The following is a 46,245-nucleotide window of genomic DNA, read 5'->3' as shown; positions in this document are numbered from 1 at the left end:
ATATTTATATATTTTTTATTAGATCTTTATGTTGAAATTGAAGATTTTGAAAAAATGATCAAACTTTAAATCAAACAGAAAACCGTCATTTCGATCAACCTTTTTTCGAAATGACGGTTTTCTATTTGTATTTAGATTGAAAGAAGCTTATTTAGGCGGAAATATTATATGTTCGTAGAAAATTCATTTTCCTTTTGTTCATAGTTTTCACGGCGATTTTTGATTTTTTGTAATACACTATCTAGAACATTCCGTTCAGACAGCGTTTGATAAAGGACATTCTGTACCTGTGCAGCTTCCTTGTTTTCTTCTTGATTACTTAGAAATTCACTGAATGTTCCCATATAATCATGATAATCTATGTTGGAAAGTGTCTTAGCAGCTACCTGTTTGTGCTCTGTTAACGCAGAAGTAAACTGTTTACGTGCCTCATCTGGTTGGGCAGGTATTAGTTTGATTTTACCTCTTGTATCTGAGTCTCCTGTGAAGTCAAGGAATTGATAATCGAACGCCAATGGTTTAGCAAGAGCGATATGAGCGTGAAGAGCAACAGCATGGTCAGGAAGTTTTTCAGTTATCTCACGAAGGATATCGTTTCCTTTGTCAAGATAACGACTGCCATCGAGTGCAAGTACACGGCCGACTTCTTCAGTGAAAAAGTCTTGAGCAAGGAATTCCTGATCATATCCGGTAGGCGGTAAAACTCGAAGCCTTAAGTTATTTGATACGATGTTATGACCGTTTATTTGCATAGCCACTTGAATGTTATAAAATCCTGGGTCATCAATTAACCAGCCATTTTTCCCTACGGAAACGAAAATGGTTTCGTACAGTGATTCACCAGGCATTATTACTTTGTTCTCTCTGTTCCATAAATATTGAACATGAGGTAGTAACCGACGTCCTTGTTTTCCATCTTTTTTAACCATTACAGACATTCCATATAAATCGGACAATAAATGTTTATTGATGGACTGAGGTTGATTCGAAGTATTCGTTAGTTTGATTTCAATAACTGTAGGTTCTAACCATTGGAATATAGGTGATTTACGGTTAACCCTCAATTCAAGATTAAAAGAAGGGTGAATAGAAATGATTGGTTGCTCAAAACCATGATCTACAGCCCAGTCAGCATTACCCATTTGTACGAAGCGCTCAGGTGCGTGTCGCATAAACAACAGTTCTTGATCACTAAAACGATACTCGAAGTTTTTAAAGAACTCCTTGCCATTAGATTTACTATCAAAATTGTAAGGATAATTCATAAAGCTTAGAGCCTTTGGTTCTGGGATAAGAGGACGCTCCAAAGGTTCCCAAGGATGACCTAGATGTTTTTGCCAAGAATGCAGAAGATTAAAAGCATGTCCCATCTCATGGCAAGCACACCAAAAACGATAGCGCTGTACAAAAGCTTCAGGAGCGGGATCACCTTTAGGAGGATCGGCAATAAATGAATTATTGAAAATGGCAGTCCCTTGGCGATGATTCGGACCTATGCTATCAAACATAATACCGCCCAGACCATGGCCTTCTTCAGCTTCCGAATTTGCAAAAAATGTCCACATGGACCATTGGGGCTTATTATCAAAGTGTGACCAATATACTTGCATGGCATCATGCATTTCTTGAGTGTTCCACTTTTTATCAGTCCCGGCATAGTCTTTGGAAACAATATTATTACCGTCTGATATTTTTACATCAAACCCAGTTCGTTTAAAAACCTCTGCGATTGATAGAGTTTCATCCGGCAAAGATGCTGGCTTGTCTGGATGCGCGTGTGTTTGATAGGTCGTGAATGGTGTTGTCCCTTCTTCTGCATCAAATTCAAATTCCACAGGATGGAAGTAAGGAGATTGAAACTGGAACGTACTAGTTTTGTCTGTCTCCCCTCCAATCAGAAATGCGACTTCCGCAGTATGCTGTTCAGGCAATGAACCGCGTGTTACTTGTATTTTTACATTTGTATAAGGAAATGATTGTAGTTCGTCTAGGTATTTATTTCGAATATTGCCTGTCCAAGTATTTGGTCCATTAGCTGTTAACTTGGCAATCCAATGAATAGTAGAAGACTGGTTTGAAATAATAGTTCCGCTTGCTACCAATTGTGAGTAGTACCCGTCTACGTCGAGGCGAAGTTCCTCACGGATTTGCTGTTCACTCCATGCATATAAGCCACTAATTGGTGCGAGGGGAAATTCTCCTAAACTGGAAGGGGTAATGGCTTTTACTTTTGGTTCGTTAGTTTTGTTTTGATCCATCTGTATTACCTCCATGTTTATTATTTTTTTGTCTTTCTTCCTCAATCCCAAGAGCCACAATGCTACGTTAAAAAATGCAAAATGTATTTCAAGTATTATATATGCAGCAGAAACTATAAATATGACACTATAAATAGTAAAATAAATACAGTGAATAAAAATGCTGGAATAATCTAATTATTTCCCGAGAAATACAAGAATGAGGAAAGAAGGTGTGGTAATGCATTATAAGGAGTACGGAGATCTACATAAGCCACTCATATTGTTGATTCATGGGGGTGGTGTTGGAGGGTGGATGTGGGATAAACAAGTCCAATACTTTTCCGATTATCATTGCGTAGTACCAGAATTACTAGATAACGAGGCTAATAATACCTCTGATTTTTCAATTGAAGATAGTGCAAAAAAACTTCTAACTATAATAGAAGAGAAAGCAAAAAATAAACATGTTATAGTAGTCGGTTTTTCATTAGGAGCACAAATTGCTATTCAAATGGTTAGTTTAAAACCGCAATTAATAGATTTTGCCATCATCAACAGTGCTTTAGTGACACCTTCCCCAATTGCAGAAAAATGGATTCGACCATTGATAAAATTGACTTTTCCCTTAATAAAAAATAAATCATTCGCCAAGCTTCAAGCTAAAACGTTATATGTAGATCAAGACTATTTTGAGCAATATTATGAAGATAGTTCAAAGATAAAATTAGATACCCTTATTAAAATATTGCAAGAGAATATGTCGTTTGCCATCCCACATGATTTTTCGAAAGCCCAATGTAACATTTTAGTAACGGTCGGTGAAAAAGAGAAGGGCAACATGAAAAAATCTGCACTCCATCTTATAAATAGCAATCCTAATTGTCAAGGTGTTGTGTTATCTAATATTGGTCACGGTGTCTCATTAGCGAACCCTGAGTTTTTTAACCGTTTTGTTGAAGAGTGGATTAAGGATGGGAAGTTACCAGAAGGGGAGGTTATCAATTAGTCAATAGTGCAAAAAGGAATCTATTTTTACTTTTTGCCTATTCTATATAATAGGTAGGGGAGATATTTGTAAAACGTATGCCATATTTATAAGTTGATTGGTGTGGGGATTGGAGGATATAGGATGAATAGGCAAGATACACTCGTAGAAGCTGAAGTATTGGCGTTTCTAGACTCGGGTTCGACACCTGTCGTCTCCATATTCACTCGAGGAACGTGGATATATCAAAGTTTTAAGATAATCGAGTACACGAAAAGTACAAATTGTACTAAATCAATAGAGCAGGCATCATATTTTGATGTCTTGCTCTATTATTTTTATAGCTTCATCTTGTGAATTAGGGTAAAGGTGAGCATAAGTATTTAATGTTTCAGCTACATCTTTATGACCTAATCGAGCAGCAACAACAGTTATAGTGCATTTTTTATTAATCAAATATGAAGTGTGCGAATGTCTAAATTCATGAATGTGGATTCTGCGGACGTTCGATTTTTTTAGATATTTATCATACATACGATCAAGTTGTGTTGGCGATAAAGGTCTAGTGCCTGTTTCACCTAATATAAAACAATCATCTTCCTTAAAAGCCTCTGGCAAACTTTCTTTGTAGTCCATCATTAACTTTACTAAACTTTCAGGTATTGAAACAACACGCTCCGAAGCTTCAGTTTTTGTGTCATCTACACCGAATTTACCTGCACTAACTTCGATAAAAACTTCTCTTTTCTTATCATCAACGTTTTTCCATTGTAACCCCAACAATTCGCCTTTTCGTATACCCCATAAAACAGTAATAGAAATGCGATTTTGTATTTTATGTTGTCGATGGCGTTATAAAAATCCTCAAATTCATGTACTTCCCAAAAGTTAAGCCTTTTAACTGGTTTTAATTCGAAATTACCAACAACAGCTGAAGGATTCATTTTTAAATTGTGATGTTTCATACCGAAATTAAAAATGGCCGATAGCCTAGTGTGAATAGATAATAATGTGTCATTCGCTAATATTATTTTTTCCCCAACGTTGTTCAAATTTAGTTTTCATCATGTAATCTTGCCATTCTATAATATCAGCTGTACTAATGCGTTCTATTTTTTTCTTGCCGAAATAAGGAATTAGATATTTTCTTGCTATGGGTTCTACTTTTGCAAAAGAAGCTGGTTTTCTTCTAGTCTCATACCAATTTAGATACTTGATGGCAACCGCTTCGAAAGTCAATTTAGATACATTTTCAAGTACACCAGCTTTCATCTTTGCCTCGTACTCTTGGGCTTCACCTTTACTTGTGAATCCTGTTTTCTTATGCTGCTTCTTTGTACCATCAGGTAATTCAATTTGCATTTTAACCCAATATTTTCCTCGTTTTTCCCCTTTATATACAGGCATAATATCCCTCCTATTCAAAAAAGAGAGTAGCATCTAGCTACCCCAAAGTGACCGCGTATAAAATTACTTTTGCTAAAATTTCAACTTCACTCTCGTTGTCTTTAGAAATGGCGAAATCAAAATATCTTGGATTATTAGATTCAGGACTAAAGACTACATAATCACCACGCACACTAAAACGTTTCATTGATGATTCATTATTATAAGAATAAATAACGATGTCATTATCATGTAATTCATGTTCTCCCACTGGAATACAAACAACATAACTATTGTTTGGAATAATTTTATCCATACTATCGCCGTTTACTTTCATCATGAATGCACCAGGGCGATCAGCATTTTTACCTAACATTGTGAATTAGCTGTTGCTGAGTCCAGGGCTAAAAAATTAGAAGAGAGTTTAAAGGCTAAACCTATCGAAGCGGCAACTGTTGAGGTAATTCCTGAATCGGTGCAAAAAGAGCTGGACCAATTACGTGACAAAGTGAATGAGTCGACGGATCCTGCAGAGATAAAATTCAAATTGCGTTTTGAATCATTAGTAAAAGAATTTGATTCTACATTGGTGGCGATAGAAGAAATAATTGAGGTTGAAGGTCGAGAAATACATGTTTATCGATGTGAAAAAGAAATGCATCAACTGCACATAACCCTACAAGGTGGAGTGCCAGTTTTGGTTGAGGGTTCATATTCGATTAGGAAATGTTGAAAAAAGAAATAAACAAACAAGGTAGGTGTTGATAAAATGAGAATGAAAAATTTAGAAATAAACTGCGATGGTCTGTTAGAAGTTGATATAATGAAGTTACCTGAAAACTGTGTGATTATTTTATCTGGTGGTAAGGCCAAGGTATCAGAATTGCCAGCATTTGCAGAAACCAAAATTGTCACTCAACAGGGCAGGGTAAAAAGAGTAAAGTGGGACGAGGGTGAGGAGTTTTGACAGAGAAAAATTTAAGTAGAAAACAAAGGGAAATAAAAAAAACAAAAGAACAAAAGCGGTTAAAAAGTTCAAGAAATGAAAATAGAAAATTTTCCAAAGTAGAAGAACTAAATAACATGTTATTTGATGCTTATATCAGTAAAAATGATGCAGCTGCAAGACTAGATAGCATGTTATTTCATAATAAGGAACATACTTATGTTAGAAAAGAGAGTAGTAAAATAAAAAATATTTTAATAGGTGTATTTATTTTCGAGATATTATTTTTCTTGTATTTAATAATGTATTTTCCGTTTCCAGATCTGGCTGAAAAATCAGTAGTGATTGGAGGGTACACGATAGTAGTTGCGGTTACAATGCCTATAATACAAAATATATTAAATAAAAGTGATGGTAATAGTAAAGTGGAATATTTATTGTTTTTTATCTCAGAACTATTACTTGAAGAAAAAGCTTTTGAAAATCCTGAAGATAGGATTAGATATGAGGAAATTTTGTTTAAAATTCAATTTATAAATAATTCAGAAATTATCAGAAAAGAAGAATTTGAACATTATATTAATGAAAAAAAAATAGATGAAATTATGAGTGAAATAAAAAAATATGAACAGTAAGTTCTATCAGCCCTCTGAAGGACAACATTTGTTAGTAGTTGGTGCTACTTTCATTTGTTGTTCTTTTTTATTTTGTGAAAAAAGGGAGATGTTAAATTTGTATGAATGGTTGAAAGATTATCGAAAGCTTGAAGAACAAATAACTTACCTTGAATACAATCTCGATAAAACAAAACGTGAATTGAAGCGTTGAGAGAACGTAAATGATTTAGGTAAATATAAACTAGAAGCTAAATCATTAGGTGCAAATGTAGAAGAAAAGATTGAAGCAATTGAATATGAATTAGCTCATAAATTAAATGACCTTCATGATTTGAAAAAACTCATTAGTACATTCGATGGGCTTGAATACAAAATACTCTATCGTAAGCATGTGGAAGGCAAGGCGCTCGAAACAATCGCTTGTGAATTAAACTACAGTACAAATTACATCAAGATGAAACACGCTAACATAATGCGTATGATGCAATATGCTGAAAAAGTATCATCTAAGTAATGTATTAAAATAGTACCTTACTATGTAGTTGCTGAATCTATTGAAAATCCGTTATATGATAGTAGTATCAAAAAGCGCACGGAAATGTGTAAACAAAATTTCCTTACAAATATAAGCACGTTTACTTTGTACGTGTATGTCGGAAACAAGCATGAGAGGCCGTAGAAATAGTACGGTCTTTTGTTATATCAAAATTGTGTTAATGTAATCACCTTCCGTTACAATTATAATTGTAATGGGGGAGATGTTATCTATGTCTAATTTAAATAAAATAGAACAATGTATCCAAGATATGAAATTCAGAGACGAATTAATTGATGCAATGTCAAAAGATGATTCTTTCTTAACTTTTATTGATGTTAATTTGATAATAAAAACAGAAAACGAAAGAATCGTAAAAAACAATATTAATAGCTTAAAAAAATTAAATGAAAATGATGTATTAATAGTAAAAGCTAGAGCTAAACAACTTGAAGAAAATTTAGATCCATCTAAATATTTCCCTACAATTTTAGGGGTATTTGGATTTTTAATGATTATTTTTAGATTACCATTGGGCGAGTTTTCTAAATTAGAGCAACATTCCGTATCTCTGTTAACTGGTATTTTAACCGGTGTTATCGCTATTTTTTTATTTCTTAGTCTAGTAAGAATTCAAAAGAAAAGAGGGAAGGCAATCTACTTTAATAGTTTGATAACAAATATTCACAAATAGTAATTTGTCCAAAGCCACATCTAACAAGGTGTGGCTTTTTATTATGCCTTGGGAGGTGGTGAATGGGATTGGATGTATTCTTAAATATCTTTATTGTATTCGTAGTCGTAGTCGTTGGAAGTGTTATCGTGATTAGTTGAAATAGGCAACGTAAGGCAGTAGATGCAGCTTACAATAAAGGATTGGCTGATGCTAAGCGAACGACACGGGAAGTAATCAACGATATAAAAATAAAGGTGAGTGAAGGCAAGTCGTTTCATAGGGCAGCTGATGAAGTAGCTAACGAAATGAAAAGGATGCTAAAAGAAAACAATCTACAATAGAGGAGGAAACCATTGATGCATGTACTGATCCGCACAACAGCTAATGGTAAAGGGTAATCTAAAGAAGCCTGATACGATCCGTGAGTATATCTAGGAACAATTAGTAGCTGAGCGATTATCTATTCTACTTTTTGGGGTTTATGGACTAAAAATTGAATAAGGAAATTTGTGGACATATGCAAGGCAAAATGACCATGATAATATTAGTATGAAATATTTGTTATAGATAGCAAAAATTTATCCCTTTGGATTTTGTTGTCTATTTATTTTGAAATTGTATAAAATGTAAGTTAATATAATCATGAATACGTGTATTTTTTAGTTCTTTAGTTTCTGTGTATTCTCCAAATATTAATTTATTTACCATGTATTAAATTTAGCAAAGGGGAAGATTGAATTGACAAAATTACAAACTGAATTTCATAATTTTATACAAAATTTAAAAGCCTTAGAACTATTTATTAAGGTTCAAGATGAATTAATGAATATTAATTTTAGGAGCAGAGGCATTAAAAATAATGATTTTACCCAAGCTGCAGCAGAGCTTTTAAGCGATGTTTTACAATTATCAAAAAATTTTAGTGAAGGAAATTTTGATATTCAGATAATAAATGAGACAAATGAAAAATTTGCTGATAAAGGCGTAAATATCTTTGCAAGAGAAGTCGAAGATAAGGAAACCAGAGAAGTTGCCTTTAAAATCACTAATTCTCAAATGGAAAGAGAAATAGGGGAAATAATGAGGATAGTCGATTTAATTACAAGACAAAAAGAATTACTATACAGGAACTCACTAACAAGTTTAATGATATATTTTGAAAATTTAATCTCAAATATTATAAAGATGAGATTATTTAAATTTCCAAACGCATTTAATCCTAATGAAAAATCTATTAAATATAGAGATCTTATGGATTTTGAGAGTTTAGACGAGGCGTTGGAACATTTAATTGAAATTGAAGTTATTGATATAATGTACGGGGGATTCAAAAGTTGGATTTCTTACTTAAATAAAGCAGGAGTTAATACAAAAAAAATAGATTTATTCACAGAAGTGATTAATGAAGCTTATAGTAGAAGAAACTTATTTGTGCATAACGATGGAGTAATAAACAATGTATATTTAAATAAAGTTTCTAAAGAATACTCGCAAAAAGTAACTAAAGGGCAACGACTTTCTATTTCTGAGGATTATTTAAATAAGGCAGTTCACAATGTTAAAATTTTTGGAGTAATACTTTTATTGGAAGCGTGGAAAGTGTTCAATAAAGATGGTGAGGACGATGCAAACGACTATATATTTAAACAGGCTTTTGAATCAATGCAAGAACAAGATTGGGAGTTTGCTAAATTTATTTATGAGTTTTTACTTGCAGAAGCTGACACTCATGCCGATAAAATTATTACACAGATGAATATATGGCTATGTGAAAAGGAACTCGGGAATTTTGAAGAGATTAAAAAATCAATAAGAAATTGCGATGTGAGCGGATTACAAACTTATTTTCAACTGGTTAAATTATCTTTATTAGAAAACTCAGACGAATTTTTCCGAATTTTAGATCGCGACCCTGATTCACTAGATATAGAAGAATTGCGAGAATGGCCAATACTTAAATATATGAGGGAAGATTCAAGAATGAAGAAATACTTGCAAGAAGTCGAGGGTATTACAATTAATTAATAGGTATTACATATAGTGTCGAATTATTAAAATTTAAGATGAAAGGTCACATCTAACAAGGTGTGGCTTTTTATAATGCTTATATATTCATTTGATTTTCTCCATGATAAGATAATCCTAGTAAATCTTGGAGGAATTAAAATGAGAAGAGTCATAGAAGTAATTCTTTGTATTTTTGCAGGAGTATTTTTATTTGGAATTTTAGCGATTGCTTTTCAAGTAATCGGAGAAGACAGTCCTAATAAAGCCTCAATTATCGGAGGGATATTAAGTATGATTGGTGGTGCATTAGGAGCTTTAGGTGCTTATATTGTCGCTACTTATCAAATGAACAAACAATTTGAAAACCATGAAAAAAACAGAGCTTTAGAATTAAAAGTAAACAAATCCAATACAGCTTTAAACAAATTAGTTGAATTGAAAGAATTTGTTCATAAAATAAAAGGTGAATTAACTAATATGGAAGTTGAAGTGAGTGGAAAAATATTAAGAAAAAGACTTCGACTTATAAACCAGTATAATTTGGTAGATAATAGTTATCGCGATCAATTAAAGCTTGATATTGATGAAATATTAAGTTTTAGAAAAGAAATTGAGAAATTAAAAATTTTTATAAAAAATGAGGTAGATATTGATACGTTTAATGTAGAAGTTTTTAAGTTCATTGATGCATATAAAAATTACATAAATTTAAATTGGGAATTTGATGATTCTATTGATGCATTAAAAAATGATGTTTATTTAAAATGGATAGAAATAAATGGAGAGTTCAATTCTAATTATGAAAAATTTATAGAAGTTTTGAATGAAAATATTATTAAAATCGAAAATTACATTACGAAAATCCTAGAAGTCAAATAATTAAATGTCTAAAAAGGGAGCATCCATTATGGATGCTTTTTATTATGCCTTGAAGATTGCATATCCTATCGACTATCAAGTAATCGTAGGCGTTAATCGTGAGGTTATGAATAGGGTGTGCAGTCTTGAAGATATAAAGTCGAAAGCTAAACAGACTATAAAAGCTAATGAGCAAATCATTATGAATTGTGGAGGGTAAAGTATATGCCATTAACAAAACAAAACTAAAACGTTTAACGGTGCACGTGAATATAAAGTTCCATTTGTATTTGTAGGTATTGAAGCAGAAGGAGTCAGAGAGGTAATCACAGTGCCAGCTATTTCATTCGATGCGAAAGAACAGTTCTACATCAATGCATACAGCGATGATTTAGTACACGTAATGAATAGCAAGGTGAGTGTGTTTGGATTAACATACGGCAATGCAGATGCAGTACATGATCTAGTCTAATTGTGGAGGGCTGAACAATGAAATGATTAAAACTGAATGTAAACAAGAACTAATCAAGCACATTAATAATAATGAGTTGATGAAATTTTATAAGAGCCGTGAGTGGATGTCTTTACGCAAAGAAGCGTTAAAGCGTGACAACTATGAATGCCAGTTATGTAAAGCAGCTGGTCGCTATCACAAAGCTGAAAATGTTCATCACATGAAAGAAGTTAAGACGCATCCACATTTGTCATTGACTCTAAGCAACTTACAATGCTTATGCATTAAATGTCACAACGATGTACATGATCGACTAGAGATAACGAGGGCAACCAAGTATATGAATGATGAGAGGTGGTAACATGCAACTCACAGATGGCACATGGACATATGACACTGATGTTATCGAGGTAGCTGTATTAAAACCACAACATGATTGGTATGAGCGAGACATGCTGAACGCCTTTACTCGTTACGCTTACTATCGATACAAACAGATAAGAGATTGTGTCAATGCTCGTAAGTGCAAGCACATGACGATTGAGAAGGTACGAGAACAATTGAAAAACAATAACAAACTTGACTTCGCATGTAATTTGTTGTCGATTTCGGCCGAAGAAATTTGGTACATCGTTGACTTCGCTGATCAGCATTTAAAATATGTAAAATAAATACCCCCCGGTCAAAAAATTCCGGCTTTTTTAAGGGATTCGTTCAACGGGTAGGGTTCTGTACTCGCAAATTTTTTTTGAATTTTTCTCGCGTAAGGGGGGGGATGGTGAATAAAAGAAAATTAAATGCGATAAAAAAAGAGTTGATGGCGCTCATCGATAAAAATAGAAATATCGAAGTTGAGAAGGTCGAACGTTATATTAATCTTATAGAGATATATTATATGTTAGATGCAGCGATAGAAGAATTTGGTGTGATGATTACAACAGAAAATGGCTCGCAAAAATTCACCAAACCTAATCCGGCCATCGCAGAGAAAAATAAAATTAATGCTTCGTTAATCGCTCTTGGTAAAGATTTAGGTTTGGATAAACCATTACCGTCACAGACTACAACTAATAGTGGTAGTGATAGTAGAAGTGATTTGACTTAACTTAACGTGTTGCGACAAAAATATGTAGATGAATATATTTCACTTTATCGAGAGGGTAAAATCAAGCTTAATAAAGAGGGAGAACTTTTAATTAAATATTTAGAGCGTGATATTTTGTCACGTGATGACTTGTATTTCAATGACGAAATGATTGAGGACTGCATAAATTTTGGGGAGAAGTGGTACTTTCCTCTGAATGCTTATCAGAAGTTCTTAATTGCTTTCGTTTTTTTATTTTTTAAAAAGAATGACCGCGTGTTTTACAGAAAACATTTGTGGATGCTTGGTCGTGGCGGCGGTAAGAATGGATTAATCACGGTTATTTGAAATTTCTTGATTAGCGATTTACATGGTATTAGAGAATATAATATTTAGGTTGTGGCTAATTCTGAAGAACAGGCACAAACATCTGTGGAAGAAGCAGAAAAAACAATCAAACGGAATAGTACTCTACAGAAATATTTCAAAGCAACAGCTACTAGAATAATTTCCAAATTAACAGATAGTGTTTTTAGATTTAGGACATCTAATGGTAATACAAAAGACGGTTTGCGTGATGGTGCAGTCGTATTTGATGAAATACATTATTTTGAAACAAATAAAGATGTTCGTGTACACATTTCTGGTCTTGGAAAAAAGGCAAATCCACGAGAATTATATATCGGTACAGATGGTTATATTCGAGATGGTTTTTTAGACAAGCTCAAAGAAAGAGCTATGAATGTATTAAATGGGGAAGCTCGATCTGATGCTTTATTTCCGTTTATCTGTAAGTTGGATGATGAAAAAGAAGTAGATAATCCAGAGCTTTGGGAAAAAGCTAATCCGATGTTGTCTAAACCGCTGAGTGAATATGCACAAGGTCTTCTCGACACAATTTATGAAGAATATGATGACTTAGAAGAAGATCCGTCAAACCGTGAAGAATTTATGACCAAACGCATGAATTGTCCAATAACGGATTTACAAAAATCGGTGGCTACTTGGGATGAAATCATGGCGGCAACTGAAAATGAAATGCCTGAATTAAAGGGGCATGAATGTATAGGTTGTTTAGATTACGCTAGTATTAGAGATTTTGCAGCATGCGGATTATTATTCCGACCAGAAGGTAATTACGCATTTAAAGCTCATTCATTTGTCCGTAAAGAGTTTGCGGATATTTTTTATGCTTATTCAAAGAAGCGGAATGAAAAGGATAACAAAAAAATATTAGCTCCTATTCGCGAATGGGAAGAAAAAGGACTGCTTACTGTAGTTGACGAGCCGACAATTGGTATTAAACATATCGTGAATTATTTTGTGGAAGCGCGGAAAATCTATAAAATTAAAAAGATTATCATTGATAATTTTAGAGCTGACTTAGTACGAACGGCATTAGAAGATGCTGGATTTGAAGTAGAAGTTATACGTAATCCGAAGGCAGCAGATGCATTACTTGAGCCTCGAATAGAAACGGCATTTGCAAATAAGCAAATTATTTTTGGATATAATCCGCTGATGCGCTGGTATACGAATAATGTGCTAGTCATCATCAAAAAGGACTGCAATAAAGAGTATTCAAAGAAAGAGCCAATTCGAAGGAAGACAGACGGATTTGACTGTTTTGTTACAGGTATGTGGAGAGCTGATGAACTACTCGTCACGAAAATTATTACGAAAGAAAATGTTAAACGGGCTATTAAAACTTATAGCTATTAGGAGGTGAAATTAGAAATGTGGCAATGGATTAAACGATTTTTAAAAAAAGGTAAATTAGAGAGTTTGAAAGATTACTATTATTAGTTATCAGCTGAGTATTATTACAAAAAATTAGCTGTAGAAATATGTGTGAATCTTATCGCTAACGCTTTATCGAGATGTGAAATAAAAACCTATAAAGAAGGAAAATTGTATAGAGGAAACATGTATTATGCTTTAAATGTGCAGCCTAATCAAAATCAAAATGCAACTGCCTTTTTCCATAAAGCTATTCGAAAACTCATTTATGAAGGTGAAAGCTTAATCATCATGGAAAATGACAATTTTTATATAGCTGATAGCTTTAATGTTAAAGAATACGCCTTCTATGAAAACGTATATTCAGGTATCCAAATAGGTGATTTGACGCTTGATAGAAAGTATTCAGAATCCGAAGTTATTCGTTTAAAACTTACAGATACAAAAATATTGTCAGTGATCGATGAATTATACGAATCACATGGGAAAATGATTGAGGCGGCTAAAAGTTATTACAAGCTAAAAAATAATAAGCGAGTATTAATTAAAGGTGATTTTTTAAGACCGCAGGATGAAACGCAAGAGGCGATTGATGACATGTTTGAAAATCAATTGAAGAATTGGTTTGATCCAGACAAGAAAGGTGTTGATTTCCAATTACAAGAGGGTTTTGAAATTGAAGATATGTCAGATTCAAAAACAGGTTTAACAATAGATAGTCGAGATATAAGTAACCTAGTGGATGATATTTTTAATTATGTAGCGATGGCATTTCATGTGCCGCGCGGACTACTTAAAGGCGATTTGGCTGACATCGATAAACAGACTGATAACTTTATTATGTTTGCGCTGAATCCTCCTGCAGAAATGACGGAAGATGAATTCAATCGTAAGGCTTATTCAAAAGATGAATATTTGAAACGAACATATTTGAAAATTGATACATCAAAAATAAAAGTGTCGGACAGTACAGAAATAACAACAGCGTAAAGCTATGAATGCCGAAAAGGTTACAGAACTTTCTCAGGTACCACGTATGTCTTTGAAACGTACACAAATTGGCGAAAGTAGGTGTTATATGAATATTGAAATGTCATTACTTTTCGGAGCCATAGGAGCCTTACTAGGCGTTATCGGTGTGATTGTAACAATGAAAAAAGATAGTAAAAATCAGGGGGCAGTTGAGGCAAGTATATCCTCAAAAGTGGATTACATTGCAAGGGGCGTCGATGATATTTGATTGGATTTAAAGGACCAAGCGAGAAAAATTGAAGCCCATAACGAACGGTTAGTACGTGTGGAAGAATCAGCAAAGCAAGCACATAAACGAATTGATAAAGTGGAGGGAATTACACATGAAAATTAACTAGAAAGTACGTATACGCCACAAACAATTTTGGGTGTCATTAATTGCATTACTTATTGTGCTCGCTAATCAAATAGCGGGCATTTTTAATGTCGATATTACGATTTATAACGGCCAAGTAACAGCCATTTCTGAGACGATCCTAAGCATTTTAGGTTTGCTTGGTATTATCATTGACCCAACAACAAAAGGTGTTTCAGATAGTACACAAGCGTTGTTTTACGATACCCCAAAGGACGGTGAAACGAAATGAGTAAAATCATTGATATATCACATCACCAGGGAGATATTGATTGGTCTAAAGCAAGAAAAGAAGTTGAATTAGCCATTACCCGCACCCAATATGGTACGACCACTATTGATCGTAAATACGTTCGAAATATCGAAGGTTGTAAAAAATACAACGTGCCATTCGGTGTACACATTTATGTAACGTTCAAAAATAAGACCGAGGCATTGGCGCAAGCGAAAGACTTCTACGAACGAGCGCAAGCGCATAAGCCGTTATTTTACGTTGTGGATGTTGAGGAAAGTTTCGGAGCAAGCGTTCAAAATATTGTACAAGGCACACAAGCATTCATCGATTATTTAAAAGGCAAAGGCGTCAAAGTTGGGCTGTATACAGGACACCACTTTTACAAGCCGTATCAGATGAACACTGTTAGAAACTATGATTTCCTATGGATTCCGCGCTACAGCCTCACGAGCGCGCCAGGTTTAAAGCCTGATTATCCATGTGATTTATGGTAGTTCAAAGAGAAGGGGACAGTTGCTGGTATTAAAGGCAATGTGGATTTAAATCTACTAAACGGTAATAATCCATTATCTTGGTTTACCAATAAAAATGAGGAAGACAATAAGCCGACAGAAAAGGATGATGATAAAATGCAATTTACAATTAAAGAAACAAAAGCAGCAGTTCGTGACTACATTGAACAGGCAATCGATAAAAAAATAATTGATAAATCTTGGTTAGAGAAATTCGATGAAAGGGAGCTAACTACAGGTGATTATGAAGGTTTAAAACTTATCATTGCACAGCGTAGTTAGTAATAGAAAAGCCGAGGTACTCAATTGATATGCTCCCTATTAGGTAGACAGATTAAAAAATAAAATCTATTTAACTAAGGGGAGTATTTTTGATGAGACATAGCAAACATCAAATCGAGTTAAAACTAGAGATTGATTACTATATTCATTTTTATAATCTTCATCGCTACCAAAAACGATTAAACGGCTTGAGCCCCTTAATACAATTTTTATTATTTCCGCTGTCTACTTGACGGGTTGCAGTTCAAAAACATACTATCTCGGTCGTTTTTTTGCTATTAATTAGAACATCCAATAGGTTTGATGTATCATATAAAAAATATAGACAAGCAATTAGAAAAAAATGGTAGTATTTACATAATGATACATTTACTCTTAAAAAGGGGTGATTATATGAAAAAAAAGTAAAAAAGAAATGGATTGTTTTTTTACTGATATTAATCCCTGCATTATTAGTCATTGTAATACCATTTTTGAGCTCGCATTCTTCTCAAATAAAAACTGAATTATCCATTTTAGAGGCAATTAAACTTGCATACCCTTCTGCTTTGGAATGGGATGAAGATGCACAATTATTACAAGCAGTAAATATAGATTTAGAAGATAAGACAGAGAAGTTAATTGGGAGTAATGGGAAAAGAAAATATTGGAATATTTCATTTGGAGTGCCAGATACTAATAAGTATTTTTTAGTAACCATTCATGATGGAAAAATAGATCAAGAAAATGATTTTACGAGGAATGATGCTTCTCCTTATCCCAAAAAAGAGTTTTTAAGATTGGGAGAGATAAACTACGACTCACCTCAATTACTTAAAAAAGCACTGAAATTTGGTAATATTAATCCAGGTAAAGATTGGGCCAAAGGCTATAATTTTATGATTCGGAAAGACCCGGAGACAGGTACTCCCCTAATGTTAGTAATAGGATGGAATAATGACCAAAAACAAATGGTAGCTGTTTATTTTAATGTCAAAAATGGAAAGCATCTTGTTTCATCAAATTAAAGGAGATGGTTAAAAATGAGGAAGATAGTATTTTTAATAACAACATTATTAATTGGGACTGTGTTTAACTTTACACCAGAAGCATACGCTGCCACACAATATCATAAAGATCAAAATACTACCGCTTACACAGGTTTAACAATTGGGCATGGGGCCACTTATGGGTACTATAATGTGCAATATAACACAGTTGCCGTTCATAAAGATTTTAATAAAAACCCTGTTATTCCTTTTGGAACTTCAATTACTCTTGATAGTTCACTATATTTAGTAGGACCTAATATTAACAAAAGTCAATTTACTGTTTCCGATACTGGTGCTGGAACGGGGTTAAGTACTTACTGGATTGATGTTTATTATGGATTATCAAATTCAGTAAATGATACGAATGCTAAATTATTTGGCAATGCTAAAAAAGTTTCATATAGTGCTACTTATTAAAGGGAATATAAATTGTATGTATTATAACCATGCTTTAACTTGATACTACCTATCCAAATAAGTATATTCTACCACCTCGTACTATCATTTTGGTGAATGTATCATTAAATATACAGATAAAAAACAGAAACTATAATATGAACTGCCCCGTAAAAGTAAATGCTGAACGACATATTCAAGCAGTCCAGTGATAGAATGGAAATGAACCTATGATTGATATCGCGAAAGATATCGGAGTGACAGCTAAGGTTGTAAGTGAATGGGTTCGCCGTTATCAAAAAAAGGGTGTAGAGACTTTATTAAAGTCCTATACAAAATATTCAGCTGACTATAAAATGAATGTACTTAATTATATGAGAGAGACAGGTACATCTTCGATTGACACAGCTGCACTATTTAATATTTCATCTCCTGGCATGATTCGGAATTAGAAGATGAAGTTTGAGGTTGGTGGTTATAATGCCCTCGTTTCTAAAAAAGAAGGGGCATCCATCCATGAAAAAAGAAAACAAAAGAACAACGAAATCAACACCAGCTGAAGGATCTGTTGAGGCCTGAGAAGCACGTATTAAACAAATAGAAATGGAGAATGCGTACTTAAAAAAGTTGAATACTTTAGTTCAAATGCAAGAAAAATTACAAATCAAATCAAAGCGCAAGTAATTTATGAACTAAAGGGAATCTATGAAGTGGTGGAATTAATCAAAGTCACTGATATTCAACGCATCTATAAAATCGTTGATAATTTTTTCTTTATGCCACAAGGATATGAGGAAGAAGAAGGTCTTCGGGAATGGTATTTAAAGTATTTTATTTCAACAATGGTTTTACTTATTTTCGTGTTAATAAAGTTTGGTTTTTAGTACAAATAAAAGTACAAAAAAAGTACAAAATATGTTTTACAACATTACTTTCTGTCGTAATTTTATTCACAAGAAAATGAATAAAACCTTGATATATAACGGTTTATCGTAACTATGTAAATATGGTTTAACAGTGTGTAGTGACACCTGTCGTCTCCATACATAAAGTGACTACAAACGTAGCCATATCAACAATTTAACAGACTATGGATATTGAACGGGAGTTGATCTCTTGTTGAATATCCCTTTTCTTATCCCTACATATTTTAACTATTCGTAGACCTTCAAATTCAGTAATGAAAGTGGAGGTTTTTTTGTTTTGTCTAAAAGTAGAAAGCATGGTGTATTTGCAGTAAGTGGTGATGTGGTTGTACTGCCCACAAAACAGTATGAGGACGTTCGCGATGCTATTACAGTAGCTGCAGCATTGGAAACGGTATTTAAACAAATGCAAATTGTGGGGCATCGGCAACGTACTATTGAAAGCTATGAATACATTTTTAATCAATTTATGACGGTTAATCGTTTACAGTACGTTGAGGATATTTCAGTAGAATCAATTTATCATTATTTAGATGTATTAGAAGTTTCGCCGCGAACAAAGTTGATTCGTTTAAAATCAATTAAAGCCGTATTAAGCAAGTTCTATAATAACAGTTGGATTAAAGACCGCATCTGGGCGACTATCCATATTAAAGTGGATAAAGAGGTTAAAGAAGGGGCGAAAGAATCGGACATTGGTAAGCTATTGCATCTAATTGACCAAACAACTTTTATTGGTTTTCGTGATGCTGCAGCCATTAAGTTAATGTATAAAACGGGGATTCGTATTAGTACGTTAGGTAACTACGCGAACGTCATATTGATTTTGATAATTTATTTTTAAAGTTAGATGGTTTAGCTTTGAAGAATCACAAATTTTTAAAGCTGCCAATTGATGAAGAAGTAGCTGCAATATTAAAAGTTTTAATCAAATTAAATGATGGTGTTAGAGATCATTTCGGTACAGGTAATCATAATGTATTTATTACACAAAATGGTCTGGCTATGAATACTAATAAATCATCTAATTGTGCGAGTTCTAAACAGTTAAATAAATATGCTAAACGATATGGATTGAAAAATATCAATGCTCACGCAATTAGACGAGCATATGCAGAGAGTTTACTAGAAAAAGGGGCAAGTGTCGCGTTGATTAGTAAAGCGTTAGGACATAGTGATTTAGCGGTAACCACACAGTATTTAGATTTAGATATTGAAGAACTAGCCAACAATTTGAGAGATATTTTTTAATTGTATGTCCTAAAAATCAAGTGAATTGCAAGTAAGTAAGTAAGTAGGTAATTTCCTATTCACTTTTTTCTTTGAAAAAAATAAAAGTGAATGTCTTAAAATCACAGAATTGAGCTTCAGGAAGCCCAATTCTTCAGAGGTGGGAGGAATGAAGTGCTTTTTTGTGAGGGGTACTCCTCCGTAGGTAGAGCTACCTGCCTTCGTTAAAACTTATTGCCAACACAACATCGGTTGTGTAAATAAGAAAGTCTTATGGAACAGAGGATAAATCAAAGATGTTGTACACAGGACATGGCAACACCATCTGTGGAGAGCTTTGTAACGCTTCTCTTAAGTATATAAGAACCCCACTGCTTTAGCTGTGGGAGTAGTCAGATTAATCATTGAAAATGCTTGTCATTTTCTCTGCAACCTCTTCGGTAATCGCAAGAAATCGTTTGGAAATTGATGTCATGTAACGATCCTTAAGTGTAATTATATTAAGTTTTGTTTGTAACACTGGATTTGCTAGTGGTCTAAGTACCGGTAAATCAGGAGAATTAAGTAGCTTGAAACAGCTAGGTACAAAACAAATTCCTGCGCCTTTCATTACCATCATAAGTGTTGGTAATGTTTCTGTCCCCCAGTAAACGACATTAGGCGTAAATCCACTTTTTTGGCATGCCTCGATCACATCATCAGCAACACCTGATCCATAAGATGTTGTATTTAAAAGAAATCGTTCGTTTTTCAAGTCTGCAATATCAATAGAATCTTTTTCACATAGATGATGGTTGGGTGGAAGGGCTAAAAGTAAAGGTTCTGTTAGTAGTGTTGAAGTATGGATGTCCTCCGCTCTCACTGAAGTTCGGACAATTCCAATATCTATTTTATGACTTCTTAGTTCTTCTAAAATATATGATGTATTACCCTCGCGAACATGTGTAACTATGTTAGGAGTTTCCTTTTGAATTTTTTTTAAGACATTTGGCAAAATAAATAGATTTGCTGAAGTAGTACAACCCAATTTCACAGTACCTCTAATTCCTTCATGAAACTCGACTAATTTCTTCTCCGTATTCTCAGATAAATCAAGTAATTCTTTTCCTTTTTCATATAAAAATACTCCACTTGGTGTTAATTCAAGAGATCTACCTAAACGATTAAACAAAGTGACATTTAATTCTTGTTCAAACTTTCTAATTAAAATACTTAAGGGGGGTTGAGTCATTTGCAGTGCAGTAGCAGCTTTTGTAATGCTACCTTCCTCAACTACTGTAATAAAACAATGTAAACGATGAAGGTTCATTTTGATAACTCCTCCTTTTAGTATTCATAAAATATATGGAAGTCATATAAATATTATAATTTACATTATAAAAATGTAAAGATATACTATTTTCATAATTAAGAATAATTCAAAAATTGGATCTAAACTGTATTTCAGTTTAGTTGATACCAGAGTGTGTCTATCCAATCGCAAATTATTAATTTATAAATGGAGGTTTTATCAATGACAACTAAAATTACTCAACAATCAAAAACTGTAGAGTTAGCTAAACTGGACAAAAAGCACTTGCTACATCCAGCTACAAATCCGAAGGCTTTAATTGACAATGGACCGCCTATTATCTTTGTTAAAGGTAAAGGCGTTACAGTTACAAGTACGGATGATGTGGAATACATCGACGGGATGTCAATGCTTTGGAACGTGAACTTAGGACATGGGAATCAAGAACTTGCAGATGCTGGTAATAGTCAATTATCTACCCTCGCGTATGCATCATCATTTAAAGGATTCTCAAATGAACCATCCATTCTACTTGCTGAAAAATTAGCTGAGTTAGCACCAGGAGATTTAAATAGTGTATTCTACACTTCTGGTGGGTCAGAATCAAATGATACAGCAATTAAATTAGCTCGTTTCTACTGGGAGCTTAAAGGGAAATCAGAAAAAAGAAAGATTATTGCGCTAACGAATGCTTATCACGGTGTAACAATAGGAGCGCAAACAGCTACTGGTCTTGCAGCATACCACAAGTTCGCATCATCAAATATAGACGGAGTTGTTCGTGCAACAGCCCACCTATTAAACAGCGAGTTAGGTGATAAAAGTGACCCGAACTATGCAGATTCTATCCGTGGAACAATTGAAAGAGAAGGTGCTGAGACGATTGCCGGAATTATTATTGAACCTGTGCAAGGTGCGGGCGGAGTTAATATTCCACCAGAAGGTTACTTAGAAGCAGTTCGTAAAATCTGTGACGAGCACAATATCCTTTTCATGGCAGATGAAGTTATTTGTGGATTTGGTCGTACGGGGAAAATGTTTGGTGTAAACAACTGGAATGTTGTCCCTGATATGATGTCAATTGCAAAAGGAATTACGAGTGGTTATTCGCAACTTGGCGGGGTCATGATGAATGATGAAATTAGAGAAACAATTGCTAACTTCGATGCTGTTATCCCACATGGTTTCACATATAGTGGCCATCCGACTGCTTGTGCGATTGGACTGAAAAACATTGAAATACTAGAGCGTGATAATATTATTGACCACGTAAACGAAATGGAGAAAGAACTTAAAAAAGGTTTAGATTACTTAGCTGAAAAACATAGTATTGTAACAAATTGCAGAGTAATTGGTCTGTTGGCTGCATTTGAACTTTATGAAGATCCAACAAGTGGAAAATTGTTTGATCAAACTGTTTTCCCAGCAAATGCGGTAGTTGACGCATGTTTCAATCGCCAATTAATATTAAGAGCGCTTGGAGCATATAACCAAATTGTGGCAATTGCGCCACCGCTTATTATTAACAAAGAAGAAATTGAAAAAATGATTCAAATTATAGACGATTCGATTACTGCTTTTAAAAATACACGCAACTAAACTATTCCTATAAAGTAAGTTGAGTAGTGGTGGTTATAGTTAAAAAAGGGGAGGTTCTCTAGTGCTTTATATAAATGGTGAATGGCGAGATACAGGAAATAAATTAGATGTAACAAATCCTGCGACAGGAGAAATAATTAGAACTGTTGCTACAGGTGGTAAAACTGAAACTAAAGAAGCAATCGAAAGTGCGAAGAGAGCATTTGAATCCTGGGGTAAGACAACTGGAAATGAGCGCAGCAACTACCTGTTTCAAGTAGTTCAATTGATGAAAGAAAAAACAAAAGAATTAGCTGAAACAATTACACTTGAAAATGGTAAGCCTTTACCAGATGCTACTCGTGAAGTAGCAGGTGCGATCGGCTATCTAGAGTGGTATGCAGAGGAAGCTAAGAGAATTTATGGGGAAACAATTCCTGCATCTGCAGCTGATAAACACTTAATGGTAATTCGCGAACCTGTTGGGGTATGTGCAGCTATTACACCATGGAATTTCCCGTTATCGATGATTACAAGAAAAATTGCACCTGCACTTGCTGCAGGTTGTACGATTGTTTTAAAACCGGCTGACTTAACTCCTCTTTCGGCGATAAAAGTATTCGAATGCTTTCATGAAGTTGGACTACCTGCTGGAGTTGCAAACCTGGTAATTGGCCCAGCTGAAGAAATTGGAAACGAGATGACGAGTAACTCAGACGTTCGTAAAATCACATTTACTGGCTCGACGCGTGTGGGGAAAAAACTTATCCGTGAATCGTCTGATACAGTGAAGAAAATATCAATGGAGCTTGGTGGACACGCACCGTATATTGTATTTGAAGATGCTGATATTGACGCAGCAGTTAATGGTATCTTAGTGTCTAAGTTTATTAACTCAGGTCAAACTTGCATCAGCACTAACCGGATTTACGTAGCAGAAACTGTAGCTGATGAATTCTCAGAAAAGTTAGCTGAAAAGGTATCTAAATTAGTTGTAGGAAATGGATTAGAAGATGGCGTAAATGTCGGTCCAGTAATTAATAAAGTGGCTCTTGAAAAAGTGAAAAGTCAAGTAGAAGACGCTGTGAAACATGATGGTAAAGTAATTGCGGGTGGTAATGTATTTACATTAAATAATGGAAGCGGTTACTTCTTTGAGCCCACAGTTATTCAATATGCAAGCGATAATATGAAGATTACAACAGAAGAAACATTTGGACCAGTTGCACCAATTTATACATTTAAGACGGAAGAAGAGGTAGTTGAAAGAGCAAACCATCCTGAATATGGTCTTGCAGCTTATTGTTATACGCGAGACATTGGTCGAGGCTTACGAATGATGCGTGCTTTAGAGTTCGGAATTGTTGGTATTAATGATCCAGCTCCAGTGGTTGTACAAGCTCCGTTTGGTGGTATGAAGGAAAGTGGAATGGGGAAAGAAGGCGGTTGGTACGGACTTGAGGAGTACTTGGAGAAGAAGTTTGTATCGATTTATTTAAAATAATAAAAAATGTTACTAATCTAGGTAACTATATATATTGTAGTAGACTTATCTACATTCTCCATGTCTCCCCTACATAGTTTCTAAAGAATGTATGGGAGACAGTCTACACAATTAATAAAGTAATAAACTTTAATTTAATTCCAATAAAATAAGAGGGTGAATTTATTATGTCTCAAGTAAATTTTAAAAATAATGGACAAGAAATAGTTGTCCGCAATATTTTAAAAGAGGATCTTGCTGAAGTTGCCGCACTTTCTATGAGGTGTTTCGGACCTGATATGGCATTAAAATATGAGCATTTTGAAAGTCAGATTGAGTTGTTTCCAGAAGGTCAAATTTGTCTAGAATATAACGGTAAAATTGTAGGAACCGCTTTAAGTCTAATTGTAAATTTTGAAGATTACGGAGATAGTCACTCATATTTTCAAATCTGTGATTTAGGATTTATTCGAAATCATAACCCTAATGGTAGAAACCTATATGGTATTGAAATTGGAGTACACGAAGATTTTAGAGGGTTACAATTGGGACGTCATTTGTATGATGGCCGAAAAAGAATATGTGAGAAACTTAACTTAGAAAGTATGCTAGTAGGTGGTCGTATACCTTTTTACTATAAATATGCTGAGCAGATGAGTGCAGATGAGTATGCACTAGAGGTAATGAAAGGGAAAATATATGATCCTGTATTAACATTCCAAATGAAAAACGGATACGTATTAAATAAAGTAATGCCAGGCTATTTACCTGGGGATGTTGAGTCATTAGAATATGCAACACTTTTGGAATGGAAAAATCCAGTTTACAAGCTTAAATTAGTATGAGTCTTTTGTCCGCTATGTTCGCCTATTTTAATAGGCGAACAGTGGATGCCCATTGTTTATTGCGATTATTTAACTTCTTTAATTGTGTAAGCGCTTTCAATCGATTGTTATAAGAGTTCCATTAGAAGTAAATCTTAGGTAAAGAGAGGAGTTATAAATGGTTATCGCTGATAAAGTTATTTCGAGTGAAGCAGTATTTACAGGTTTAGAAAATGAAGCAAAGCCAGCTGCTATTGCGATTAAAGGTAACAAAATCATTGCAGTAGGTTCGATGGAGGAAATAAAACCATTTATAGGTTTAGACACGAAGGAATATCATTATGGCAACCAACTCATTTTGCCAGGATTTCATGATGCGCACCTTCATCTCATGTTTGGTAGTCTTTTCTCGCATGCAAGTATCAATTTATCGGATGCTCATTCGGAAGAAGAAGTTGCTAGTTTAGTAAAGCAATTCTCGGAAAACGTGCATGCTGATGAGTGGATTATAGGCTATGGATGGGATCATACAAATTGGGCAGAGAAATGCTTGCCGACACGTTTTTCTTTAGACAAAGTAGTTCCTAATCGCCCGATTATTCTTTTCCACGCTGAAGGTCATTATTCGTGGGTTAATAGTTTAGCACTTGAAAATGCTAGGGTTACAAATGAAACTGAAGCCCCTCCTAATGGTACGATTCAAAAAGATGAAAATAATGAAATCACAGGAATTCTTCTTGAAACAGCAATGAATTTAGTTGTGGATATTGCTCTCGCATTTCCGGATAAACGGAAAGAAGAATTGTTTGAAGAGTTCTTAAAAAAATCAGCTCAATTAGGCATTACATCAGTAAATGATTTGTTTGCAAGTAGTTTTGATAAGTTAAATAGTTTCGATATGTATAAGGCATATGATGAAGCTGGAAAACTTACGACTCGAATTCATCTTTACCCTGAGTTAAATGATGATATAGATAGAGCGATAAGCTTGCGTGAAAAGTACAATTCCGAAAAATTACAGCTTGCAGGACTTAAGCAGTTTATTGATGGTGTTGTAACTGGACATACCGCATACATGTTAGATCCTTACTTAGACAAACCTATAACACGAGGGAGTACTGCTTTTCCTGTAGAAACAATCAAAAACTGGGTGACAAAAGCGGACAAAGAAGGATTTCAAATTCGCTTCCATACAATTGGTGATGGCGCAGTTAGGCTTGCTCTAGATCTATTTGAAGCAGCAAGGATGGATAATGGTGTGAGAGATTCAAGACATGCGCTAGAGCATATTGAAGTGATTCATCCGACAGATATTAAGAGATTTAAAGAATTGGGGGTTGTTCCATCTGTACAGCCTTCTCATCTAGCATTGATGCCAAAAGAAAGTCATACTTTGCGTGTCGGTAAAGAGAAAGACCCTTATACGTATTTATGTAAAACGTTATACGACGCAGTCGAGTATATTGCTCTTGGTACAGACTATCCAATAGCAACATTAGATCCTTTTAAAGAAATTTTCCATGCGATTACGAGACTAGACTTTACTGGTGATTATGAGTGGAATAGTCAAGAACAGATAACACTCGCAGAAGCGTTGAAAGCGTATACAAAAGGTTCAGCATACAGCACATTCAGAGAAAAAGATTTGGGTACATTAGAAGTTGGAAAATTAGCAGATATTATTGTACTAGATAAAAACCTCTTTGAAGTAGAAAATAAAGAAATTCTTCAAACGAAAGTTTTGTTAACAATTATGGATGGTGAAGTTGTTTATCTTTATTCAGCAGAAGACTCCCACCTCTATAGGTGCTGAGATGAATGCGATTTTGGTACCTTTTCAGTGGGTGTCCAAACACCTACTGAATAAAGATAAAAGCCTCCGGCGGATGTCACGGATTTTCAAAGGAATGAATTGTGCGGGCACAATTCAAAATCCGGACGCAATTACGCCAAGGCGTAATTGATAGTGAATCAGTCTACTATCCTACTATTTTAGTTAATTGATCATTTTACTGGGAAGATTTTTTTATTACTATTCGAGGAGTGAAAAAAATAAAACATCCAGTTAATTTGTCTAGATCGCTTTCTTTAACGTCTGTTGTTGTTACTGGGACGGCCTTTATGGCTTTAACTACAGTGTTTAGCACATACGGCATAGCCTCTAAAATATCTCATGGTATGGTCGCTGGATCGTATGTACTTGCATTAATTGTGATGATGTTTACGGCTCATAGTTATGGTCAAATGGCAAAAGCGTACCCCATTGCGGGATCTGCCTATACCTATGCGCAAAAAGCTATTAATTCTCATGTTGGTTTCTTAGTGGGATGGGCAATTTTAATGGATTATCTCTTGATCCCAATGGTTAACTTTTTACTATTTGGTATTTTCTTCTCAGCTGCTATACCTGAAGTTCCACAGTATGTTTGGATACTTACATTAGTCGTTCTTGTGACGTTTGTAAATGTTAGAGGTGTAAAGTTAAGCGCAAATATCAACATGATTGTAACAGGCTTATCGGTATTATTTATAATTGTCTTTTGCATCTTATCAGTTAAATCAATAGCAACTGGAACCGGGACTGGCATTTTATTTAACCTTGATCCCTTTATTAATACCGAGGAGTCATTTAAGTATATAGTTGCTGGTGCTGCACTATTATGTTTCTCTTTCCTCGGTTTTGATGCAGTTTCTACTTTTTCAGAAGAAGTAAAAAATCCGGAGAAAAACATACCGCGTGCAATATCTTTAGTAACAATAATTGGTGGATTATGTTTTGTAGTCGTATCTTATTTTGCACATAATGTTTGGCCAGATTATACGAGTTTTAAAGATGCTGATTCTGCTTCCTATGAAATTATTTTCCTAGTAGGCGGGAATGCCTTACAAGCAGCATTCCTAGCAAAAACTGCAGTGGTTGTATTTGGTTCCGCGTCCGCATCTCAAGCAAGTGCTGCACGTGTATTATACGCAATGGGAAGAGATGGACAATTACCTAAAAATTTTTTTGGAAAACTAAATAAAAGAACGAGAACCCCGGTTAACAACATTTTATTAATTGGTCTTTTATCATTATCTGCATTGTTTTTAAGTCTAAACTTTGTCGCGTCTTTCATTAACTTTGGCGCCCTACTTGCATTTACTGCTGTGAATCTATCCGTTGTTTTTTTATATTACGGTAAGCGAAAAGAACGCTCCTTAAAGGGGATTATCTTCTATTTGATTTTTCCATTAATCGGAGCAGTACTTACAACTTGTTTGCTTTTCAACCTAGATGTTTATTCGATTGCTCTTGGTAGTGTTTGGTTAGGAATTGGTGTTATTTATTTATTATTTATGACAAAAGGTCTTAAGCATAAACCACCAGTGCTCAATACAGATCAGATTGATTAGTCGCAGTTTAAAACATTAATGAAGCAGCTAAAAATATGTAAAGGGGATGGATGAATGACAGATAACACTACGCTTAAAAGGTCATTAGGTGTTTGGTCAATTGTTGCACTGGGATTAGGATATATGACGCCTACAGTGGTCTTTGATACGTTTGGAATTGTATCAAAATTAACAAATGGTGTAGTACCAATGGCGTATTTTGTCGCCTTGTTAGTAATGGTATTGACAGCGATTAGTTATGGAAAGATGGTACAGGTATTCCCGGCTGCTGGTTCAGCATATACATACACCCGGGAAACAATGGGGTCTCACCTAGGATTCCTCGTAGGATGGGCATCGTTATTAGATTATTTATTATTACCTTTAGTTAATGCATTAATTATTCGAATATATATGGAATCTCTGTTTCCGAATGTACCTGTTTGGATTTGGGTTTTTGCTTATGTCATTGTAGTTACTGCAATTAATGCTTATAGTATGGAATCAACATCCAGCTTAAACTTTATACTCGTTGTTTTCACGATTTGTTTAATAGGTATCTTCATAATACTTGCTTCTGTACAACTTTATCACGGTATGGGAAATGGTACTTTATTCACGATTCATCCACTATCACATGAAAATGTGAAATTAATAGCCGTTTTAACTGGGGCAACAGTAGTAGCTTTCTCGTTTATCGGTTTCGACGCAATAACAATGTATACGGAAGAAGCAAAGGATACATCAACAGTTCCTAGAGCAATCCTTCTAACTGTTTTAATCGGTGGGGGTATTTTCTTTATTGCTTCTTATTTTACACAAGCATTATTCCCGGATGTTTCTGTGTTCGAAAATGTAGATGATACATTGCCGGAAATTGGTTTATATGTAGGAGGGAAGTTATTCCAACTGCTTTTCATTGCAGGAGCTTTCGCTGCTACTGTAGCTTCAGGACTTGCATCTCATGCAAGTGCTTCTCGTTTGCTGTTTGTTATGGGCAGAAATGGTGTACTTCCTAAAAAAACTTTCGGATACTTACACCCTAAATTTAGAACGCCTGTTTTTACGATTGTTTTGACGGGAATCGTATCATTATTTGCAATAGGACCAAATTTAGAATTAATTGCTTCAGTCATTAACTTTGGGGCATTAATTGCATTCACATTCGTTAACCTATCTGTTATTGTTCATTTCTATATACGTCAGAAAAGGAGATCAGGCAGTGAAACCTTTAAGTACTTAATTATGCCTTCTTTCGGAGCATTAGCTACTGGAGTTCTTTGGTATCATTTACACGCTGATGCATTTATAGGTGGAATCGTTTGGCTTATAATCGGAATCATTTATATGCTGTTTATAACAAGATTCTTTAAAAAAGAACTTGGAAGCATGGACTCTATTGATGACTTGGAGTCATTAGATAAAGAGATTTTTAATGAAGATAAGATTAAAGTCTTGAATTAATTATTTAGAGGATGAGAATCTCTTAGATAATCTTCCTCTTTTTAATGACACAAGAAGTAAATAAAGGAGTGATTGCTTTGAAAGAAAAAATTCGACTGTATATAGAAGAAAATAAAGAAGAATTATTTAAAATAATTCAAGATGTCGTACGTATAAAAAGCGTTGTTGGTAATGAACAAGAGATGCAATTATACATGAAAAAAAAATATGAAGAACTTAACTTGATTTTGCATGAGATTGAACCAAAATATGAGAAGGTTTCAGCTCATGAAGCGTTTATTGATTCAGGTATTCCGTTTGAAGACCGAAAAAATATTATCGGAATACATAAAGGTGTCTCCAATGGTAAGTCATTAACAATTCATGGGCATGTAGATGTTGTTTCTCCAGTACCATATTCAAACTGGACGATGGACCCATGGAGTGGAGATATTATTGGAAACAAGTTATACGGTCGAGGCTCTGCCGATATGAAAGCAGGACTTATTTCAAATTGGTTCGCATTGAAAACATTAATTGATTTAGGTTATCCAATTGCTGGAGATGTTCAGCTACATTCAGTAATAGAAGAAGAAGCTGGTGGTGGAGGCGGAGCTTTAGCATGTTTGGAGGAAGGCTTCGTAACAGAAGGGTACATTTCGACAGAGCCACATAATTTGAATATGACAATAAGTCATGGGGGGATTATGTATTTCCGAGTGTACGTAAAGGGAAGAACAGCGCATGCTGGTTTAGCGCATGAAGGCATAAATGCTATTTCAAAAATGATGAAAATCCTTAGTGCGCTGGATGAATTAAGTGAATGGCGTGCTAAAAATGTTAAGTTTGATTTATTTGAAAAGGGGTCTGGACAGTCCGTTCACTTAAACTTAGGTGTACTAAAAGCTGGGGACTGGGTATCGACAGTTCCAGGGGAAGCGATCCTCGAAGGAAGAATTGGTTTTATCCCAGGGGAAACTCGCGAAGAAATTAAGCAACTAGTACAAGAAACGATTATGAAATCTGTCTTAGGCGATGAGTGGATGGATAAAAACCCACCTGTTATAGAGTGGTTTGGATGGTCAACGGAGCCATGGTACCAAGATCCTGAGAACCCTTTTGTAAAATTATTCATCGAAAATGCAGAAGATGTTATGGGACATAAAGTAATAATGGTTGGAAGAGCTGGAGGAAATGATGCACGATTTACTCAGTATTACGGAAAACAAGGATTGTGCTTTGGGCCAATTGGAGAAAATATGCATGGACCAGATGAATGTGTTCATTTAGATAGCGTAGTAGAAGTAACTAATGTTTTGGCAAATTATATTATTAAGTGGAGCGAGAGTTAATCATCGTTAACTTTTGGGAATATCCATTTCAAACTAATATAGTGTCTCTCATAATACTTCTAGCTTGGGTAGCTGAATGATTAGGAATGTTATGGAAAAAGGGGGTAGGCTTAATGCAATTGGTATTAGATTTAAAACAAAATCTAGCATTAAAAATGACACAAGAAATGCAACAATCTTTGCAACTTCTATAAATGTCGTCATTTGAATCGCATGACTATTTATCGGACAAAGCGATCGAAAACCATTTAAATAATATTGAGAAGATGGCACTTATGAATAATCAACCTAGCACTGCTAGTACAACCAAACGAATAAGTGAGGATTATTTGTACACTAAAAAAGCTTTTAATCGGGAAATTATTAGTGTGGAAAATTATTTGATAAAACAAATCTCTCTTAACAATTAAATCGACGAAACAATTCCTGTATTTGAAATTGATTGAAAATTTAATTAATTTATTTCCGAGATGTAAGTAAATCACATTTTAGTAGTTGGCAAGCTTATTGTTTATTAATTGTGAGTGTATTGTTTAAAAACATTTAAAAGAGAGGATGTATTTTTATGAAAAGAAATTATTCTGTTGAAGAACTTAAAGTGTTAGACCAAAAGCATTTTCTACACCCTACTTCGCCAGTAAAGACGGAAAATGGACCGGCATTTATTTTTACAGAAGGAAAAGGTGTTTATCTGTATGATATTACAGGTAAAAAAGTTATTGATGGTATGTCTTCACTTTGGAATGTGAATATCGGACATGGTAGAACAGAACTTGGTGAAGTAGCGAAGGAACAAATGGATAAATTAGCCTTCAGTTCTTGTTTTGCAACGTTTAGTAATGAGCCTGCTATTCTATTAGCAAAAAAGTTAGCAGAATTAGCACCTGGTGATTTAAATACTACATTTTTTACGTCCGGTGGTTCCGAATCCAATGATAGCGCCTATAAATTGGCTCGTCATTATTGGATATTAAAAGGGGAAACTTCTCGAAAAAAAATTATCTCAAGATCGAGATCTTATCACGGGGTGGCAATCGGTGCTACAAGTGCGACGGGTTTAAAAGGATTTCGTGATTTTACAAATTCTAATGCACCGGATTTTCTATTCGTAGATCATTTCTCCTTACAGGCTTTACGTGATTTGATTGAAACTGAAGGTCCAGAAACAATAGCTGCTTTTATCACCGAGCCAGTACAAGGTGCAGGGGGGGTGCATGTTGCACCGGATAATTATTTCAAAGAAATTCGTGAAATTTGCAATGAGTACGGTATTTTGATGATAACTGATGAAGTTATCACAGGATTTGGTAGGACGGGTAAGTTCTTTGCGATGGAACATTTTAATGTGGTACCGGATATGATGTGCTTTGCAAAAGGTATTACTAGTGGATATGCACAATTAGGTGGTGTAATGATCTCAGAGAAAATACACCAAGAATTTTCTGAGTTATCAGAAGGAACTATATTGCATGGATACACTTATAGTGGTCATCCAATGGCCTGTGCAATTGGGTTGAAAAACATTGAAATTATAGAGAAAGATAATTTAGTAGCAAATGCAGAAATTCGTGGTCAAGAGCTATTAGCAGGGTTAAAAGTATTACAAGCGAAGTATCCATTTATTGTAGATGCAAGAGGTTTAGGTTTAATGGCAGGCATAGAAATCTCTTATGAAGGAAGACTCCTCGCTCCGCAAATAGTGACAGAGGCAGCAAAGTTGGGATTGATATGTCGCTCTGTTGTCCTAGATGCTCAAGATATTGTTGTATTTTCACCACCATTATCAATAAGCCAAAAGGAGTTAAGAGATTTATTAGATATTCTAGAAAAAGCGATTCAAGAAGTAGAGAATCAGGTATTGGCAAGTAAGTTGTAATACGAAAGGTGAGGTAATTATAATGAGGAAAAATTTATTTATCAATGGGGATTGGGTGGAAGCAGCAGAGTATACAGAATTATGCTCTCCATATAGTAGCGAGGTCATTGCAGAAATACCGAAGGCAAATGTCGAGGAAGTAGAAGCAGCTTTAGTAGCTGCCGATGCTGCACGTAAAACGATGGCGAATATGCCTTTGTATAAGCGTGCGATTATTCTTGAAAAATTAGCTTCTTTATTAGAAGCACGTGCTGAAGAAGCAGCAGAGCTAATAGCACTAGAAGCAGCCAAGCCTATTTCAACCGCCAAAGCTGAAGTTCAGCGTACAATTCAAACGTATAAATTTGCTGCTGAAGAAGCAAAGCGAATACACGGAGAAACAATTCCTGTGGATGCTGCCCCCGGTGGAGACGGGCGCATTGCCTATACGGTTCGTGAACCATTAGGCATCGTGGCAGCTATTACACCTTTTAATTTCCCAATGAATCTAGTAGCTCATAAAGTAGGGCCAGCAATAGCATCAGGTAACACGGTTGTATTAAAACCTGCAAGTCAAACACCATTAACTTCCTATTTTATTGGTGAATTATTAGTAGAGGCAGGATTACCGAAGGGTGCGTTAAATATCGTTACTGGTGCAGGTTCTTTAATTGGTAACAAATTAGTCACGGATAATCGCGTGAAAAAGATTTCTTTTACAGGTAGCCCCGCTGTAGGTATTGGCATACGCAATCAAGCAGGTCTTAAGAAAGTAACGCTTGAATTGGGTTCTAATGCGGCTGTTATTATCGATGAAAATGTTAATATTGATAAATTAATTCCACGTGTCGTTTCCGGTGCATTTGCATTCCAAGGGCAGGTATGTATTTCAGTTCAACGAATCTATGTTCACGAAAAAATGTATGATTTGTTTGTAGATAAATTTGTAGCAGCTACAAAAGAGTTGAAACTTGGTGATCCCCTAGATCCTACAACGGATGTTTCAGCCTTAATTAGTCCACAAGATGTAAAACGAACATTAAGTTGGATTGAAGAAGCAAAGGGGCAAGGGGCAATTATTGCAACTGGTGGAGAATCTGAAGGGAATATCTTACAACCTACCGTACTATTAAATGTAAAACCGGAGCAGAAGGTTTCCTGTCAGGAGGTATTCGCACCAATCGTATCTATTATGAAGTTTACATCTATTCAAGAGGCATTTGATCAAGTAAATGACTCCAAATATGGTTTGCAAGCTGGTATTTATACAGATAATATCCATGTTGCTTTACAGGCAACGCAAAAACTCCATGTAGGTGGTGTCATTATAAATGATATTCCTACATTCCGTTTAGATCATCTACCATATGGTGGCGTAAAGGAAAGTGGTATGGGAAGAGAAGGGCTGAAGTATGCAATTGAGGAAATGACAGAAATGAAACTTGTAGTTATAAACCAAAACTAATAAAAAAATAGGTAGGAGGAAATATAATGATAATTGGTGTACCTAAAGAAATAAAAAATAATGAAAATCGAGTAGGAATTACTCCAGCAGGTGTTGTGGCTTACAAAAAAGGTGGTCATGAAGTAATAATTGAATCGAGTGCAGGGCTAGGTAGTGGATTTACAGACCAAGATTATTTAGATGTAGGCGCTCAAATTACTAAATCGACTAAGGAAGCTTGGGATGTTGATATGGTGATTAAAGTGAAGGAGCCGATTCAGGAGGAGTACAAATATTTTAAAGAGAATCTAATTCTCTACACATACCTACATTTAGCTCCAGAGCCAGAATTAACGAAAGCTTTGCTTGAAAGTAAAGTTACTGGAATTGCTTATGAAACAATTCAATTAGATTCAGGTGCCTTACCGTTGTTAACGCCAATGAGTGAAGTTGCAGGCCGAATGTCTGTACAAATTGGTGCACAGTTTTTAGAAAATTCCAAAGGAGGAAAAGGAGTTCTCTTAGGTGGTATTCCTGGTGTTGCACCTGGAAATGTAGTGATTGTAGGTGCTGGAGTTGTCGGGACGAATGCTGCGAAAATGGCAGTAGGATTAGGTGCAAACGTAACAATTTTAGACGTTAATATTACACGCTTAAGTCAAATAGATGATATGTTCCAAGGACGTGTTCGTACACTTGCATCAAATACCTACAATATCGCTGAAGCAGTGAAAACAGCAGATTTGTTAATTGGTGCTGTGCTAATTCCAGGTTCACGTGCACCACAACTAGTTTCAAAAGAAATGATTCAAACGATGCAAAAGGGGTCTGTTGTAGTGGATGTAGCGGTAGATCAAGGGGGTTCTATTGAAACAATTGATCGAATTACTACTCATAGTAATCCTACTTATGAAGTATACGGTGTTGTGCATTACGCAGTTGCAAATATGCCAGGTGCTTGCGCGCGTACCTCAACAATGGGCTTGTCAAATGTAACTGTTCCATACGGTTTGCAAATAGCTAATAAAGGCTATCGCCAAGCTGCTTTAGATAATCCTGTTTTAGCGAAGGGGATAAACGTAGTAAATGGAAAAATAGTATATAAAGCGGTAGCTGATGCACATGGATTACCATATACGGATCTACAAGTAGAATTAGCAGCAGATTCAACTTCGGCGTTAGCAGTTAAATAGAATAAGAGAAATAATGTTATTTGAAATGAAAAGAAGGTGAAAATTGGTAGGGAACGTAATCTACCAAGCTTTCACCTTCTTTTCTATTTTTAAATTTCGACCTATTAATATAGTGGTGAATAGATATTAATATTAGCCTCTTGGTGGATAAGGGTCGTTTCCATAACTATTTTTTTCACGGATTCGACCTTGTTTATTGTGTACAAGCAATTCAGATTTTTGGTTTATGGCGATATCTCGACCATATTGAATAGCTTCATATTGTGTGTTGAATATTTTGGTAGCTTTCGAATTGCCTGCTCCTTTAACCTGATAACCGCCATTTGGATGCGGTGTAATATGTTGATTTTTCCCCATTACAATATCTCCTTTGTTTGGTTATTGTGGGAGGGGAACATATTAATTGAAATCCAACTAGCTAGAGGTGACCCAATAAGTGCCCCTATAAGACCGATCATAATCAATTATATATACTTTATAGTGTGTTGCTCGCTCTGCATTATACCCTTTCACGAACGGAATCTCGTCTAATACCCTTACCATCTGCCTTACGTCTCCACGCTCCAGCAGCTTCTCTTAGCCGTTTTGTTTCACTATCTAATTTTAATACATAGAGAAATAAGCACTTTTGCTTATGATTCAGTTTTCCAGTACTCGGTCAATCGAGGTTCTGTACTAATGGATTGTATGTGGAGGTGCTTTTTTTTGTCCAAAAAGAAGGGGATATTTGAAATACAGCTTTACTATTCCGTTTTAAAATTGATACAACCTTATCAAACTTCGCACAGAAACATTCTTCCATTGGCTACTTGTTCCATGTATTGATCTAGCCATACCTTATAAAGTAACGCATAGTGACTTAATTCGCCATATATATAAAACAATGAGCACCTTTTCGGTACGTACGACGAATCGCTAGCTACCTGAATTTTTCTAGGATAGCTGGATATTTAATACATGTTGCCTGGATGTTTTTGACCAAGGCATGAAATCATTTAAAAACTTTAGTTGTTGATGAATCTGTAAACTTGTCAGTTCTGTCATTAGCTTTATTAAATATGGGTAGAAATTAATGTCGTTTGTATTAATATCAACTTCTATTTAATAATTTGGGATCAAATTGGTATTTTGGTGCTTTTTTTATTCTTAATGTTGTAAATCCGCATAAATCTGACGAGACCCTATATAGAAAAACTTTTGATTTTTTGGGGGATGTGATGTATAGTCTTTCTAAACTCTAAGGGAGGAAACATTATGTTGAAAATAAGGATTAATACCTTTACTACAACACATCATCATATGTAATAGTCTTGCTATCTTTATTAAATTTTTAATATTGCATAGGAAGACTATTTTTCGTGGAATCGTATAAATAAAGCCGAATTGAGAGCTTTATGGTTATACGGTTTTTTTATTTGCCAAAAAAATAAGGAGGCTTTCATGATGAAAAAAATGGATTATCAAAATGTACGAGGAACGCAAGATTATTTACCAGAGCAGGAGGTAGTTCGTCGTAAAATTCAGAGAACGCTTGAAGACACATTTATCGCGTATGGGTGCAAACCGCTTGAGACGCCGATTCTTAATTATACAGATTTAATGGCTTCAAAATATGCGGGAGGCGCAGAAATTTTACAGGAGATATATACGCTAACGGATCGTGGAGAAAGGGACCTAGCATTACGCTATGATTTAACGATTCCATTTGCGAAAGTGGTCGCAATGAATCCGACGATTTCTATGCCATTTAAGCGTTACGAAATAGGGAAGGTTTTTCGTGATGGTCCAATAAAAGCGGGGCGTTTCCGTGAATTTACGCAATGTGATGTTGATATTGTAGGGGTAGAATCGCAGGCAGCGGAAGCAGAGCTTATGATGATGGCAGTCGATGCTTTTAAGAAGCTAGATGTAACAATTACGATTCAGTACAATAACCGTAAGCTTTTGTATGGCTTGCTACAAACGTTCGAAGTGCCTGAAGCACAGATGAATCGGGTCATTTTGATTTTAGATAAAATGGAAAAGATTGAACGAGCAACGTTAGTGAAGGAATTGACGGAGCTAGGGCTTTCCGAAAAGTCTTTGCAGGACATAGTGCAATTTTTAGATGCAAGGCCAACACTGAAGTACTTTAAATCGTTTGTTTCTAAAAATGAATTTGTTAGTCAAGGGCTACAAGAATTAACAGAACTAGCCGACTATTTATTCACATTAGGAATTGAAAAACAATGTGTGTTTAATCCGTTTTTAGCACGCGGGCTCGAAATTTACACAGGTACGATTTACGAAATTTTTTTAGCGGATGGCATGATTAAATCGAGCATCGGGAGCGGTGGTCGCTATGATAATGCGATTGGTGGACTACTTGGTACAAATGATTCATTTGCAACGGTGGGGATTTCATTTGGGTTAGATGTGATTTATACAGCATTTGAGCTAACAGGGAAAGCAGAGAAGCGAGAATCAGATATCGATATTTACATCATTCCAATTAGAACAGAAAAAGAGGCACTTGTTTTGGCTACAGCACTACGTAACGAGGGCAATCGAGTAGAGGTTGAGCTAAGTGGCAAAAAAGTCCGAAAAGCAATGGATAAAGCCAATCGAGAGGATATCCAAAAGACAATTGTACTTGGCGAGAATGAAGTAACTGCGAATCGTTATAAAATGAAAGATATGAATAGTGGAGAAGAACAGCTATTTAATTTTGTGTTTGATAAATAATGAAATGCCAGGCTTTCTATTTGATAGAGGGCCAGCGTTAAGACTACCCAGCAATAATATGTGTTCAAGATTTAAAGCAATTGAACAAACAACAATTAATAGATGAGATAGATACAAGACAGTTAAAAGATTTCAAGCTCGAAAACATTCCTCCGAGCTCGTCGTAATAACTAGAGAACTAAAAGCATTTTCTAACAAATTCAAATCATAAAACTACTTTGGAAAACAGGTTTTTAACGTTACCTGCAATTCATATATATATAGTAAAAGCTAATAGGGGTAGAAATCATTGGACAAACAAAATAGCAGATATAGATGGGTTGTATTTGTTTCTGTATTATTTACTTATTTGTTAATGGCGAGTCAACGAACCGCCCCAGGACTGATTACAGACCAATTGATGCGAGATTTTAATGTAACAGCATCAACGATTGGGTTGTTGACGAGTATACAATTTTTTGTATACACGAGTTTGCAAATTCCGATGGGGATTTTAGCGGATCGATTTGGGCCCAATTTTTTTCTGATTATTGGTGCAACTCTTACAGGTTTAGGGACAATTGTTTATAGTCTGGGTACACATGAATTTGTCCTGTTTTTTGCCAGAATACTAACTGGGGTAGGGGATGCGACCATATGGGTTAACATGGTGCTAATTTTGGCCCAATGGTTTCAACCAAAGGAATTTGTTCGATTAATTGGCCTGGCGGGCATGACAGGAAGTCTTGGTTTTTTATTGGCGACAGTACCTTACTCCACGTGGATACTTTTATTTGGTTGGAGGGTAACATTTTTCTCAGTAGGACTACTATTATGTTTATGTGGCATTCTCCTTTATTTTGTACTTGTAAAAAAAACAAAACAAATTTTTGGGGATGAGCAAGTAATTGATACAGCAGAAGTGCAACGTGAAAAAACATCAGTTTTACTACGAAGAATATTTTCAAATCCGCAAGCATGGGCTCTATTCTTTTGCCATTTTGGGGTAGTCGGCGGTTATGTAGGCTTTATCAGTTCATGGGCAGTACCATATGGGATGAATATGTATGAAATGACTCGCTCAGATGCCAGCCAGCTGATTATGATCGGTCTTATCGGGGCACTTATTGGAGCACCTCTAGCTAGTTGGATTTCAAGTCGGTTAGAAACAATTAAAAAACCGTATCATTGTTTTATTAGGGTGGTTTTCTTTCCTTTTATGTAATGGGCATCCTTCCTTGTTCTTTCTAATTATTATTTTCTTTATCATTGGCTTTGGATATGGGGCAAGTGCATTAACCTTTGCAGCTGTACGTCAATCTTTTAAACTTGAAGAATCAGGAATTGTTATTATTTATCTTCAAGAAGAATTTTTATGGAGAAATGTAATATTTAATTTAAAGAAGGAAACCTTAAAAAAATTAGAGGAAGAAAGTATTGATGTGAAATTTTAAAAATACCCGCTTAAGAGAAACTCTTAAGCGGGTATTTTTAATTGATGCTTGTTTATATAACCATCGTTTAATAGACAATTTATAGACGGAACATATATTAATGTTTATGCTCTCTTTTTTATCGGAGTCATATATAAACTCGTCTATTGTCGTAAGTATATAAAACGTATGGGGAAATAGAAAGGTAAGAATTAAATAGCCCCCTGACTAACAGGTGAGCGCTATTTGACGCGTGCCATTAAATAACGGTTTTCTACTACCAATTTTATTTGTACATCCTCATATTCAGGGACCCTATTAAATGTATATTGTTTACCTACAGGTTGTCAAATCGATAGATTTCTCCATTATTATACCTACGCATCCATGTTTCCACTTGTGTCTTATGCCGTATATTTAATTCAATTAAAACCTGATTCGCTGGTATACCAGCGAATCGTATTTTAAACTTTTAGGACACTCTTAAAAGTATGCCTTATACGTTTATAAACCATATAAAAATATTAATAAACTTATTTTGAAGGAGGGAGCTATAGTAAATACAAAAACATTCGGATATGTACCTGTTTCAACGGTTTGCAGGTGGTAGAGGGAAGGGAGCATATCAAATTGATCTTTGGGAGAGCGCATAAAAGAATATGGAATAGATGAAAATATTGGTGCTGTTTCTGGAACTTCAGTAGGTGCTGCGGTACAACTTTTTTATTATAATATCTGCAATTGTGTTATGCTGTGTATTCGATTGCGCGGTAACAAGCACACCATTTTGATTGGCGTTCAATTTTTACTATAGAGTAGAGTTTGGAGTAGTGGAACTACAGTTGAAATTTGAGTTAGAGTTAACGCATTGATAAAGAAGCAAAGAAGGTCATTGATAAAATAATACGAAAAGTTGGAAAATACTCATTTCTAAAAAATAATTTATCGAAATTCTAAGCATCAGAAGCGGACATTGAAAAATAAGAAAGTCAATTAAGACTAAGAACAGCTATTTGAAAATCTATACTATCTTGCTGCTGTTACAACAATATCTATCTCAATTTTAAAAGGGATGTTACAGATGTAATCCTCACCTGGGGGGACATCTATATAAATTAACATTAATAAAAATGAATCGAGCCCAGCATCCATTTTAGGTGATTATTGGGCTCGATTATTTTAAATTTATAACCTTTGCTCAACAGGAATTCTAAATGTCATCGCTTGGTATAAAGGCATAATAGCATCAAATATAGTAGACACCTCATGTGAAATGTTTTTATAAGTTTTTATATGCGGGTCATCAGTTTCATAATAGCGCATGCAAAAACTTTCATAGCCTAACATATCGTATTTTCGGTAAAACTTGATGAATTGATCGGCTGAATGCACGTCAATTTCAAACGTATCTATTGTACGGTTTTCACGATTGTTATAAAACGACCAAACAAAGTTATAACCTTTAATTTTGTCATAGACGTTTAAAATCCTTTGCTTTACTTCATTCCAGTGTTCATCTACATGATGACAATCAACACCATCATTAGCTGTGCTATGAAACATTCCAATATTAAGACCTTCCGAACCAATTGAGAGTTGTAAGCAAGCATGCTTATGAAATTGTTCAATGGGCGAAGATTTTTTTCCAAATGTAGTGCCAAAAGGATTAAGCTCAGATTTATGCTTTCCGTAGCGCATCCATATCCCCGTTACACGTTCGAAATTATAAATAGATGGTACAATACCACTAGTTAAATGTTCTTTTTTGTAATGTGGATGTAGATCATTACGGTATGCAAAGGATTGAATGGCTTCATTTAACTCATAAAACTTTTCTTGAGTAGTTTTACGCTTCATACGTACTTCTGAAGAGCCAGATTGCCAATATTCCTCATTGAAAATACTATAATCATCGACATTGAAATAAAATCCAGTTAAATCTGGGTACGCACTTTCTATGCATTGTTTCTCATAGGCAGTTTGTAGCTTTTTATTGAGTTTTACGAGAGCTTGCTCGGCTTCTTGCGAAGGTTCTACTGCAGGTAATTCACGATACAAAGTGATAACTTCATCATTTACCGAAATACAGTTTTGCCATAAATAATCCCAAAATTCTTCTAATGGTGCTATAGCACTTACTGATTTTATCATTAGCTCATTGTTATTAAACATACCGCCTTCTGTTAAGTTGGCGGAACCTATATACGTTGTAATTATATTCTTTGAATGTACTTCGTAAGCTTTACTATGTAAAAATGGCTCATGTACGATATAGACCGTTGCAAATGTTAAAAGGAATTCTAGTATTTTAGTAGGCTGTTGTTCATTAAATTTAGTACTACAGTAGATTTGAATATCTTCTTTCTCTAGCTGGAGTTGTCTAGTTAAAGCTTGTAACTGTTTGGCACCATTAATAGAGATATAGGCGCTAGTAATATTGATTAAATGAATATTTTGGTCTGATAATGTCTGCTTAAACTGTTCATAAAACGTGTTCTTTTCCCACAGATATTGTGTCATTGAATTTTCCCCTTTTAATTATTATCTCAGTTATAGAAACAATTTTTATGGTGTCCTGATCCTGTTTGCTTCTTTCATCTCTTACTTTTTTTGTTGTTCTTCTGGTACTTTTTGCTGACGCTTTTGCTCAAGTTTTTCTTGCTCTTCTAAAATAGAATCTTCGCTTACTTTAGTTTTTCAGCTAAAGTCAGTTTGTATAATTTTGAAAAATTGCTTCTATAGTTACCGACTGATCAGCCGGTGTGAGGGGTATAAAACTTTTATGTCTAATGCAGTTGTTGGAACTTATAAATGCTGTTGGAGTTCGGACAATGATGCCAAGTTTTTAAAAAGCTCTGCAAATGCAAATCAGCAGCTTGTGTAGATAATGCCTCTCGCTCCGATATCTTTATCCAATATACGAGTGAATGACCGTCTGTGCCATTGATTAAATTATTCCGAAGGTCATTCCATAATGAAGATCTTTCTGTTTCCATTATTAAAATATCCAATTATAGTTTATAATAACATCTATATAATGTATAAATTTTAACATTTTTTCGTGGAATTGGTTCAATATAATGAAATTGCAATACAGTATTAGTTCATAAATTCAATAACAGCTAAAATTATGAAAATAATCTAGTTTATTGATTTAAGTATGTTGCAAAGATATCACAATATGATTGGAGATAATATTATGGCATTTAAATCTAATTATAGAACTAATAATAATGTAGAGAGTCCTGAAGCATTATTTTATGATTTAAGAAATCGAAAAGTTGAAGGGTTGTTGGCTCATCAAGCAGATGTGCTAAGAGTTTACATGGATAATGTAAAGAATAAAAACGTGGCTTTAGAATTACCAACAGGTAGTGGTAAAACATTGATAGGTTTATTAATTGCTGAATATCGACGTCGAGTATACAAAGAACGAGCTATTTTTTTATGTCCTACAAAACAATTAGTAAATCAAGTAGTCGAAGAAGCTAATATTAAATATGGTATTAAGGCGATTGCTTTCACAGGTTCGCAAGCGAGTTTTAACCCTAAAAACAAAGCTGAATATTCCAATAGTGAAGCCGTAGCTGTGACTACATACAGTAGTTTATTTAATACTAATCCATTTTTTTATAATCCTGATTTTATTGTTGTAGATGATGCACACGCTGCAGAAAATTATATAGTTAAACATTGGTCTTTAACAATATCTAGATTTGAAAATGAAAATATTTATATGCAACTATTAGAGATGTTTAAGAATAGCATGCCATATGAACAATATGCAAGAATGAAGACAAGTTCACCTACTCCTTCAGATAAAGAATGGGTAGAAAAGATCCCGACACCTTATTTTGTTTCGAACCATACTTCAATTGTGTCTTATTTGGATGAATCAACTAAGGGAATTAAGAGTTTAGAATATAATTGGTCAGTAATAAGAAATTATTTAAGTGCCTGTCATCTATATTTTAATTACAACAGTATTTTAATTAGACCGATTATTCCTCCTACGACATTACACTTACCTTTTTCAAATGCAAATCAACGATTATATATGTCGGCTACATTAGGTATGGGAGGAGAACTTGAAAGAATAACAGGTCAAAACAATATTACTCGTATTAAAGCTCCCGAAGGTTGGGACAAGCATGGTGTGGGACGTAGATTGTTTTTCTTTCCAGGTACAACATTGTCAGATTTAGATACTGAAAAGTTAGTTTCTAAACTAGCAACTAATTCTAATAGAAGTTTAATTTTAGTTCCTGATAATACTTCTGCTGAAAGTATAAGAACCAGGTTTGCTGAAAGTATGGATACAGAAATATATTGTGCTGTTGATATAGAACAATCTAAAGATAATTTTGTAAACTCTAATAATGCTGTTGCTATATTAGCGAATAGATATGATGGAATAAATCTTGTAGGTGATGAATGCCGCCTTCAAATAATGTATGGCCTACCATCATCGACTAACTTACAAGAAAAGTTTCTTGAATCCAGAATGTCAGCGTCTTTGCTTTTACAAGATAGAATTAGAACGCGTATTGTTCAAGCTATTGGTAGATGTACAAGAGGTGCAACAGATTATTCGACAGTATGCATTATTGGTGATCAACTACAAGATAGATTACTTCAGAGTCAAAATATAAAGTTATATCATTCTGAGCTCCAAGCCGAGTTAGCTTTTGGTTACGAAGAATCAAAAGAAGCACAAAATATAGAAGATTTTATAGAAATGTATCAGATATTTTTGAAACAAGATGATGAATGGAATAGTGCAGATAATCAAATTGTTTCTAGAAGAATGGACAAAACAAGAGAAAAAGACCCCCTTTTAGAAAAATTACAAGATGTAGTAAAAGCTGAAATTAAATATGTAGCTTCAATGTGGAGTGGAGATTTTAAATCTGCATTAGAGTATGCAAATACAGTTGCGAATGGCTTAGATGGTGATGGATTAAAAGGTTACCGAGGATTTTGGAATTATTTAGCTGGGAGTGCCGCATTGCAATTAGCACAATCTGAAGAACAGTTTCAAGATATTGCTAAAAGAAAATTTGAACAAGCTGCAAATAGTACTTATTCTGTTACATGGTTTAGACATTTAATTAAAGAATCATCAAATAAAGAGGAACTATCATCAGAGAATCACTATCTTTCATATTTGATAGAAAACCTAGAAAATGAATTGGAAGATATGGGTATCTCAAGTGATAGAAAATTTGAAAAGAGAATAACGAGTATTTTAGAAGGCCTTTCTTCAAATGAAAACTCAAAGAAATTCGAAGCAGCCCATAAAGATTTAGGCAAATTGTTAGGTTATAATGCAGATAATACTGAAGAAAATAGTGGACCAGATCCTTGGTGGACTATAGGGAACGAATTCTGTTTAGTGGCAGAGGATTACACAGAAACAGATGGTGAAAAACCAATTCCAACATATAAAATCAGACAACTAAATGATCATCCTAAATGGTTACAAAGAAAAATAGAGAACTTGTCAACAGAAACGGAGTTTGTAAGGATATTAATAAGTCCATCTACGAAAATTGAACATGCTGCTCTAGATATTGCAGATGAGTCTATTTATTATTGGAATCAAAATAAATTTAAACTGTGGGCACAAGCTGCAATTCAAACTGTCAGAGAGTTAAGATTGGAGTATTGTGGAAAAGGAAATGAAGAATGGCGTTTAAAAGCTGCTAAGTTATATCAAGAGGCAGGAATAGATCCATATTCAATTAAAACGCAATTGAGTGAGAGTCCTTTAGATACTCTGGAGAAACTCTAATATATTTCATCAACATTATTTAAACTAGAAATAAAGTGTAATTCTTGTCGGTATTTTGTTGAATTGAATAAAGAGCGGTGTTTAAAAATTAATATACCGAGCTTTTGAAAATCTAATAAAATAAACGTAACAAACATATTTGGATTTTTAAGTAATAAAACTAATATTATGTAATGATATTGGTATTAGTATTAGCTCTTATTTGAAGGGGTGTTATAGTGACTGAGGCATTGAACGTAACTTTGGTACAAAATACTTATGATAGTAATGCTTCTGCATCTGTATTTGGTTGGGAGTTCCAAACAAATGCGGCTATTTTTTTAGCTTTTCAATATATAAAAGATTTCACTGAAATTAAAATTGAAGGGCAAATTGATGACATAGAGATATATTTTAAAGAAATGGATCCTATTTTCATTCAAGTTAAATCTCAAGAGAATCCGGAGCCGAGTAGTAATACTTTAAAGCATTTTAAAAATGGTATTAAAACTCTAATAAATGCGAGTGAAAAGTCTCTACATTCTGAATTGATATATTTAAGCAATATAAATAATCCGTTGAGTAATAAAAGTGTAGCTATGTATTTTAATTCATTATCTCAATATTCATATAAAGAATTACCCTTAGTGGTTAAAACTTTAATAGATAAACAAATTCAGGCAGTTGTGAGTAAGGAAAGTTTAAGTAGAACAAACTTTCAAACTGATAAATTATCTATTATTACAATTCCTTACTTTGGAAACCATCTTCCTACGAGATATAGATGTATTACGGAAAGGATTAATAATTTTTTATCTAAATTAGACATGCATACCTACATTGGAGAAGATTTACTTTGTTATTTGCAAAAACAATTTTTCACCAGCATCTTTAATCGTTTCACAGCTAACAGCATTATTTTGAAATGTACATTTTTCTATCGTAAAGGTCGCATCTCGCCCAATCGGTAAATG

At 34.6% G+C, this 46,245-nt stretch carries 43 protein-coding genes and 4 pseudogenes; 40 read left to right on the top strand and 7 right to left on the bottom strand.

Translation table 11 applies throughout. The features are described from left to right. Nucleotides 1-164: 164 nt before the first annotated feature. On the bottom strand, nucleotides 165-2,258 hold the full coding sequence (locus ACFCYJ_RS22485; RefSeq protein WP_376077247.1) for a hypothetical protein: 2,094 nt from the start codon (nucleotides 2,256-2,258) through the stop codon (nucleotides 165-167). Between the two features lie 214 nt (nucleotides 2,259-2,472). Between ACFCYJ_RS22485 and ACFCYJ_RS22480 the strand changes: the two genes are divergently transcribed. After that, complete coding sequence (locus ACFCYJ_RS22480) at nucleotides 2,473-3,246, top strand: alpha/beta fold hydrolase (protein WP_376077258.1); 774 nt, start codon at nucleotides 2,473-2,475, stop codon at nucleotides 3,244-3,246. Nucleotides 3,247-3,534: 288 nt separating this feature from the next. Here the strand turns inward: ACFCYJ_RS22480 and ACFCYJ_RS22475 are convergent, their stop codons facing one another. The 3 genes from ACFCYJ_RS22475 to ACFCYJ_RS22465 all read right to left on the bottom strand — a co-directional run bounded on the left by ACFCYJ_RS22475 (nucleotide 3,535) and on the right by ACFCYJ_RS22465 (nucleotide 4,987). Next, nucleotides 3,535-4,041 (bottom strand): site-specific integrase, encoded by a 507-nt coding sequence (locus ACFCYJ_RS22475; protein ID WP_376077255.1) that lies wholly within the window; start codon nucleotides 4,039-4,041, stop codon nucleotides 3,535-3,537. A 198-nt stretch (nucleotides 4,042-4,239) separates the two neighbouring features. Further along, entirely contained in the window at nucleotides 4,240-4,632 is a 393-nt protein-coding gene (locus ACFCYJ_RS22470; RefSeq protein WP_376077244.1) for a tyrosine-type recombinase/integrase, read from the bottom strand. A gap of 37 nt (nucleotides 4,633-4,669) precedes the next feature. Next, nucleotides 4,670-4,987 carry a S24 family peptidase gene (locus ACFCYJ_RS22465; RefSeq protein WP_376077242.1) on the bottom strand — a complete coding sequence of 106 codons (318 nt, stop codon included), beginning with the start codon at nucleotides 4,985-4,987 and terminating at the stop codon, nucleotides 4,670-4,672. A 99-nt stretch (nucleotides 4,988-5,086) separates the two neighbouring features. Here ACFCYJ_RS22465 and ACFCYJ_RS22460 point away from each other — a divergent pair, with 99 nt between their 5' ends. The 25 genes and pseudogenes from ACFCYJ_RS22460 to ACFCYJ_RS22335 all read left to right on the top strand — a co-directional run bounded on the left by ACFCYJ_RS22460 (nucleotide 5,087) and on the right by ACFCYJ_RS22335 (nucleotide 19,548). Beyond that, a complete protein-coding gene (locus tag ACFCYJ_RS22460) occupies nucleotides 5,087-5,344 on the top strand; it encodes a hypothetical protein (RefSeq protein WP_376077240.1) in 258 nt (85 codons plus the stop codon). A gap of 36 nt (nucleotides 5,345-5,380) precedes the next feature. After that, nucleotides 5,381-5,578 (top strand): XtrA/YqaO family protein, encoded by a 198-nt coding sequence (locus ACFCYJ_RS22455; RefSeq protein ID WP_376077238.1) that lies wholly within the window; start codon nucleotides 5,381-5,383, stop codon nucleotides 5,576-5,578. Further along, complete coding sequence (locus ACFCYJ_RS22450; protein ID WP_376077237.1) at nucleotides 5,575-6,192, top strand: hypothetical protein; 618 nt, start codon at nucleotides 5,575-5,577, stop codon at nucleotides 6,190-6,192. The genes ACFCYJ_RS22455 and ACFCYJ_RS22450 overlap by 4 nt, the downstream gene beginning before the upstream one ends. A gap of 97 nt (nucleotides 6,193-6,289) precedes the next feature. Beyond that, nucleotides 6,290-6,688: pseudogene (locus ACFCYJ_RS22445) on the top strand (hypothetical protein). Between the two features lie 253 nt (nucleotides 6,689-6,941). Further along, entirely contained in the window at nucleotides 6,942-7,403 is a 462-nt protein-coding gene (locus ACFCYJ_RS22440) for a hypothetical protein (protein WP_376077234.1), read from the top strand. Nucleotides 7,404-8,123: 720 nt separating this feature from the next. Further along, nucleotides 8,124-9,410: a hypothetical protein gene (locus ACFCYJ_RS22435; protein WP_376077233.1), complete on the top strand. Its 1,287-nt coding sequence runs from the start codon at nucleotides 8,124-8,126 to the stop codon at nucleotides 9,408-9,410. Nucleotides 9,411-9,551: 141 nt separating this feature from the next. Continuing rightward, nucleotides 9,552-10,271, top strand: a complete 720-nt coding sequence (locus tag ACFCYJ_RS22430; protein ID WP_376077230.1) for a hypothetical protein — start codon at nucleotides 9,552-9,554, stop codon at nucleotides 10,269-10,271. A 28-nt stretch (nucleotides 10,272-10,299) separates the two neighbouring features. Continuing rightward, nucleotides 10,300-10,470, top strand: a complete 171-nt coding sequence (locus ACFCYJ_RS22425; RefSeq protein ID WP_376077228.1) for a hypothetical protein — start codon at nucleotides 10,300-10,302, stop codon at nucleotides 10,468-10,470. Nucleotides 10,471-10,581: 111 nt separating this feature from the next. Continuing rightward, entirely contained in the window at nucleotides 10,582-10,722 is a 141-nt protein-coding gene (locus ACFCYJ_RS22420; RefSeq protein ID WP_376077225.1) for a hypothetical protein, read from the top strand. A gap of 22 nt (nucleotides 10,723-10,744) precedes the next feature. Continuing rightward, complete coding sequence (locus tag ACFCYJ_RS22415; RefSeq protein WP_376077223.1) at nucleotides 10,745-11,065, top strand: HNH endonuclease; 321 nt, start codon at nucleotides 10,745-10,747, stop codon at nucleotides 11,063-11,065. A 1-nt stretch (nucleotide 11,066) separates the two neighbouring features. Further along, a complete protein-coding gene (locus ACFCYJ_RS22410; RefSeq protein WP_376077221.1) occupies nucleotides 11,067-11,375 on the top strand; it encodes a hypothetical protein in 309 nt (102 codons plus the stop codon). A 104-nt stretch (nucleotides 11,376-11,479) separates the two neighbouring features. After that, nucleotides 11,480-11,809: a P27 family phage terminase small subunit gene (locus tag ACFCYJ_RS22405; protein ID WP_376077218.1), complete on the top strand. Its 330-nt coding sequence runs from the start codon at nucleotides 11,480-11,482 to the stop codon at nucleotides 11,807-11,809. A gap of 6 nt (nucleotides 11,810-11,815) precedes the next feature. After that, nucleotides 11,816-13,510: pseudogene (locus tag ACFCYJ_RS22400) on the top strand (terminase TerL endonuclease subunit). 105 nt (nucleotides 13,511-13,615) lie between these two features. Continuing rightward, nucleotides 13,616-14,518, top strand: a pseudogene (locus ACFCYJ_RS22395) (phage portal protein); the annotation flags it as partial. Between the two features lie 4 nt (nucleotides 14,519-14,522). After that, on the top strand, nucleotides 14,523-14,768 hold the full coding sequence (locus ACFCYJ_RS22390; RefSeq protein ID WP_376077216.1) for a hypothetical protein: 246 nt from the start codon (nucleotides 14,523-14,525) through the stop codon (nucleotides 14,766-14,768). Continuing rightward, complete coding sequence (locus tag ACFCYJ_RS22385; RefSeq protein ID WP_376077214.1) at nucleotides 14,769-14,894, top strand: hypothetical protein; 126 nt, start codon at nucleotides 14,769-14,771, stop codon at nucleotides 14,892-14,894. Nucleotides 14,895-14,907: 13 nt separating this feature from the next. Continuing rightward, nucleotides 14,908-15,147 (top strand): phage holin, encoded by a 240-nt coding sequence (locus tag ACFCYJ_RS22380; RefSeq protein WP_376077252.1) that lies wholly within the window; start codon nucleotides 14,908-14,910, stop codon nucleotides 15,145-15,147. Then, a complete protein-coding gene (locus ACFCYJ_RS22375; RefSeq protein ID WP_376077212.1) occupies nucleotides 15,144-15,644 on the top strand; it encodes a GH25 family lysozyme in 501 nt (166 codons plus the stop codon). Before ACFCYJ_RS22380 ends, ACFCYJ_RS22375 begins: the two co-directional genes overlap by 4 nt. A 39-nt stretch (nucleotides 15,645-15,683) precedes the next feature. Then, a complete protein-coding gene (locus ACFCYJ_RS22370; RefSeq protein WP_376077209.1) occupies nucleotides 15,684-15,944 on the top strand; it encodes a hypothetical protein in 261 nt (86 codons plus the stop codon). 548 nt (nucleotides 15,945-16,492) lie between these two features. Then, nucleotides 16,493-16,951, top strand: a complete 459-nt coding sequence (locus ACFCYJ_RS22360; RefSeq protein ID WP_376077206.1) for a hypothetical protein — start codon at nucleotides 16,493-16,495, stop codon at nucleotides 16,949-16,951. A gap of 15 nt (nucleotides 16,952-16,966) precedes the next feature. Then, entirely contained in the window at nucleotides 16,967-17,392 is a 426-nt protein-coding gene (locus ACFCYJ_RS22355; RefSeq protein WP_376077204.1) for a hypothetical protein, read from the top strand. Nucleotides 17,393-17,601: 209 nt separating this feature from the next. Next, complete coding sequence (locus tag ACFCYJ_RS22350; RefSeq protein WP_376077203.1) at nucleotides 17,602-17,823, top strand: hypothetical protein; 222 nt, start codon at nucleotides 17,602-17,604, stop codon at nucleotides 17,821-17,823. Nucleotides 17,824-18,081: 258 nt separating this feature from the next. Next, nucleotides 18,082-18,255: a hypothetical protein gene (locus tag ACFCYJ_RS22345; RefSeq protein ID WP_376077201.1), complete on the top strand. Its 174-nt coding sequence runs from the start codon at nucleotides 18,082-18,084 to the stop codon at nucleotides 18,253-18,255. A 319-nt stretch (nucleotides 18,256-18,574) separates the two neighbouring features. Then, nucleotides 18,575-19,141: a hypothetical protein gene (locus ACFCYJ_RS22340; RefSeq protein ID WP_376077199.1), complete on the top strand. Its 567-nt coding sequence runs from the start codon at nucleotides 18,575-18,577 to the stop codon at nucleotides 19,139-19,141. A gap of 17 nt (nucleotides 19,142-19,158) precedes the next feature. Then, a complete protein-coding gene (locus tag ACFCYJ_RS22335) occupies nucleotides 19,159-19,548 on the top strand; it encodes a tyrosine-type recombinase/integrase (protein WP_376077197.1) in 390 nt (129 codons plus the stop codon). Nucleotides 19,549-19,924: 376 nt separating this feature from the next. On the opposite strand, the gene ACFCYJ_RS22330 is transcribed toward ACFCYJ_RS22335, so the two are convergent. Then, nucleotides 19,925-20,836 carry a LysR family transcriptional regulator gene (locus ACFCYJ_RS22330; RefSeq protein ID WP_376077194.1) on the bottom strand — a complete coding sequence of 304 codons (912 nt, stop codon included), beginning with the start codon at nucleotides 20,834-20,836 and terminating at the stop codon, nucleotides 19,925-19,927. Nucleotides 20,837-21,040: 204 nt separating this feature from the next. Here ACFCYJ_RS22330 and ACFCYJ_RS22325 point away from each other — a divergent pair, with 204 nt between their 5' ends. From ACFCYJ_RS22325 to ald, 10 genes are all read left to right on the top strand, one after another. Beyond that, nucleotides 21,041-22,417, top strand: a complete 1,377-nt coding sequence (locus ACFCYJ_RS22325) for an aminotransferase family protein (RefSeq protein ID WP_376077191.1) — start codon at nucleotides 21,041-21,043, stop codon at nucleotides 22,415-22,417. 61 nt (nucleotides 22,418-22,478) lie between these two features. Continuing rightward, nucleotides 22,479-23,900, top strand: a complete 1,422-nt coding sequence (locus tag ACFCYJ_RS22320; protein WP_376077188.1) for an NAD-dependent succinate-semialdehyde dehydrogenase — start codon at nucleotides 22,479-22,481, stop codon at nucleotides 23,898-23,900. 167 nt (nucleotides 23,901-24,067) lie between these two features. Further along, the gene (locus ACFCYJ_RS22315; protein ID WP_376077185.1) at nucleotides 24,068-24,724 is read left to right on the top strand and encodes a GNAT family N-acetyltransferase; all 657 of its coding nucleotides are present in this window, start codon (nucleotides 24,068-24,070) and stop codon (nucleotides 24,722-24,724) included. Between the two features lie 157 nt (nucleotides 24,725-24,881). Continuing rightward, nucleotides 24,882-26,516, top strand: a complete 1,635-nt coding sequence (locus tag ACFCYJ_RS22310; protein ID WP_376077182.1) for an amidohydrolase — start codon at nucleotides 24,882-24,884, stop codon at nucleotides 26,514-26,516. A gap of 257 nt (nucleotides 26,517-26,773) precedes the next feature. Continuing rightward, the gene (locus tag ACFCYJ_RS22305; protein WP_376077179.1) at nucleotides 26,774-28,096 is read left to right on the top strand and encodes an APC family permease; all 1,323 of its coding nucleotides are present in this window, start codon (nucleotides 26,774-26,776) and stop codon (nucleotides 28,094-28,096) included. A 54-nt stretch (nucleotides 28,097-28,150) separates the two neighbouring features. Beyond that, the gene (locus tag ACFCYJ_RS22300; RefSeq protein WP_376077177.1) at nucleotides 28,151-29,539 is read left to right on the top strand and encodes an APC family permease; all 1,389 of its coding nucleotides are present in this window, start codon (nucleotides 28,151-28,153) and stop codon (nucleotides 29,537-29,539) included. Between the two features lie 77 nt (nucleotides 29,540-29,616). Continuing rightward, complete coding sequence (locus ACFCYJ_RS22295; RefSeq protein ID WP_376077175.1) at nucleotides 29,617-30,870, top strand: ArgE/DapE family deacylase; 1,254 nt, start codon at nucleotides 29,617-29,619, stop codon at nucleotides 30,868-30,870. Between the two features lie 565 nt (nucleotides 30,871-31,435). Continuing rightward, nucleotides 31,436-32,746, top strand: coding sequence for an aminotransferase family protein (locus ACFCYJ_RS22290; RefSeq protein ID WP_376077173.1), 1,311 nt, complete (start codon nucleotides 31,436-31,438; stop codon nucleotides 32,744-32,746). A gap of 22 nt (nucleotides 32,747-32,768) precedes the next feature. After that, entirely contained in the window at nucleotides 32,769-34,190 is a 1,422-nt protein-coding gene (locus tag ACFCYJ_RS22285; RefSeq protein WP_376077170.1) for an aldehyde dehydrogenase family protein, read from the top strand. Between the two features lie 26 nt (nucleotides 34,191-34,216). Further along, nucleotides 34,217-35,362, top strand: a complete 1,146-nt coding sequence (gene ald, locus ACFCYJ_RS22280; protein ID WP_376077168.1) for an alanine dehydrogenase — start codon at nucleotides 34,217-34,219, stop codon at nucleotides 35,360-35,362. A 132-nt stretch (nucleotides 35,363-35,494) separates the two neighbouring features. On the opposite strand, the gene ACFCYJ_RS22275 is transcribed toward ald, so the two are convergent. After that, nucleotides 35,495-35,719, bottom strand: coding sequence for a DUF2188 domain-containing protein (locus ACFCYJ_RS22275; protein ID WP_376077166.1), 225 nt, complete (start codon nucleotides 35,717-35,719; stop codon nucleotides 35,495-35,497). Nucleotides 35,720-36,805: 1,086 nt separating this feature from the next. Between ACFCYJ_RS22275 and ACFCYJ_RS22270 the strand changes: the two genes are divergently transcribed. Both ACFCYJ_RS22270 and ACFCYJ_RS22265 read left to right on the top strand, forming a co-directional pair. Beyond that, the gene (locus ACFCYJ_RS22270) at nucleotides 36,806-38,086 is read left to right on the top strand and encodes a histidine--tRNA ligase (RefSeq protein ID WP_376077250.1); all 1,281 of its coding nucleotides are present in this window, start codon (nucleotides 36,806-36,808) and stop codon (nucleotides 38,084-38,086) included. 289 nt (nucleotides 38,087-38,375) lie between these two features. Continuing rightward, nucleotides 38,376-39,414, top strand: a pseudogene (locus tag ACFCYJ_RS22265) (MFS transporter); the annotation flags it as partial. A gap of 1,269 nt (nucleotides 39,415-40,683) precedes the next feature. Here ACFCYJ_RS22265 and ACFCYJ_RS22260 read toward each other — a convergent pair. Further along, nucleotides 40,684-42,018: a phospholipase D family protein gene (locus ACFCYJ_RS22260; protein WP_376077163.1), complete on the bottom strand. Its 1,335-nt coding sequence runs from the start codon at nucleotides 42,016-42,018 to the stop codon at nucleotides 40,684-40,686. A 679-nt stretch (nucleotides 42,019-42,697) separates the two neighbouring features. Here ACFCYJ_RS22260 and ACFCYJ_RS22255 point away from each other — a divergent pair. Then, nucleotides 42,698-45,292: a DEAD/DEAH box helicase gene (locus ACFCYJ_RS22255; protein WP_376077162.1), complete on the top strand. Its 2,595-nt coding sequence runs from the start codon at nucleotides 42,698-42,700 to the stop codon at nucleotides 45,290-45,292. Between the two features lie 218 nt (nucleotides 45,293-45,510). Further along, on the top strand, nucleotides 45,511-46,242 hold the full coding sequence (locus tag ACFCYJ_RS22250; RefSeq protein WP_376077161.1) for a hypothetical protein: 732 nt from the start codon (nucleotides 45,511-45,513) through the stop codon (nucleotides 46,240-46,242). Nucleotides 46,243-46,245: the final 3 nt, after the last annotated feature.

The sequence above is a fragment of the Lysinibacillus sp. NPDC056232 genome, assembly GCF_042267565.1.
In the GTDB taxonomy this organism is placed as follows: Bacteria; Bacillota; Bacilli; order Bacillales_A; family Planococcaceae; genus Lysinibacillus.
The sequence above is the reverse complement of the archived record's forward strand: the minus strand, read 5'-3'. Positions and strand labels throughout refer to the sequence as shown.

Coding starts and splice junctions, on each gene's coding strand:
- ACFCYJ_RS22485 (WP_376077247.1), bottom strand. CDS start 2,258: ATGGATCAAAACAAAACTAACGAACCAAAAGTAAAAGCCATTACCCCT.
- ACFCYJ_RS22470 (WP_376077244.1), bottom strand. CDS start 4,632: ATGCCTGTATATAAAGGGGAAAAACGAGGAAAATATTGGGTTAAAATG.
- ACFCYJ_RS22465 (WP_376077242.1), bottom strand. CDS start 4,987: ATGTTAGGTAAAAATGCTGATCGCCCTGGTGCATTCATGATGAAAGTA.
- ACFCYJ_RS22455 (WP_376077238.1), top strand. CDS start 5,381: ATGAGAATGAAAAATTTAGAAATAAACTGCGATGGTCTGTTAGAAGTT.
- ACFCYJ_RS22440 (WP_376077234.1), top strand. CDS start 6,942: ATGTCTAATTTAAATAAAATAGAACAATGTATCCAAGATATGAAATTC.
- ACFCYJ_RS22430 (WP_376077230.1), top strand. CDS start 9,552: ATGAGAAGAGTCATAGAAGTAATTCTTTGTATTTTTGCAGGAGTATTT.
- ACFCYJ_RS22425 (WP_376077228.1), top strand. CDS start 10,300: ATGGATGCTTTTTATTATGCCTTGAAGATTGCATATCCTATCGACTAT.
- ACFCYJ_RS22415 (WP_376077223.1), top strand. CDS start 10,745: ATGATTAAAACTGAATGTAAACAAGAACTAATCAAGCACATTAATAAT.
- ACFCYJ_RS22410 (WP_376077221.1), top strand. CDS start 11,067: ATGCAACTCACAGATGGCACATGGACATATGACACTGATGTTATCGAG.
- ACFCYJ_RS22405 (WP_376077218.1), top strand. CDS start 11,480: ATGGTGAATAAAAGAAAATTAAATGCGATAAAAAAAGAGTTGATGGCG.
- ACFCYJ_RS22390 (WP_376077216.1), top strand. CDS start 14,523: ATGAATGCCGAAAAGGTTACAGAACTTTCTCAGGTACCACGTATGTCT.
- ACFCYJ_RS22375 (WP_376077212.1), top strand. CDS start 15,144: ATGAGTAAAATCATTGATATATCACATCACCAGGGAGATATTGATTGG.
- ACFCYJ_RS22355 (WP_376077204.1), top strand. CDS start 16,967: ATGAGGAAGATAGTATTTTTAATAACAACATTATTAATTGGGACTGTG.
- ACFCYJ_RS22350 (WP_376077203.1), top strand. CDS start 17,602: ATGATTGATATCGCGAAAGATATCGGAGTGACAGCTAAGGTTGTAAGT.
- ACFCYJ_RS22330 (WP_376077194.1), bottom strand. CDS start 20,836: ATGAACCTTCATCGTTTACATTGTTTTATTACAGTAGTTGAGGAAGGT.
- ACFCYJ_RS22325 (WP_376077191.1), top strand. CDS start 21,041: ATGACAACTAAAATTACTCAACAATCAAAAACTGTAGAGTTAGCTAAA.
- ACFCYJ_RS22315 (WP_376077185.1), top strand. CDS start 24,068: ATGTCTCAAGTAAATTTTAAAAATAATGGACAAGAAATAGTTGTCCGC.
- ACFCYJ_RS22310 (WP_376077182.1), top strand. CDS start 24,882: ATGGTTATCGCTGATAAAGTTATTTCGAGTGAAGCAGTATTTACAGGT.
- ACFCYJ_RS22300 (WP_376077177.1), top strand. CDS start 28,151: ATGACAGATAACACTACGCTTAAAAGGTCATTAGGTGTTTGGTCAATT.
- ACFCYJ_RS22290 (WP_376077173.1), top strand. CDS start 31,436: ATGAAAAGAAATTATTCTGTTGAAGAACTTAAAGTGTTAGACCAAAAG.
- ACFCYJ_RS22285 (WP_376077170.1), top strand. CDS start 32,769: ATGAGGAAAAATTTATTTATCAATGGGGATTGGGTGGAAGCAGCAGAG.
- ald (WP_376077168.1), top strand. CDS start 34,217: ATGATAATTGGTGTACCTAAAGAAATAAAAAATAATGAAAATCGAGTA.
- ACFCYJ_RS22275 (WP_376077166.1), bottom strand. CDS start 35,719: ATGGGGAAAAATCAACATATTACACCGCATCCAAATGGCGGTTATCAG.
- ACFCYJ_RS22270 (WP_376077250.1), top strand. CDS start 36,806: ATGAAAAAAATGGATTATCAAAATGTACGAGGAACGCAAGATTATTTA.
- ACFCYJ_RS22260 (WP_376077163.1), bottom strand. CDS start 42,018: ATGACACAATATCTGTGGGAAAAGAACACGTTTTATGAACAGTTTAAG.
- ACFCYJ_RS22255 (WP_376077162.1), top strand. CDS start 42,698: ATGGCATTTAAATCTAATTATAGAACTAATAATAATGTAGAGAGTCCT.